Genomic DNA, 56,691 nt, shown 5'->3' on the forward strand with positions numbered 1-56,691 from the left:
CGCCCGGTAGTCTGCTGGGTGCCCCGCCCGGCGAGGCACCCGCTCTTCCGCCTCGAAAGGACCGTTGACGTGCCGTCGTCCCACGCCAGCACATCCGACTCCAAGCCCACCGCTCCCAGCGGTGGCGTGCAGTCCCTTGAGCGCGCCTTCGATCTGCTGGAGCGGATGGCGGATGCCGGGGGCGAGGTCGGGCTGAGCGAACTCTCCGCGAGCAGCGGGCTTCCGCTGCCGACCATCCATCGCCTGATGCGCACGCTGGTGATCTGCGGATACGTGCGCCAGCAGCCGAACCGGCGCTATGCGCTCGGCCCGCGCCTGATCCGGCTCGGCGAGTCCGCCTCCCGGCTGCTCGGCACCTGGGCCCGCCCGTACCTCGCGCGCCTGGTCGAGGAGACCGGCGAGACCGCGAACATGGCACTGCTCGACGGCGACGAGATCGTGTACGTGGCGCAGGTGCCGTCGAAGCACTCGATGCGCATGTTCACCGAGGTGGGCCGCCGGGTGCTCCCCCACTCCACGGGCGTCGGCAAGGCGCTGCTGGCGCACACACCTCCGGAGGAAGTAAGAGCCCTGCTCGCCCGCACCGGAATGCCGGCCGCCACCGAGAAGACGATCACCACCCCGGACGATTTCCTCGACGCGCTGGAGCAGGTCCGCAGGGTCGGCTACGCGGTCGACGACAACGAGCAGGAGATCGGGGTGCGCTGCCTGGCGGTCTCCGTGCCCAACTCCCCCACGTCGGCCGCGATTTCGATCTCGGGCCCGGCGGGCCGGGTGACGGAGGCGGCGACGGAGCGGATCGTGCCGATCCTGCAGCAGGCCGCGAAGGAGTTGTCCGACGCGCTGGCCAGCAACGGTTCCACCGGCTGAGCCGTGCCGTGACCCCCGTGACGCCTGAGGTCGCCACGGGGCCGTGCCGACCTCAGGGGCTCGCGGTTGCGGCGACTGCCCGTCGGCCGATCCGCAACCGATTCCCGGCCGTCGTGTAGTCAGGAGCGCGGCGGCTCGCCGAAGAGATCGACGGCGACGCGTACGTCCCTGAGTGCGGCGGCCAGTGCGCTGACCGAGCCGATCGCCCCCGCGATCAGCAGCAGCGAACGGCGCAGGCGGGGAATCTCGGGTGCGCCGCTGATCGCCATCGCGTCCAGCGCGGCCAGCTCGTCCTCGGCGATCCCCCGGTCCGGGAACTCCGCGGGATGCCCCGCCAGCTCGCGGCGGAGCCGGGAGACGGCTGTACGCAGCTCCGCCACCCTCGGATCCTCACCACTTCCGGTCACCCGCGTCTGCCCCACGCTTCGCAACAAAGCACTCCCCCTCGCACATCCTTGTGCCAGTGTTTCGACCGGACCCGGAACAGCGGTCAAGTGTCCGGGGATGCCCGTAAGTTAACGCCATGGCAGGTGTCGAGCGCCACTCCGCGGACGGAATTCGGGGTCTCCCGTACGGGTGATGCGCACGCCTCTCCCTGGACGGCTCCGCGTACGCCGCCGAGCCCGCCCCTCCGCTTCTCACCGCCCCGCCGCTTCCCGGTTGCGCGGGCGGGGCATCTGCGGGGTATGCCAGTCCCCATGACTCGAACAACACAGGCCCCGGCTGTCACGGGACAGAACCAGCCCCCGGTGGTCGCCGGGCTACTGCTCGCCGCGGGCGGCGGGCGGCGGCTCGGCGGGCGGCCCAAGGCACTGCTCGACCACCGCGGCCGGCCGCTGGTGGAGCACGCGGTACGCGTCCTGCGGGAGGGCGGCTGCGCCCGCGTCCAGGTGGTCCTGGGCGCCGCGGCCGACGAGGTGCGCGCACGCGCCGACCTCGTCGGCTGCGCCGTGACCGTCAACCCCGAGTGGGCCGAGGGCATGGGCTCGTCGCTGCGGGCGGGGCTCGGGGCGCTGGCCGGTACGGGGGCGGACGCGGCGCTCGTACTCCTGGTGGACCAGCCGGGCATCGGCGCGGACGCGGTGGCGCGGGTGCGGTCGGCATACCGCTCCCGAAGGAGTCTCGTGGCCGCCTCGTACGACGGCGAGCGCGGCCATCCGGTGCTGTTCGGAGCCGACCGATGGGCGGACATCGCGGCCGGTGCGGCGGGCGATCAGGGCGCCCGGGCGTATCTGCGGGCGCACCGCGATGCGATCACGCTCGTCGAGTGTTCCGATGTGGCTCAGGCGTACGACATCGACACGGTGAAGGACCTGAAGCACCTGGAGTGAGCGGCCTGGCACGCTGCGCCAGCAGCGCGCCAGTTATGTCGACCCGGAGAATCTCGACATCAACAAACCATTGAACTTCCACCATGAGGAAACTACTATCCACTGGTCAGAAGCCCTCTGCGCCTCAGACGGCAACCACGCCGTATCCCGGAGCCTTGGCACGCCGTGCCGTTTCAGGCGAACCGGCAACCGTGGGACCGCCGCCCGCACCGCCCGCTGAAGGAGTGACAGCTCATGTCCGCACCAGCGCCGTCCCCGCTGGCCATCGTCGATGCCGAGCCCCTGCCCCGGCAGGACGAGGTCCTCAACCACGCGGCTCTCGCGTTCGTGGCCGAGCTGCACCGGCAGTTCACGCCCCGCCGCAACGAACTGCTCGCCCGCCGGGGTGAGCGTCGCGCCGAGATCGCCCGTACCTCAACGCTGGACTTTCTGCCCGAGACAGCAGCGATCCGCGCGGACGACTCCTGGACAGTCGCGCCGGCCCCGGCCGCGCTGAACGACCGCCGGGTGGAGATCACCGGTCCGACCGACCGCAAGATGACCATCAACGCCCTGAACTCGGGCGCCAAGGTCTGGCTCGCCGACTTCGAGGACGCGTCCGCCCCCACGTGGGAGAACGTCGTCCTCGGCCAGCTCAATCTGATCGACGCCTACACCCGTAACATCGACTTCACGGACCCCGGGTCCGGCAAGTCGTACGCCCTGGGGCCCGCCGACGAGCTCGCCACGGTCGTCACCCGCCCCCGCGGCTGGCACCTGGACGAGCGTCACCTCCAGCTCGACGGCACCCCGGTGCCGGGCGCGCTGGTCGACTTCGGCCTCTACTTCTTCCACAACGCCCAGCGCCTCATCGACCTCGGCAAGGGCCCGTACTTCTACCTCCCGAAGACGGAGTCGCACCTGGAGGCCCGCCTCTGGAACGACATCTTCGTCTTCGCCCAGGACCACCTCGGCATCCCGCAGGGAACGGTCCGCGCGACCGTCCTCATCGAGACGATCACCGCCGCGTACGAGATGGAGGAGATCCTCTACGAACTCCGCGACCACGCCTCCGGGCTGAACGCGGGCCGTTGGGACTATCTCTTCTCCATCGTCAAGAACTTCCGTGACGGCGGAGCCAAGTTCGTCCTCCCGGACCGCAACGCGGTGACGATGACCGCCCCGTTCATGCGCGCGTACACCGAACTCCTCGTCCGCACCTGCCACAAGCGCGGCGCGCACGCCATCGGCGGCATGGCGGCCTTCATCCCGTCCCGCCGCGACGCCGAGGTCAACAAGGTCGCCTTCGAGAAGGTCAAGGCCGACAAGGACCGCGAGGCCCACGACGGCTTCGACGGCTCCTGGGTGGCCCACCCCGACCTGGTCCCGATCGCCATGGCCTCCTTCGACGCGGTCCTCGGCGAGAAGCCGAACCAGAAGGAACGCCTGCGCGAGGACGTCTCGGTGGCCGCGGGCGATCTGATCGCCATCGACACCCTGGACGCCAAGCCCACGTACGAGGGCCTGCACAACGCCGTCGCGGTCGGCATCCGCTACATCGAGGCCTGGCTGCGCGGCATGGGCGCGGTCGCCATCTTCAACCTGATGGAGGACGCGGCCACCGCGGAGATCTCGCGCTCGCAGATCTGGCAGTGGATCAACGCGGACGTCGTCTTCGAGAACGGCGAACACGCCACCGCGGACCTGGCCCGCAAGGTCGCGACCGAGGAACTGGCCGCGATCCGCGCCGAGATCGGCGACGAGGCCTTCGCGTCCGGCAAGTGGCAGCAGGCCCACGACCTCCTGCTCCAGGTCTCCCTGGACCAGGACTACGCGGACTTCCTGACCCTGCCGGCGTACGAGCAGCTGGGCTGAGACGGGCGGAGGCGCCGTACCCCTGCGTGTCACCGCGCCGGGGTACGGCGCCCCCGGCACGCGGGCAGGTCCACGGCGACCATGCGGCCGAAACACACCACGGCCCGCACCAGCAGGACGTGCAGCCGGCGTGGCGTTGACGCGGTGCCCCGCCCAGGTCCGCCGGCGTGGGTGGGTGCCGCTCCCCGCAGCCGAGTTGAACTGGACGGGCTCGGACGCGCACAACAACGACACCGGGGCACTCCCGGCATTGCTCCGCAGCACGCCCGGAGCGGGTTATGTCGCCTCGGCGGCCTTGCGTGAACGCATCCGCTTCACCTTGGCGATGCTGCCGCAGGCGCGGCCGCTGTCCCCGGCGTACATGCTGCACCAGGTACGCGAGTTGTTGCGCGACTGGTCGTAGAAGATCCACCGGCAGTCCGGGCATGCACGCAGCCGACGCCAGCGCCCCTCATTCACCAACTCGGCAGCCACCCGCAGCACCTCACCGTGCGGTGTGGCGGCACCGCGGAAGACGAGTTCTCCGTTCGCGATGCGAGCCGTCTGCGGACATCTCTCCAGCCACGCATCGAGCCGCGCCGAGCCGTGTTCCTCCACATCGGCCCGCAGATCGTCGCGCAATCGCAGCAGTTCCGCCGTGTCATCCGCGCCACGGGGCACCGGCACCCTGGCGAACGTGTGCCGCCAGGCCACCGCGTCCGCCGCGAGATCCGGCAGGGTCTCGGTCGGCACCCGAGTGTCGTTCGGGATCAGCCAACTGTTCAGGAAGCCGCGCAGCTCCTCCACGACAGGAATCGTCATCGTCGCCGTTGCCATGCAATCAGGGTAGGCGGTAAACGCGACCTCCAGCATGTTTACCATCTATCACTATGACTGGTAACACCTTGGCTGCGGAAATCCCTCGGAGCACCTTCCGCAGCGTCCTGTCCCTGCCCGGCCACCCGACCTGGTACATCGCCGCGGCCCTGGTCCGCGCGCCTGTTGTCATGGCGCCCCTCGCGCTGGTATTCCTAGGCCGCTCGGCCCAGTCCTTCAGCGTCGGCGGCATGCTCGCCGCCGTCCACGCGCTCGGCGAGGCCGCAGGTGCTCCCGTCATGGGCCGCCGCTTCGACCACCGGCCGTTCGCCGGCCAGCTCAGGCTGGCCCTCGGCACCGAGGCCCTCGCCTTCACCGCCCTCGCCCTCAGCGCCGGCCACGCCCCCGTCCCCGTCATGCTGGCCTTGGCTTTCGTGGCCGGCGCCGCTGCCGCGGGAGCACCCGGCGGCATGCGGGCCCAGCTCTCGGCGACCACCCCGGAGCACCTGCGTCCCACCGCGCTGAGCCTGGAAAGCTCTCTCAGCCAGGCCGTCTGGGCCTTCGCGCCCCCGTTGGCGTCCCTGCTGTACGTTCAGTTCTCGGCATCGGGCGCACTCATCGCCATGGCCGTCGCCTCTGCCGCTCCGCTGCTCTTCGCACACCGGATCCCGCACGCCACCTCACGCCCCGAGACGCCCGGAGAAATCGGGGACGAGCGGCTGCGCACAACGGCGATCCTCCGACTCGTCTGGCCCACCGCGCTGCTCTCAGCGGCGATCATGTTCCTTATCGGAACCGTCGACGTCGCCCTCCCGGCCAGGCTGGAGGACGTCGGTTCCTCCCCCGCGCTGGCAGGTCTTGTCATGACCGCCTTCGCCGTCGCCAGCGTGATCGCCGGACTCCTGTACGGCAGCCGCCGCTGGCCGGGCACGCCCCTGAGCCAAAGCCTCGTCCTGCTCCCCGTCCTCGCCGCCGCCTTCACTCTCCCCGGCCTGACCACGCAACCCTGGAGCTTCGCCGCCGCCTTTGCGGTGGGCGGACTCCTCTACAGCCCGCTGATGATCATCCGCAACCTCGCCCTCCAGGAACGCCTTCCCCAGCACGCCTGGGCAACCGGTTTCTCCGTCTTGTACGCCGCAGCCGGAGTGGGCTACGGAGCCGCCGGCCTCATGGCCGCCGCCCTGCTCGACATCGCCGGATCCGGAACCGCCTTCGTCGCGTGCACACTGACCACCATCGTCATCGGCGCTCTGTCGCTCCTGGGGGAGCGGGCACACACCCACGCCACACACCTCAACAGTCCGCGTCAGCAGGCAGCAATCCGGGCTCGGGACGTGTAAGGATCGGCACACCCGCACCTGGCAGTCGAGCTGCCTCATCGACACCCCATGGACGACCCGGAGCGACAGGTGCGCCTCAGCTTCCTCGGCTGACCGTTACCAGTTGCCGTAGTCCTCGACCAGGTTGGCGATGAGGGAGAGCAGCGCGTCGGCTCGGTGCCGGTCCTCGCGCTGGGTCTGCAGGGCCTGGTCGGCGGCCCGGAGCCGGGCCAGGGCGGCCGGTTCGCCGTCCATCACGTCGTCGATCCCCGGCGTGGTGATCAGGTCCAGGCATTCGGTGAGCAGGCGACGGGGGGCGGGGGAAGGCGGGTTGGGGTCGGGATCGGCGTAGCCGGTGGTCAGGTAGCGCGCGGGGTCGGTGAGGCTCCAGCCGACGACGGTGCCGTGCTGGACCAGGAGCGCCACGTCCGGGACGATGCCGATGCGGGCCTCCAGCGGTTCGACGAGGACGTCGAGGTCGCGCAGACAGGTCAGCACGGCGCCCCCGGGGGGCGCGACACAGCACGGTGCACAACTTTTGCCGAAAGCCCCGGATCTCGTCCGCGCGCAGGCCGACAGGGCGCACTGCGGGCACAGCAGCCCCGCGAAGGGCCGTGTCCGCCGCCCAGGGGCGACCTCGCGTTGTACGCGTCGGCGCGCAAGCTGTACGCGGCGCGGGGCGTGACCCGCGCCGTTGGGCCGCGTTGGCCGATTCGAGGGTGCGGAATGTTCGGGGCAGGCAGGGCTACGCGGGACGGTACGGGAGGCGTGGGACGTGGACGATCAGCGACAGCAGCCGGAGCACGAGTACGAGGTCGGGTCGGGCATCTTGCACGTGTTTGGGCAGCACTTGAAGCTGTTCCGGGTACGGGCCGGCCTGGAACGGGCGGAGTTCGGAGCGCTGACGGGGTACTCGGCGTCGTCCATCGCGTCGTTCGAGCAGGGGCGCCGGATCCCACAGCCGAAGTTCATCGACCAGGCGGACGAACTGCTGGACGCGGGCGGGGTGTTGAAGGCCAGCAAGGAGGAAGTCTCCCGGGCGCAGTACCCGCCATTCTTCCGGGATGCGGCGCGGCTGGAGGTGCAGGCTGTTGAGCTGCACGTGTACGCAACGAAGGCAGTACCAGGGCTGTTGCAGACGGAGGAGTACGCGCGAGCGGTGTTCTCCATGGGGCGACCGCTACTGGCGGAAGAGGAGATCGGGCAACGTGTGACCGCGCGCATCGCGCGCCAGACCATCCTCTCCCGCAAGCCGTTGCCCACGATCAGCTTCGTCATCGAGGAGTTCGTGTTGCGCCGTCCTTTGGGCGGGCGCTCCGTGATGAGAGGACAGCTGGAGCAGATCCTGGCGCTCGGGCAGCGGCGCAACCTTGAAATCCAGGTGATCCCGATCGAGCTGGAGGAGCATGCTGGGCTGGAAGCCCCCTTCACCTTGATCGAGACAAAGGAAGGACAGAGGATCGCGTACGTGGAGGCGTACAAGGACAGCCGCCTCTACACAGACCGGGCATCGGTCAGGGAGCTTGAGGAGCAGTACGGGATCCTCCGAGCTCAGGCTCTCACCCCGCGCGAATCGCTGGCCTTTGTCGAAAAGTTGCTAGGAGAAGCATGAACGTCGAAGAGCCCAGGCAGGCTGTGTCCAAGCGAGCCTGGTTCAAGAGCAGCTACAGCACTGGCTCGGGCGGCGAATGCGTCGAGGTCGCGGCCGACCCCGGTACCGTCCACGTCCGCGACTCGAAGGACAGGACGGGGCCGATCCTGTCAGTCGCCGCTGGTGGCTGGGCGGCCTTTGTGGAGTTCGCCGCGCAGAGCTGACACCGCATGGATGACGGCGCCCCACCACCGAGACATTCCGGTGGCGGGGCGTCCTCTTGTACGAGCATGCACGCGGATTTCAATCTGCCTTCTTCGCCCGGCCGCCGGGCTTCCTCTCCGGCCGCCAGGTCCTGAGGTCCTCCGCCCGGCGAGGCAGCAAGGCGACGAGGCGGCGAAGCCACGAGGCGATCAAACAGGGGCACTGGTGTGCGAATTCGGCATCGATACGGCTAGGATCACGCACGGCAAGGCTGTAGCGCAGAGGTCGTCGCGCCCTAGCATCAAGCTGGAGGACGTCGGTTCGAATCCGACCGGTCTTGCCGCCTTTTCATGGAGGAGAGTCGATGGCGTCGGTTCGTCCTGAGCGGGCGGAGGACGCGGTCGCCCTCTCCTGGCCGGGTACCGGCGGGGGACCTGGGGAGTAGTGATGTTGCAGCCGATGCCCGTGCGCTGTCCCGCGATCGAGCACCCGGACATTCCGCTCGCCGACGCGACCCTGCTGGATCCACTGCTGGAGCGACTGGGAGCGACGCACCCCGTCGAGTCCGACGAGACCTTCGCGCTCGGCGCGCTGCGGGCGGACGGACGGGTCGATCTCTGCAAGCAGGGACTCGGCGCGGTCGGCGCGGTCCGGGTGATGCCCGCGGTCGCCCGCTCCCCGCACGCCACGCATGTGCTGCTCGGCACCAACTCGCTGGGCGACGAGGGGGCGCGGGCCGTCGCCGCCGCGCTGAGCCGGGGCAGCCACGGGCTGCGGACGGTCTATCTCGGCTGCAACCGGATCGGCACTGACGGGGTCACGGCACTCGCCGAGGCGCTGAGCGAGGACGACACCGTCAGGGCGCTGTGGCTGAAACGCAATCCCGTGACGGACGCCGGTGTCCGGGCGCTCGTCCCGATGCTGCGCCGCAACACCGTGCTGCGCACCCTCGATCTGGTGAACACCGGGCTCACCACCGACGGTCTCGGCGCACTGCTCGCCGTGCTCACCGAGCGGCCCCGGCCGGTCGAGCGGCTGTTCCTCGGGGGCAACGGCCTCGGCGCCGACGCCGCCCCGCTGCTGGCCGCGCTGATCCGGGACGCGGGAGTGCGGGAGCTGTACCTGCCCTCCAACCACCTCGGCGACGCGGGGGCAGCCGTGCTCGCGGCCGCCGCGGACCCTGCCCGCCCGGTTCGGCTCGGTCTCGGCGGCAACGGGATCGGGCCCGCCGGGGCACGCGCGCTGGCCGACGCGCTCGACGGGATCGAGGCGCTCGATCTGGGCCGGCCGCCCTCGGAGCGCAGCCTCGGGGCCCGGTCCAATGTCACCGGTGACGTCGGGGCCGACGCGCTGGCCGGTGCGCTGCGTGGCAGTCCGCTGCGGCGGCTGGAGCTGCGCCACACCGGGCTCACCGGACGGGGCGCGAAGACCATCCTCGCCGCCGTCGACGCCGACTCCCGTCTGGAGTACGTGGGGCTGGGCCCCGGGCTGCCCCGGAAGGTGAAGCGGTCCTTCGCGGCGCGGCTGCGTCCGGACCACGGAACCCATGCGGACCTGCGCGCGGTCAGGAGCCTCTACCGGTGAGCCGGGAAACGGTGGCGGAGCTCTTCGATCCGCAGGAGACGGCGAGCCGACGGCAGGTCCGCCGGTACGCGGTGCCCCGGTGGATGATCGAGGCGTCCGCCGAGCGGCGCGCGGCCGGAGACTGGCAGGGCGCCTGCGAGGCGGCCCGGTTCGATGTGAGGTTCGATCGGTCGGAGGTCACCGCACGGTACGGTCCGGACGTGGCCGGAGCTCTTGCGTCCGATCTCCTTCACCTGGTGCCGGACCTGGTGCGCTGGCACCTGCCCCGGGTGTTGGGCGGACGCTCGACGCTCGCCACCGGCCTGACCGTGATCCTGGCGGGTTACGGCGTCACGCAGGACGTGCCCGGGGCCACCGCCCCGTATCTGTATCTGCGCACTCCCGCGATGATCGACGGACCGCAGCGGATCTCGCTCCGGTTCGGGCCGCTGCGCAACGGCGACTCGCCCCGTACCTTCCGTGCGGGGGTCACGGACTGGCGGGCCTGCCGGTACCTGTGGGACGCGCGCCGCAGCAACGAACTGCGCGCGCGGGCCGGCGGGGCGGATCGGCTGCCGTTCCTCCGCGCCGACGGCACCCCGCTCGGGTCGGACGAACTGCCCGACGCGGACCCTGGCGCCGGTGACCCGGTGGCCCGTGCCGAGTGGGTGACGCTGCTCTACCAGCGGGGCCGGGTGGCCGACGCCCTGGCGGCGGCGGGCATCGAACTGGATCCGACCGAGCCGGCCACGCCGAGGTGGTACCGGGCGGAACCGCAGGCGGTCCTGGCCGGACTGGGTCTCGATGTACCCCGACTGGAGTCGGAGGCCCGGCGGTTCGCGGAGCTCTACCCGGCGGCGCGCGTCCAGATCGGTGAGGACCGGCGCGTCCGCGTCCTGTTGGAGTTCACGGGCCGCGACAGCGGGCTGCGGATCAGGCTCGTCGAGCGGAACGCCACGGAAGGCACCCCCTGCCTTCCTCCCGCGTTCCAGCAGCGGCTGCCGGATCTCGACCTGCTGCGGGCCGGCGTCGTGACTCCGGCGGAGCTGCACCCGCTGGTCGCCGGATCCCTGTTCCCGGGCCTGGAATCAGCGGCGGGTCCGCCGGGGCCGACGCCTCCCGCGCCGGTACGGGTCAGGTGCCGGGGTGAATGGCATGAGGTCGCCTTCCGTGACGGGAAGCTCGACTCCCCGCACAGTCCGCAGGAACGCCGGCGCGAGCACGCCTTGCGGGCCTTCGGCGGCGCGGTCACCGGCTGCTTCGCCGTGGAGCACTCCTGCACCACCGGCACCGGCCGACTTCCGAAGGCGCTGCGGACACAGCGCCGGGATCTCTTCCTGCGCGCCCAGCACGGCGACACTCCGGGCGTGCTGGAACTCCTGGACGCGGGCGTGGACCTGCGGGTACGGGATGCCGCACGGCGCAGCCTGCTCCACGTGCTGCACCTCCTCGACCACCAGGAGCTGCTTCCCCGGCTCCTGGCGGCCGGTCTCGATCTGGAGGTCCTGGACCACCGGGAACGCACCCCGCTCTGCGTGGCGGTCAGCGACGGCGGCTCGGCGGAACTGGTGTCGGCGCTGGTCGAGGCCGGGGCGCGGATCGATGTCGTCGACCAGATGGAACTCTCGCTGGACCAGCTGATCCGCCGGTACCGCCGGACGGACCTGGACTTTCTCCGGGAACGGGTGGAGAAGGAGCATCCGGACATCGGGGCCGACTGGTGGGACGAGTGGCAGGAAGAGAAGGACGACGAGGACGAAGAGGATGAGGACGGGTGAGCACCATCGTGCCGGGGACACCGGGACAGCCCCTTGTACCGCCGCCTCCCGCCGTACCGGGACAGCCGCCCGTACGGTCGTCCCGCAACTCCGTACCGGGACCGCTGGACGCCGCCGATGAGCTGAATCGCAGGCTCGGGACCTCGCGGACCGAAGCCGCCACCAGCGCTCAACTGGAGGCACTTGCACTCGCGGTGACGGCCAATCAGCCGGTCTTGCTCTGGGGTGAGCCGGGCATCGGCAAGTCGGCCGGCATGGAGCAGCTCGCCGCCGGGCTCGGCCTCGGTCTCGAAACGGTCATCGCCAGTGTGCACGAACCCTCCGACTTCGCCGGACTGCCGGTCGTCGGTGACGACCCGGCCGTGACCGGGGTACCGATGGCCCCGCCGGACTGGGCGGTCCGGCTCGCGCGAACGGGCCGGGGGCTGCTGTTCTTCGACGAGTTGTCCTCCGCTCCCCCGGCCGTGCAGGCGGCCTTGCTGCGCGTCGTGCTCGAACGCCGCGTCGGCAGTCTGACGTTGCCGGAGTCCGTACGCATCGTGGCGGCGGCGAATCCGCCGTCGAGCGCGGCGGACGGCTGGCACCTCAGCCCGCCGCTCGCCAACCGTTTCGTGCACCTCCAGTGGACGCACGACCCGCGCACCGTCGCGCGGGGCATGGCCGGTACGTGGCCCGAGGTGGCGGTCCCGGTCGTCGACGCAGCCAGAGTTCCGGGCTCGGCGGCGCGGGCCCGTGGTGCGATCTCCGGCTTCCTGACCGCGCGGCCGGGCCTCGTCCATCACATTCCGGCCGACGCGGAGAGCCGGGGCCGGGCCTGGCCGTCCCCCCGGACCTGGGACATGGCGCTGCGGCTGCTCGCCACCGGGTACGCGGCGGGCGCCGGACGGGAGGCGCTGGCCGCCGCGCTGACCGGGGCCGTGGGGGACGGCGCGGGCATCGAGTTGCTGTCCTACCTGGAAAATCTCGACCTGCCCGACCCCGACCGCGTACTGGCGAACCCGGACGCGTTCGCCCTGCCCGAACGCGGAGACCGGCAGCTGGCCTTCCTCATCGCGGTCGTCGCGGCGGTCCAGGGCGATCTCACCAGGCCTCGCTGGGAGGCGGGCTGGACGGTGCTCGCGAAGGCCGTCGACGCGGGTGTCCCCGATGTGGCGGCCAGGGCGGCGGTGGATCTGGCGACGATGCGGGACACCGACTGGCCGGTGCCGGAAGGCATCGACGCCTTCGTCGAGTTGCTGCAGCTGTCCGGCGCGCTGCCGCAGAGCGGCTGAGGCGGGCACGTCGGTGCCGGAACCGGAAACCGCCCCGGAGCGGCCCCAGTTGGACATGACCAAGCTGCTCGCCGCCCGCTACCGGGCGGCGACCGACCGCCCCTACCTGGCGTCGGCCCTCTACGCCCTGACGGTGGTGGCGAGCACCGGGGTCCCGACCATGGGCGTGGACCGGCACTGGCGCTGCTATGTGTCACCCGCCTTCGTCGACGCGACACCGGTGGCCGAGCTCGCGGCGGTGTGGCTGCACGAGGTGGCACATCTGCTGCGCGACCATCATGGACGCGCCGAGCGGCTGCCCGCCGCCGACCAGCGCGACCACCACCGCCTCAACGTGGCCCAGGACTGCGAGATCAACGACGACCTGATCTCCGACGGGCTGCCGCTGCCGGCCGGCCGGATGGAGCCCCGGCTCTTCGGGCTGCCGAACGGGCAGCTCTTCGAGGCGTATCTCCCCGGTCTGCCGCCGGGCCCTCCCTCGCTCGACTGCGGGTCGGGCGCTCATGGTCAACCGGTGCCCTGGGAGCTGACCGGAGCCGACGGGCCGACCCGTCTCGGTCCGGTCGAGGCCGAGGCGCTGCGGCGCCACACCGCGGAGGCCATGCGCGCGCACCGGCGCAGCCGGGGCACACTCCCGGCGGGCTGGGAGCGCTGGGCGGACCGGATCCTGGAGCCCACGGTCGACTGGCGGCAGGCGCTCGCGGGTGCGGTCCGGGAGGCCGCCGCCTGGGCCGCGGGAGCGATCGATTACACCTACCGTCGCCCGTCCCGCCGCAGCGCGGCGCTCCAGGGCGTCGTGCTGCCCAGCCTGCGCCGTCCGCTGCCCCGTGTCGCCGTCGTCATCGACACCTCGGGGTCGATGGGTGACGAGGAGCTCGCCTCGGCCCTCGCGGAGGTCACCGGGGTGCTGCGGGAGGTAGGCATCCGGGGCAACCGCGTCACCGTGCTGGCCTGCGACGCCGATGTGCACAGTGTGTCCCGGGTGACGGCCGCCGAGCAGATCACCCTGGGCGGGGGCGGCGGCACCGACATGCGGGTGGGCATCGCGGCCGCCCTCGCGGCGCGGGACCGCCCGAACATCGTCGTCGTGCTCACCGACGGCTGTACGCCCTGGCCGGACGAGGCCCCCTCGTGCCGGCTCGTCGCGGCGCTCATCGGCCCGGACGCCCCGCAGCCCCCGAGGTGGGTGGAGACCGTCCGCGTCACCGGCTGAGCCCGGCCTGGCAGTCCACGTCGCCGCCACCACCGCCACGTCGGTGATCCGTTGGCAGCAGTGCGGGATGTGACGTACGGTCGGCCGATGTTGTGCATACGTGGGGTCGTGCTGCCGGAGCGCGAGGAGCGGGTGTTCTGGATCGACGGCGAGGTGCTTCGCGCGGGCGACCCGCCGGGCGGGCTCGCGGGCCGGGACGCGGAAACGATCGTCGACGGCGGCTGGCTGCTGCCCGGACTCGTCGACGTGCATACGCACCCGGGATCGCCGGAGCCGGGCTCGCCCTTCGACGAGGAGTTGCTGCGCAGGCAGTTGGGCGAGCACCGGGACGCCGGAGTGCTCGCGGTGCGCACCCCGGGCACCGCGCAGCGGATGCCCGCCTGGGTGGAGAAGGACCCCGAACTCCCGCGCGTGACCTCGGCGGGGCGCTGGCTGGCCACGCCCGGTCGGTTCTTCCCCGGCTTCGGACGGGATGTGAGCGAGGCCGAGTTGGCGCGGGCGGCCGTGGAGGAGGCGACGGCTTCGTCCGGGTGGTGCAAGGTCATCGGCGACTGGGCAGCCGACGAACCCGCCGTACCGCTCGCGCTGCTGACCTCGGTGGTGGAGGCGGTGCACGCGGCCGGCGGCAAGGTGGCGGTGCACTGCCAGACCGCCGAGGGCACCCGCAATGCCGTACTGGCGGGCGCCGACAGCCTGGAGCACGGTATGCATCTGGACCCGGCGCTGCTGGACCGGATGGCGGCGCAGGGCACGGCGTTCGTCCCGACGCTGAGCGTCTTCGGCGCGAGGGTGGACGAGATGCGGGCGCGGGAGCCGGGCGTGCGACGTGATCTGTGGCTGGCCGGCTGGGACACCATGCTCGGCAATGTGCGCGCGGCCCACGAGGCGGATGTGACGGTGCTGGCGGGGACGGACTCCTTCCCGTGCGGGACCGTCGCGGGCGAGATGACCTGGCTGCTACGGGCCGGGCTTTCGGCCGAGGCGGCGTTGGGCGCGGCGTCCTGGACGGCGAGGTCCTGGCTGGGGCTGCCGGGTCTCGTGGACGGCGCGCCCGCCGACCTCGTCGCGTACGCCACCGACCCGACCCTGGACCCGGCCGCCCTGGATCATCCGAGCCGGATCGTGCTCCGGGGACGCGTCGTGCGTTGAACGATGAGTTGGGGTGCCGGTAAGAACCCTGTCACCGATCCTGCTGGCCAATTCCGGGCTATGCGGCGAGGCAGAGGTCGAGGCGGGCGAGGTGCCCGGTCCGGGTGCGGTCGAGCGGGTGGCCGTTCCACCAGGCGTCGAGACGGAGCAGGTTCAGCGCGACCGCGGAGAAGGCGTGTTCGAGGTGTGTCTTGGGCAGGCCGCGGTAGCGGGCGCGTCTCATGCCGGTGACCGCGACGGCCTGGTGGATGGTGCCTTCGATGCCGGCGCCTCCTCCAGCAGGTTCCGGCGCCAGAAGAGCGTGACAAAAGTGTTCGTCACGAGGCGGAAATCGAGGTCTGGCTCGGCGTCAGGGGTAAAGGCAGCCATGCTGTTGACCCTAACCGGGCTTGGCGTCAGGAGGACACAGCGTCTCGTCACACTCCGTGATGGATCCCCAAGATCTGTGCCAGAACCCACGACTCGTGAACACAGCCACCCGCGCGGCCTACAAGACATGGATCGGGCTCTACACGGCCCTGGTTTCCTAGCTCAGACACCGGCCGCCGAGGGGCTGGCCCTCAGCTCTCGGACGCTCGTGCCTCACTACGGCCCCGGCCACGATCGATACGCTCCCCGGTGTGACCAGCAGCGACGACTTCATACGCGTACAGCGGGCATGGAAGCAGATCGAGATGTGGATGGGCCACCACGCTCCCGCCTCGCGCGCCATGCTCAACCCGCCCGCCGCGCCGGACCGGATCGAGCGCTGGGAGGCCACGATGGGCTTCCCCCTTCCCCCGGCTCTCAGGGCGCTCTACCTGTTGCACGACGGCAGCCGGGGGTACGACCAGGATCAGTTCGGGCACCACCCGCACGTCGAGGAACCGCTGCCCGCACCAGCCGACGACGCTTCCCGCATCTGGGAGGCGCAGTGGGCCGCCGCTCTCTTCCTGCCCGGCCCCGGCATCCACACCGGCTTCGCCTGGTTCCCCCTCAACGAAGTGACGATGCAGCATCCGGTGCATCAGGGCATCGAAGAGGAGTACCACCGGCTCATCCCCTTCGCCGCCGACACCCTCGACTCCTCCATGTCCGGCTTCTTCCTCGATCCCCAAGACGGGCGGATTGGGGCATGGGGCGATGAGGGGCACGTGGAGTTCGAGATCGGCACCCTTGTCGACTACATCGAGCAGATCGCGGCCGCGCTCAACGGCGGCGGCACAGCCTTCGGCTACCGACCCGCCTTGCATGCCAGCGGCGCGCTCGGCTGGCCGGACAGCGACGGCGATCCGTTCGACGAACTCGGCGGCGACGCCTGGACGTGGGTACCCGAAGGCGGCATCTGACCCGGTCGAGTCCGACGGTGCGGCGCCATCCGTCGCGGCGGACGACGAGCCGGCCTTTGGCCAGGCCGAGGTCGTCCAGGAGGAGGCCACAGATGTCCGGTGCCGGGCATGGCTTGGATGCCGACCAGGGCGATGCCGAGCCGGACGAGTTGCCCGTCGGCACAGTCGAGCAGGCCCGGCCAGACGGTCGGAGGATCCAGCGCAACCTGCTGCCGATGACCGACGCCGAGATCCTCGCCATCCAACGGATCGCCGTCACCTCGGCGCAACGGCTGCTCGTCGCCCTGGCCGCCGTCCACGCCGCCCGCGCCACGGCCATCCGACGCCTCACCTTGGACGACCTCGACCTGCCCAACCGCCGGATCACCATCGCCGGACACGCCCAACGGCTCGGCGAACTTCCTCACCAGACCCTCCGACTAACTCCGTTGTCCAAGGACACCGCCGAAAACCGCCTTCGCTACTGCTCAATAAAGCCAACTCTTCGACAAGCGCAGGAAGTTCACAGGAAGTTCATGGGTTGGCGCTCACGGTCCTGTTTCACTGCTTCGGCACGACAGGGACATGGCAACCCATCATGGAAGGCTTCACCTGTGCATGAATCTCGCAGCCGCAGAACGGTTTCGGTCGCTCTGCTCGCGATGGCACTGATCCCCGCGACCCTGACGACCGCCACGGCCGCTGAATCCCCCTCTCCGGTTTTGCCGCCGGTGACGACCGGCGTGCAGGTTGACGATGCGCAATCCGTTCGGGACTTCTGGACCCCAGCCCGCGTCAAGAAGGCTGTCGCTAACGAACAGAAGGACAACGCCGCGTTAGCCCGGAAGGCGAAGGCCGTGACCGAGCCGGCCAAGGGCGCGGCGAAGGAAACCGACTGGGGCCTGAAGGCCGAAGTGCAGCGGATCCTTCCCACAGGCAAGACGAGGTTCGCCGCCTCGGCGGACGGCGTTCCGGAGATGCCGGTAGCCCGTGAGGTCCCGTTCCCGCAGTCGGTTCCGGCCGTCGTCGTCGGGAAGATTCTGTTCATCGACAAGGCTGGGCAGGAGCACGGCTGTAGCGGTGCGTCGATCGTCTCTCGCAGTGGCAACACCGTGTGGACGGCTGGGCACTGCATCCACCCCGGCGACGGCAGCGGCGCTGACGGCTTCTACGAGAAGATCACGTTCATCCCCGGCTTCAAGAAGAACGCCGGCTCACCCGACGGCTATGACGCGCCGTGGGGTAAGTGGACGGCGACGAAGAAGGTTGCCCCCACCGAGTGGACCGCCGACGGCGACTTTGAGGACGCGGACATGGCAGCGTTCAACGTGGCGGTTCCGTCCGGGTACACGTCTCTGACGGCCGCGGTCGGCGCGATGGGATACCGCTTCGGCGCTGGGTCGGACTTCTCCGACGTCATCGACTCCGGGTTCCCCGGCGAAGGCTACAAGCGCACCGACATGGACGGCTTCAAGCAGTTCTACTGCACCGGCAACGCCGAGGACGCGTCCCCCTGGAACCCGCTGGACGACCGGGTCAAGGTCGACTGCGACATGGGCAAGGGCGCGTCCGGCGGCCCGATCGCCACGACCGAAGCGCAGATAATCAGCGCCAACTCACACTACGAGACCGAGGATGACGGCGTCACCCGCAAGAACGACGACCTGTTCGGCTCGGAGCACGGCGGCAATGCTGTAGCGGTGATCAACGAGATCAACAAGTAGACACCGCACACGCGAGGGCCCCGCTGCCGGTCGGCTGCGGGGCCTCTTCGTCTTCCGGCCGGTCAGTCCCGCTTGACCATGCCTGGGTCGATGTCCTTCGCGTCCGGCGCATTGGCGTACACCTGGGACACGTACCGGCCACGGATCTCCTCCGTCGTCAGCATCTCCCAGCCATCCGGCCTGGTCTTGCCCGCCTTCTTCAGCTCGGCCGTCCACGCGGTGACGAGCCCTTCGCGTGTCTGCGGGATGTCTGAGGTAGCCGCGGACTCCGGTTGGACGGTCACCTTCGGGTCGTCGTCCACTGCGGCCGTCACCGCGAATGCTGCGCCGGCGCCAAGCAGGAACGTCGCCGCACCTATCGCCCATACCTTCTTGCCTATCACTGTGCTCCCTCCCGTGCCGAGTCGGTTCTACCGTGCCACATGGCCGCCAAACCGCGTGCGGCCACGAGAACACCCCGGTCCCGGAGCAGCCGGTCACCCTCGATTTGGGGCCGAGGAGTATCCGAGCAGGGATCACTGCTACGGCGTTCGGCTTCCTGAACGTCTACGGGTGGTGTGGGGAGGGTGGCAGACTGTCGCGGGTGACGGAGTGGTTGAAGAAGTTTCGCCGCGAGCGGCGTGTGTTGGCGCGGGTGCAGCGGGCCACGTGGCGGCTGGAGCAGGCCGAGCGAGAGCGGGGCTGGGCCCTGGCTGCCGCCCGTGTTCTGGAACGGGGCCGCCGGTGAACACCCCCCGCTGGGTCACCCCGCGCCGCCTCGGCGCCGCCGCCGCGATCTACGGCGTGTTCGTTGCGGGCTGGTACCTGGGTCAGCCCGTCACCCCCGAATGCCACGTCGACCAGGCCGCCCTCGACCGGATCGCCGAGGAGTACGAAACCGAACCATCCCCCACACCCACTCCGACGGCGTACCCGTCACGGTATGACTCGATGTCCCCCCTCCCGCTCGACCCGACGCCGGACCCGGCCTACAACCCGCGTGGGGGCGCCGTCGACAGGCTGTCCCAGACGGTCACCTCCTACGCCGTCGCCTGCACCAACGACACGAGCGAACGCCCCCGCATTCGAGCGTGGTTCGAGGGCCACTGGCGGTAGAGAGATGGTGTGGCCTGGTGTGGCCGCCGACGCGGGCGCCGGCCTCGTGTCGTGGGACACTCCCCGGATGCCTGCCTGGATAACCCTGCGCCGCCTCGGCGCCGCCACCACTCTGTACGCCGTGTTCCTGGCCGGGTGGTGGCTGGGCCAGCCCGTACGCTCCGACGGCTGCCTCGAAGAGCGGCTCACCGCCGGGGCGGACGGTCGTCCCACACCGGTAGAACCGGCCGACCCCAACCGGTACCTCGAGAACCTCAACCTTGACTTCGGTCTCCTCGACTGGGCCGACGACATGGACGGCTACCGCGACGGCGAATACGGCCCCAGCGACTACGGGTACGACCTGCAGGGCAGGTCCGAAACGTACGTCACGTCCGGCGCTGTCTACGCTCCTTGCTCCTACAAGAAGCGCGCCCGCCTGCTCGCGTGGATCAACGGCGACTGGAGCTGACTACACCTGTGTCTGCCTCACGGGCACGGCCAGACCACGGAGAAACGGAAATAGGACAGCTTCCCGGAGCGCCGGTTTTAGAGGTATTACGGCGTGACGATTCGACAGAAACCGGGGCACCCATCCTGGAAACGGCCAACCGTCATGTAGCGGATTGCGGCTTCTGCACGGGCCGTCGCTGTGGACCCCAGATAAGCCGCCCTCGAAGCGGAACCGCTGCTACCGCCAATCGCTGTAGCGCTGGCCCTCGCGCCCGGTCCAGCCCCGAGCATCACCCTGCGCTATATGTCCGTTCGTCGTAGCTATACGAGAACAGGGCCATCACCGCCGTTTGCGGCTGGTGACAGCGTTCTTGCCGGCACCCCGAGTTCCGGGCGCCGGAGCGGTCTGCACTGCATGGATACCCACACGAAGACCACACCCACGATCGATCTGGAGCCCGCGGCCCGGCAGATCGCCGGCCTGCTCGACGGGATCGACGACCAGCAGCTGGCGGGCCCGACGCCCTGTCCCGACTACACGGTCCGGGAGCTTCTCGCCCATGTGGCCGGGCTGAGCACGGCCTTCCGCGACGCGGCGCGGAAGGATTTCGGCCCGACGACCGACACCGCCCCGGACGCCGCGCTTCCGGTCCTCGCCGACGACTGGCGCGAAACGCTGCCGCCGCTGCTGGACGAACTGGTGACGGCCTGGCGCGATCCTGCCGCCCGGCAGGGCACGACCAGGGCGGGCGGTGTCGACATGCCGGGCGAGGTGGCCGCGGTGGTGGTGCTGGACGAGCTGGTGATCCACGGCTGGGACCTGGCCCGTTCGACCGGCCAGAAGTACGAGGCGGACGAGGCGAGCCTGCGTGTCTCGCTGGCCATGCTGACGCCGAACGACACCGCCCCCGGTCCGAGAGCATCTTCGGCTCGCCGGTTCCGGTGGCGTCCGACGCCCCGCTGGTCGACCGGGCCGTCGCCATGAGCGGCCGCCGCCCTGACTGACAGCCGGGCACGTCGGCCGCCCTTGGGTAGGACAGTGAGCGGTTGCCCGGCGGGCGCGGGCCGAGGACCGTACCGTCGGTCCTTCAGCCGGTGAAGAACTCCGTGATCTGCTGGGCGACCTGGTCCGGGTGGACCTCATGCACCCGGTGGCCGCCCGCGATCGTGATCAGCCGGCAGTCCGGGATCAGCGAGGCCATGTCCTGCAGGCGTCCCTGGGGCATGGTGGATTCCGGGCCGCCGGCGATCAGCAGCGTCGGCGCGACGATCTCGCCGAGCCCGGCCGCCCATCCGGGGTCGGGGTCGGACACCTGGGCCCGGATGGGAGCGACGGCAGCCCAGTCGTAGTCCACCGGACCCTCCGGCTCGGCGGCCGGCTTCGGCTCGCTCGGGAACGGCGGCGGGGTCTCCACCAGCACCAGCCGCTCCACCCGGTCCGCGTGCTCCTGGGCGAGCAGATGCGCGACGACGCCGCCCATCGAGTGGCCGACCAGGCCCACCCGGTCGAGTTCGCACTCGTCGAGGAAACCGAGTACGTCGTCCCGCATCAGCTCGAAGGAGTACTCGTCCGGCCAGTCGCTCTCGCCGTGGCCCCGCAGGTCGAGGGCGTACACCCGCCACTCCTCGCCGAGCAGGCTCCCGGCCGCCTCCCAGCTCGCGGCGGAACCGCCGAGGCCGTGCAGCAGGACCACCGGCGAACCGAAGGGGTCCCCCCAGGTCCGATACGCCAGCCGTACATCGCCGACATCCACAACAGACTGATCTTCCATACCCATGACGCTACAGCCGAATCGGTGAGAGCCATTCCGCGCAACCTGGCAGGGTTGAGACATGAAGATCGTTCCGCGCCCGCTGCCCGTCGCCGTCACCGCCGCCGTCACCGCCGCCGTCATGGCCGTCTCCGTGCTCTCCGGATGCTCGGCGGGCCGGTCCGCCGACGGCGGATCCGACGCCGGGCTCGACGATCCGGCGAAGAAGGAGATCGCCATGCGGCTGGTCTCCAGCGCGGAGAACTCCTCGCTCGACTGGAAGGCCCAGTACAAGTACATCGAGGACATCGACGACGGCCGCGGCTACACCGCGGGCATCATCGGCTTCTGTTCCGGCACCGGCGACATGCTGAAGGTCGTCGAGCTGTACACCCGGCGCAAGCCGGGCAACGTCCTCGCGAAGTACCTCCCCGCGCTGCGGAAGGTCAACGGCACCGATTCGCACAGCGGCCTCGACCCGAACTTCAAGAAGGACTGGGCGACCGCCGCCTCCGACTCGGCGTTCGAGCAGGCCCAGAACGTTGAGCGGGACCGGGTCTACTTCAACCCCGCCGTCAAGCAGGGCAAGGCGGACGGCATCGGCGCGCTGGGCCAGTTCGCGTACTACGACGCCATCGTCATGCACGGTGACGGCGGCGACAGCACCGGTTTCAGCTCCATCCGCAAGCGGGCCCTCGCCAAGGCGAAGCCGCCGGCCCAGGGCGGCAACGAGGTGACGTACCTCAACGCCTTCCTGGACGCCCGCGTCTGGGCGATGCGGCAGGAGGAGGCCCACTCGGACACCAGCCGGGTGGACACCGCCCAGCGGGTCTTCCTGAAGAAGGGCAATCTGAACCTGGACCCGTCGCTCGACTGGAAGGTGTACGGCGACAGCTACCACATCGGCTGACGCACCCCGGTCACAGCCGTGGCGCGTACGGCAGCACCCGTGAGGGTCGCCGTACGCGCCACGGCGCCGTACCGGACAGGGCTCTGCCCGTCAGCGTGCGGCCGCCGGGGCCGGGGCCGCCGGGCTCGTCCCCTGCTCCGACGGTTCCGGATCCGGCTTCCTGCCGAGGTGGTTGAAGGCCAGATTGAGCACGATCGCCACAACGCAACCGGTGGAGATCCCGGAGTCCAGCACGACGAGCAGATCCTTCGGGAGCGCGTGGTAGAAGTCCGGCGCGGCGATCGGGATCAGCCCGACGCCCACGGCCGCCGCCACGATCAGCGCGTTCTCGCCCTTCTCCAGCGCGGCGGCCGCCAGCGTCTGGATGCCGCTCGCGGCGACCGAACCGAAGAGCACGATGCCCGCGCCCCCGAGGACGGGCAGCGGCACGAGCGCGATGACGGACGCGGCGACGGGAACCAGCCCGAGCACGATCAGGATTCCGCCGCCGGCAGCCACCACGAAGCGGCTGCGGACCTTGGTCATCGCGACCAGCCCGATGTTCTGGGCGAAGGCGCTGCACATGAAGCCGTTGAAGAGCGGGCTGATGGCGCTGCCCAGGGTGTCGGCGCGCAGGCCGCCCTCGATGGTCCGCTCGTCCGCCGGACGGCCCACGATCCGGCCGAGGGCCAACATGTCCGCGGTGGACTCGGTCATGCAGACCAGCATCACGATGCACATGGAGACGATCGCGGCGGCCTCGAACTGCGGCGCCCCGAAGTGGAACGGTGTCGGGAAGCCGACCAGGTCGGCCCCCTTGATGGCGCCGAAGTCGGTGATGCCGACCGGTATCGCGATCAGCGTGCCGGCGACCAGTCCGAGCAGAATCGCGATCTGCTGGAGGAAGCCCCGCAGCAGTTTGCGCAGGGCGAGCACGATCACCAGCGTGACCGCCGCCATGGTGATGTTGGTCGTCGAACCGTAGTCGGCGGCCCTGGCGTTGCCGCCCTGCGACCAGTTGAAGGCGACTGGCAGCAGCGAGATGCCGATCAGGGTGATCACGGTGCCGGTGACGACGGGCGGGAAGAAGCGGACCAGCTTGCAGAAGTACGGGGCGAGCAGGAAGCCGAGCAGCCCGGCGACGATGATCGCGCCGAAGATGACGGCGATGCCGTCGTGCCCGCGGTCCTTTCCGATCGCCACCATCGGGGTGACTCCGGCGAAGGAGACCCCGTTGACGAACGGCAACCGGGCTCCGATGCGCCAGATGCCGAGCGTCTGGAGCAGGGTGGCCAGTCCGGCGGTGAAAAGGCTCGCCCCCATCAGGAAGGCGGTCTCCTTGGGGCTGAGTCCCACGGCGGGGCCCACGATCATCGGCGGGGCCACCACACCCGCGTACATCGCGGCCACGTGCTGGAGACCGCTGGTGAACATCTTCAGAGGGGGGAGCGTTTCGTCGACCGGATGTTTCCGGTCGGCCGATGCCGGTTCGGTGACGGGGTCGAGCGGGGGGTCGGCGTCGGGTCCTGCGACTGCGTCGCTTTGAAACCTGGGCGTAGCTGCCACGGCGGTTCCTCCGGTCGGTTACACGTCTGCGGTGACGTGGGTGTCAGGGAGGTGGTGCGTTGGTGCAAGTGGTGCGTTGGTACGGGTGGGGCAGGTCGTGCAGCTGGTGCGGGCAGCTTTCTTCACCGGTACGGGGGGCGCGTACATGCGAGTACGCGCCCCCTGCACCGGCTGCCGCGAACCCCGCTCGGGTCCACGGCGGCCGGCCGAGGGCCGTCCCCCTCGGCCGGCCGGTATCGGGGGGTGCCCCGGAGCGTCAGGCTCCGGCGGCGATCTGCGCGAGGCGGCGGGCCTCGTCCCGGGTGGCGCGGGCGATGGCGTCCTCGTCCGCGGTGATCAGGTGGTTGTCCTCGACGACGGGCTTGCCGTTGACGAGGGAGAGGGTGACGGGGGCCGCGGCGCCGAAGACGAGCGCGGTCACCGGGTCGGCGATCGAGGCGTGGGCGAGGGTGTCCAGCTTCCAGAGCACCAGGTCGGCGAGCTTGCCGGGCTCCAGGGAGCCGATCTGGTCGGCGCGGCCGAGTACCTGCGCGCCGCCGTACGTACCCAGGCGCAGGGCCTGACGGGCATTCAGGGCCTTTTCTCGGTGGGCGCCGAGGCGGTTGATGAGGAGGGCGTTGCGCAGTTCGGTGTGGAGTTCGCCGGACTCGTTGGAGGCGGTGCCGTCGACGCCGAGGCCGACCGGGACGCCTGCGGCGAGCATGTCGGGCACCCGGGCGATGCCCGCGGCGAGCCGCGCGTTGGACGAGGGGCAGTGCGCGACGCCCGTTCCGGTGCGGGCGAAGGCCGCGATGTCGGAGTCGTTCATATGGACGCAGTGCGCCATCCATACATCGTCGCCGAGCCAGCCGGTCGACTCGAAGTAGTCGGTCGGGCCCATCCCGAACAGCTCGTGGCAGAACTTCTCCTCCTCCACGGTCTCCGAGCCGTGGGTGTGCATGCGCACTCCCTTGCGGCGGGCCAACTCGGCGCCCTGTCGCAGCAGTTCGGTGGAGATGGAGAACGGGGAGCAGGGTGCGGCGGCGATCTGGGTCATCGCGTCGAAGGAGGCGTCGTGGTGGGTGTCGATGGTCGCCTCGGTGCCGGCGAGCGCGCCGTCGAGGGTCTCCACGGCGAAGTCCGGCGGCAGCCCGCCGTCCTTCACGCTGCGGTCCATGGAGCCGCGGGCGAGGGTGAACCGTACACCCATGTCCCGGGCGGCCCCGATGATGGCGCCGGACAGATCGCCGGATCCCCGCGGGTAGACGTAGTGGTGGTCCATGGCGGTGGTGACGCCGCCGCGGACCATCATGGCGAGGGAGCCCTGCGCGGCGGCACGGACCATCGGCTCGTCGATGCGCGCCCACGTCGGGTACAGCGTGACCAGCCAGTCGAACAGGTTGTGGTCGGTGGCGAGGCCGCGGGTGATCCACTGGTAGAAGTGGTGGTGCGTGTTGATCAGGCCGGGGGTGACCAGATGCCCGGTGCCGTCGATGCGGCGTACGACGTTCGCCAGGCCCTCGGGTGCCCGGCCCGCGCCGACGGACTCGATGCGGTTGCCCGCGACGACGACATGGCCCGAGGCGTACTCGGTGTCGTCGGCGTCGACGGTCGCGATCGAGCAGTTCTCGATGACGATGCGTTCCACGTGCTCAGGAGCTGCCGATGCTGCCATGGTGCTTCCTCTTCTTCTTTTCCGGCGATGTGGGCACGGCAGGACCCTAGGAGGATTTGAGTGCCACAGCCGGACGGCTGTGGGTGCCGAGATGGTGGAAGAACAGGTTGAGCAGGACCGCGACGAGCGCTCCGGCGCTGATGCCGGAGCCGAGCACGGTCTGTGCCCAGGACGGGAATCCGGCGTAGAAGCCGGGCGCGGCGAGCGGGACGATGCCCGCCTGGTCGAGGCCGACGGCCTGGCCGATGATGAGCGGAGGGGTGACGACGCCCGCGTACATGGCGGCGATGTGCTGGAGCGCGGCGGGTGCGAGCCGCGTGGAGCGAAGCATTTCGTCCACCGGGTGGACCGAGGTCTCCGGTGGGTTGGGACACGGGCCTTCTGCTTCTGCCCGCCCAAGTGCAGGCTGTGTCATGGTAGTTCCTCCGGTCCGGCCGGTCTCCGCCCGACTGTGCGCGGGCGGGGACCGGCTCAGCGCCGCGTCAGAGGTTGGTCATGTCGACCGGGATCTGCGGCTCGATCCCGTCCCGCAGCACGGTGGCCTCGATCAGGCCGTACGGGCGGTCCGCCGCGAAGTAGACCTCGTTGTCGTTCTTGAGACCGAACGGTTCGAGGTCCACCAGGAAGTGATGGTTGTTCGGCAGTGAGAAGCGGATCTCGTCGATCTCGCTGCGGCTGTTGATGACCCGCGAACCCATCTGGTACAGGGTCTGCTGCAGCGAGAGGGAGTACGTCTCGGCGAAGGCCTGCAGGATGTGCTTCTTGGCCTGCTCGTACGACTTCTCCCAGTTGGGCATCCGGTCGGCGTCGCTGGTCCAGTTGTAGCGCCAGGCCGCGGAGACGTCGGTGCACAGGATGCGGTCGTACGCTTCCTTGAGCGTCGTGTACTTGTCCTTGACGTAGCCCCAGAACTCCGCGTTGGTGGAGTTCATGACCGTGAGGCCCTTCAGGCCGGAGATGATCTGCCACTTCTCACCGTCGAAGGTGATCTGCGTGGTGCGCAGCTCCTGGCCCTTGCGGGCGAAGGAGTGATTGACCTCGTCCGAGCCGATGAACTTCGAGTTGTTGTCCGAGGTCGCGATGCGCTCCCAGGAGTGCTCCTGGATCCGGATGCGCGCGATCTTGATCGGCTCCTGCGACGTCACGAAGTGGCGGGCGAGGTGGATGCCGAACTGCTCGGCGGACTCGATGCCGTACTCCTTGGCGAACGCGAACACCGTGTTCTTGGTGGTGTCCGTGGGCAGGACGTTCGCGTTGGAGCCCGAGTAGTGCACGTCTTCCATGTCGCCGGAGAGCGCGACCGAGACGTTCAGGTCCTTGATGTGGTGGGTGTCGCCGTCCCTCGTGATCCTGACGACGCGGTTCTCTGCTTTGCCGTACTGGTTCTGGCCGAGGATCACCGGGCGGGGCTGGTGGGAATGGACGGTCATGTGTCTGCTAGCTCCCTCGGTATACGGAGTAGCCGAACGGGTTGAGCAGCAGCGGTACGTGATAGTGCTCGCCCGGGGTGACGGCGAACGTGATCGCCACCTCCGGGAAGAACGCACCGCTGTCCCTTACGCGGGGGGCGTCCTGCTGCGCCTCGGCTTGCTTCTGGCTGGTGAAGTACGACTCGGTGTCGAATACGAGCCGCACATGGGTGGTGCCTTCCGGCAGGGCCGGCAGGTCCTTGCAGCGCCCGTCCGCGTCGGTCGCGGATCCGCCGAGCGTCACGTACTGCGCGTCGCCGCCGCTGCGGGCGGCGAGCGAGACGGTGACGGCTGCGGCGGGGCGGCCGGCACTGGTGTCCAGGATGTGGGTGGACACCGATGCGGTGGTGTCGGTGCTCAAGACCGTCACGCTCCTTGTTCTGAAAAGTCCTGCACGAGGCCGGTGAGCCGGATTCGGTTGATCTTGCCCAGTTCGGTGCGTACGATCCCGCGCTCCTGCTCGGGAGAGTTCCCGATCCGGGACTTCACCGCGTCGCGCATCTGCTCACCGGTGGCTCCGGTGGCGCAGATCAGGAAGACGTGTCCGAACCGCTCCTGGTAGGCCAGGTTCAGTTCGAGCATCTCGGCCTTGAGTTCCTCGGAGGCGCCGGCCATGCCCCGCTGTTCGCGGGAGGAGGTCGGGTCTCCGGGCTTCGGGCGGCCGATCGGTGGGTGGCCGGCCATCGCGTCGGCCAGATCCTGCGGGGTCAGCGCGGCCGTGGCGGCGTCACTGGTGGAGAGAAGGGCTTCCGCGGTGGCGTACGGGCGTCGGGAGAGGATCGCTCTTCCCCAAGCCGCACTGGCACACACCTCGTGCAACGCGGTGGTGGCCTCGCCGTCCGCCAGGGTGTTGAACCGGGCCAGGCCCGGCGTGGAGCTCGAAGTCACGGGAACCTCCGTGGCTGATTCTGCTGTGCGTCGCATGGCATCGCGTCGGTCGGGCTGCGGATAGCTAACGCCCTCCACAACACCACGTCAACACTTTGTTGAAATTACGCGAATGCAAAAGGCCGTCGCCCGGTGCTCCGGACGACGGCCTCGCGCGGCCGTCCACGGCCGTCGCTCACCTACTTCCTCAACTACTCACCTTTGGCGGCATTTTCCCTGTTGAGGTAGTTGTAAACGGTGAAGCGGCTGACCCCCAGCGCGCCCGCCACCGTCTCCACGCCGTGCCGTACGGAGAAGGCACCGCGTGCCTCCAGGTTCCGTACGACCGACTGCTTGGTCCTGCGGTCCAGCTCGGCGAGCGGCATGCCGTGCCGGCGCTCCAGGGCGGCCAGGATGTGGTCGAGCGAATCCGAGAGCTGGGGCAGCCGGACCGCTATGACGTCTTCGCCCTCCCAGGCCAGCACGACGTCATCGGGTTGCGCCTGCTCGGGTCCGAGCAGTTCGGCGCCCATGGCGTCGACGAGCGGCTTGACCGCGGTGACGAGGGGGTGGTCGGCCGGTTCGGTCACTTCGAGCCCTCCTCGATCACGTTGACCTGGAGCGATACGCGAGTGGCACCGGATGCCAGGGCGCGACGCAGCAAGGAGTCCACCGCGGTGAGCACCTCGTCCGCGCCGCCCTCCGCGGTGTTGCCGAAGGGACCGACGTCCACGGCGTCCAGGTCGGCGTTCTGGATGACCTCGCGGGCGACGACCGCGTGGGCGGGCGCCTCGTCGAGATCGAAGGGTTCGGTGGTGAACTCCACCCTCAAGCGCACTGTGCCTCCCTGGTGCGTTCGCCGCGTCCCTGTGCACCCGCGGCCCGGGGCCCGACCCTAACGGACGGGCGCCGGGGCCGTCGGGAGGCGGCTCACCCTCAATGCCGGGACGGTCCCGTTCCCCGGTACGGGAGCACGCACGCGGCCACCGGGGCGAAGAAGGCGTCGCCGGTGCGGGTCAGGCCGCCGCTCCTCGCGTCGACCCGGAAGACCGTCACCGTGCTCGACTTCTGGTTGGCGGCGAAGAGCAGCTTCCCGTCCGGTGAGAAGGCGATCTGGCGGGGGAAGTCGCCGCCGACCGGCACGGCGTCGAGCAGCCGCAGTGCGGCCCCGTCGTCCTCGACGGCGTAGCGCGTCAGGCTGTTGTGCCCCCGGTTGGCGAGGTAGGCGAAGCGCCCGTCGCCGGTGACCAGGAATTGCGCGGGGTAGTTGGTACCGGCGCCGGTCCCGGTGGACTGCGGGGCGCCCGGGGAGAGGGTGCCGGTGGCCGGGTCGTAGCCGCAGACGACGGCGGTGTTGTCGACCTCGCAGGCCAGGTAGGCGAAGCGGCCGCTCGGGTGAAATGTGATGTGCCGCGGTCCGGCACCGGGTCGCAGGGCCGCGTAGGAGACCTGGGCGAGGGTGCCGCGTTCCTCGTCGAGCCGGTACGTGTACACGGTGTCGTTGCCGAGGTCCACGGCGAGGATGTGTCCGCCGTCCGGGGTGGTGATGACCTGGTGGGCGTGCGGCCCGTCCTGGCCGGGGCCGGGCGGCGGCGCGGTATGCGTGACCAGGTCGGTGCGCTCCCCCAGCGAGCCGTCGTCGCGGATGGGGTGCACCACGACGCTGCCGGAGGTGTAGTTCGCGGTGAGCAGCCACCTTCCCGTGGGGTGGACGGAGAGGTGGGTGGGCCCCGCCCCGCCGGTGCTGCGGGTTCCGAGCACCCGGTGGGCGCCGTCCGGTGAGAGCGCGACTGCCGTCACCCCGCCCCGCTCCTGCTCGTCGACCGCGTAGACGGTGGCGCCCGAGGGGTGCATGGCCAGATACGAGGGGTTGTCGACGCCGGTGATCACGGGGCCGGCGGAGATCACCCCGCTGGCGGCGTACGAGGCCGTGCCGATGCCCTTGCCGCCGCCCGCGGCCGAGGTGTACGTGCCGATCAGCAGCTGTCCGGTGGCGCGCGGGCGCGACCCCACCGTGGGCGCGGAGTCCGGCGCGGCCCCCGGGGGCCGGATCGAGCCGGGCGCCGCGGGGACCACGGACAGGGCGGCACCGGCGAACAGGGCTCCGAGGACGGTGCGTCGGCTGGTGGCGTGGTTCATGCGAGGCACCTCGTGTGGGGTCGAGTGCGGGGGCGTACGGGGGGCGAGCGCCGGCGGCGCACATGGCGTCGCGTGCGGGCTTCGGGTACGGGCGTCGGGACAGTTGCTTCGGGTACGGCTGCGCCGGTAGCACCAGCCACCCTGTCCCGGCCCGGACCCCCTCGGCAACCGTCCCATTTCCGGCTCCACCTCGCACAACCGCCACGAAGACACCCGGCCCGAATTCCGGGCACCCCCTTGACAGCTCTCCCAGCTCCGGGCAATCTTCCGTTTTGTAGAAACCAACTTCCGCATTACGGAAGGAGCGCCGAACCCTCATGGGCTACCCGGACCAGCGCTTCGATGTGAACCTTTCGATCCTCTTCACGGAACTCCCGCTCCTGGAGCGTCCCGCGGCCGCCGCCGCGGCCGGCTTCACGGCGGTCGAGCTGTGGTGGCCCTGGATCGAGACCCCCACTCCGCCGCAGGCCGAGCTCGACGCCCTCAAGAAGGCGCTCGACGACGCAGGCACGCAGTTGGTGGGGCTGAACTTCTATGCCGGACAGCTGCCCGGCCCCGACCGCGGCGCACTCTCCGTGCCCGGCGCGGAGTCGGACCGCTTCCGCGCCAATATCGATGTGGCGGCCGACTTCGCCGCCTCGGTCGGCTGCAAGGCGCTCAACGCGCTCTACGGCAACCGCGTCGACGGCGCGGACCCGGCCGTGCAGGACGAACTCGCCCTGGAGAACCTGGTCGTCGCCGCCCGCGCGGCCGACCGGATCGGGGCGATCCTGCTGGTCGAGACCCTCAACAAGCCGGAATCACCGCGCTACCCGCTGGTGAGCGCACCGGCCGGCATCGAGATCGTCGACAAGGTCAACGCGGCGACGGGGCTCGGGAACGCGAAGTTCCTGCTGGACCTGTACCACCTGTCGATGAACGGCGAGGACCTCGGCCGGGTCATCACGGCGTACGCCGGGAAGACCGGCCACGTCCAGATCGCCGACAACCCGGGGCGCGGCGCACCCGGCACCGGCTCCCTCCCGCTGGAGCAGCTCCTCGACGAGCTGACGAAGGCCGGTTACGACGGCTGGATCGGCCTGGAGTACAAGCCGGGCGACCGCCCGAGCGCCGAGGCCTTCGAGTGGCTCCCGGCCACCGCGCGGGCCGCCCGCTGAGGGCGGGCACCCCCCTCGTACACACGCTTATCGGAAGGCACCCTCATGAGCAACAACCTCCCCAAGGTTGCGTGGATCGGTCTCGGCATCATGGGCTCCCCCATGTCCGAGAACCTGATCAAGGCCGGGTACGACGTCACCGGATACACCCTGGAGCAGGACAAGATCGACCGGCTGGTCGCGGCCGGCGGCACGGGCGCGAGCTCGATCGCCGAAGCGGTCCGGGACGCCGATGTCGTCATCACGATGGTGCCCGCCTCCCCGCAGGTCGAGGCCATCACGTACGGCCCCGACGGCATCCTGGAGAACGCGAGGCACGGCGCGCTGCTGATCGACATGTCGTCGATCACCCCGCAGACCTCCGTGGACCTCGCGAAGAACGCCGCGGAGAAGGGCATCCGGGTGCTGGACGCCCCGGTGTCCGGCGGTGAGGCCGGTGCGATCGAGGCCGTGCTGTCGATCATGGTCGGCGGTGAGCAGGCCGACTTCGACGCCGCGCAGCCGATCCTCCAGGTGCTCGGCAAGACCATCGTGCTGTGCGGCCCGCACGGCTCCGGGCAGACGGTGAAGGCCGCCAATCAGCTGATCGTCGCGGTCAACATCCAGGCGTGCGCCGAGGCGGTCGTCTTCCTGGAGAAGTCCGGCGTCGACCTCGCCGCCGCGCTGGATGTCCTGGGCGGTGGACTGGCCGGTTCGACGGTCCTGACCCGTAAGAAGGACAACTTCCTGAAGCGGGACTTCGCGCCCGGCTTCCGGATCGACCTGCACCACAAGGACATGGGCATCGTCACGGACGCCGCCCGCAATGTCGGTGCCGCGCTGCCCGTCGGCGCCGTGGTCGCCCAACTCGTCGCCTCGCTGCGTGCCCAGGGCGACGGCGGCCTGGACCACTCGGCACTGCTGCGCTCGGTCGAGCGCCTGTCGGGTCAGCCGGTCCAGGCCTGACCGTTCGGTCCAGGCCGTCCTGGCCTGACCGGCCGGGCCCCGCCGGGCCCGGCAACCAGAGACTTCCGGATGGCGTCGGCGCTGACACCTGTCCTGTCGCGCCCAGGCGTCGACGCCATCCGGAATACCAGATTCCCAATTTCAACAAACTGTTGACGTCGGGTTCGGGGCGTACTTACGCTCCTGGAGCCCCGAGCCGTCGCAGTTCAGCAGCTCAGCAGCTCCCGTACGGAAGGTCGCCCCGACACCATGACGCAGCGTGTGCTTACGACCGAGTCAGGCGCCCCGGTCGCCGACAACCAGAATTCCGCCACCGCCGGCGTCGGTGGCCCGATCCTCCTCCAGGACCAGCACCTGCTGGAGAAGCTGGCCCGCTTCAACCGGGAGCGCATACCGGAGCGCGTGGTCCACGCCCGCGGCTCCGGCGCGTACGGCTACTTCGAAGTGACCGATGACATCACGGCGTTCACCCGCGCGGGCTTCCTCTCCGAGGTCGGCAAGCGCACCGAGACGTTCATCCGCTTCTCGACCGTCGCCGACTCGCTGGGCGGCGCGGACGCCGTACGCGACCCGCGCGGCTTCGCCCTCAAGTTCTATACGGACGAGGGAAATTACGACCTGGTCGGCAACAACACCCCGGTGTTCTTCATCAAGGACCCGATCAAGTTCCCCGACTTCATCCACTCGCAGAAGCGCGACCCGTTCACGGGCCGTCAGGAGCCCGACAACGTATGGGACTTCTGGGCCCATGCGCCCGAGGCGACACACCAGGTCACCTGGCTGATGGGCGACCGCGGCATCCCCGCCTCGTACCGTCACATGAACGGCTACGGCTCGCACACGTACCAGTGGACGAACGCCGAGGGCGAGGCCTTCTTCGTCAAGTACCACTTCAAGACGAACCAGGGCGTGCGCTCCCTCTCCAGTGAGCAGGCCGCCGAACTCGCGGGCAAGGACGGCAACTCGCACCAGACCGACCTGCTCCAGGCCATCGAGCGCGGCGTGAACCCGTCCTGGACGCTGTACGTGCAGGTCATGCCGGCCGCCGAGGCCGCGGACTACCGCTTCAACCCGTTCGACCTGACCAAGGTGTGGCCGCACGCGGACTATCCGCTGCAGCGGGTGGGCCGGCTGGTCCTCGACCGCAACCCGGACAACGTCTTCGCCGAGGTCGAGCAGGCCGCGTTCTCCCCGAACAACTTCGTGCCCGGCATCGGCCCGTCCCCGGACAAGATGCTCCAGGGCCGGCTGTTCGCCTACGCGGACGCGCACCGCTACCGGCTGGGCGTCAACCACACCCAGCTCCCGGTGAACGCGCCGCGCACCGCGATCGTCGACAACTACGGCCGCGACGGGCTGCACGCCACGCGCAACGGCGCGCGCCACGACAAGAACTACGAGCCCAACTCGTACGCCGGCCCCGCCCAGACCGACGCGGCGCTCTCCGCCCCGCTGGCGATCCACGGCTGGACCGGCACCCACGCGGCGCCCGCCCACACCAAGGACGACGACTTCTTCCAGGCGGGCGAGCTGTACCGGCTCATGTCCGAGGACGAGAAGGGCCGCCTGGTCGCCAACATCGCCGGGGGCCTCTCCCAGGTGACCCGCGACGACGTGATCGAGAAGAACCTCTCCCACTTCCACGCCGCCGACGCCGACTACGGCAAGCGCGTGGAGGAGGCGGTCCGCGCACTGCGCGAGGACTGAGAGCCTGTCGGGTGACCGCCCGATCAGAGGTCACCCGACAGGCTCTGAGCCTCCCAACAAGCCCTGCTCGCGCCGCGAATCCGGATGAGGGATGTCATGCGGCGCGGGCAGGACGAGGTCGCGGCGGCTGTGCGATGCCAGTGCGGTGGTGGGGGCAGGTGGGCCTGCTCGTCTCCTGACCTGAAGGGGACGAGGGCTTCCGGCCCGATCGCCGCCGCCGCGACCCCTGTTTCGCTTTCCCGTGCCAGGGCGCGGAGTACGGATACGGTCCCGTACTCCGCGCCCTTCGTCGCGTTCCGGTCCGCGCCCGGGGTTCCGGCCCCCGCCGAAAGGTTCCGGCCCCGAACGCCGGACGGCCGGCCTCATGACCGTGGCCCCCGCCCCCGGGAGTCGGGGACGGGGGCCACGGTCGGGCCGGCGGGCCGTCAGGATGCCGTCAGCGGGCGGATCGCGGTCGGGGCGTGGGACGGGTCCGTCGCGATGTCCTCGAACTCGTTGACGGACGCGATGTCCGTACCGCTCATCGCGATGTTCGTCACGCGCTCCAGAATGGCCTCGACGACCACCGGGACCCGGAACTCCGCGGCCAGCTTCTTGGCCTCCTCGAAGGCCGGCAGGAGCTGGTCCGGCTCGGTGACGCGGATCGCCTTGCAGCCCAGTCCCTCGACGACCTTGACGTGGTCGACGCCGTAGACGCCGAGCTCCGGCGAGTTGAGGTTCTCGAACTCCAGGTTGACCTGGAAGTCGATGTCGAAGTTGCGCTGCGCCTGGCGGATCAGCCCCAGGTAGGAGTTGTTCACCAGGACGTGGACGTACGGGATGCGGTGCTGTGCGCCGACGGCCAGCTCCTCCAGCATGAACTGGAAGTCGTAGTCGCCGGAGAGCGCGACGACGCAGCCGTCCGGGTCGGCCGTGGCGACGCCCAGCGCGGCCGGGATGGTCCAGCCGAGCGGGCCCGCCTGGCCGCAGTTGATCCAGTGGCGCGGGCGGTGGACGTGCAGCAGCTGCGCGCCGGCGATCTGGGAGAGACCGATCGTGGTGACGTACCGGGTCTCGGGGCCGAAGGCCCGGTTCATCTCCTCGTACACCCGCTGCGGCTTCAGCGGCACGTTGTCGAAGTGCGTACGGCGCTGCAGCGTGGCCCGGCGCTCCTGGGTGGACGCGGCCCACTGCGAGCGGTCCTTGAGCTTCCCGGCGGCCTTCAGCTCGCGTGCCACCTCGACGAACAGCTCCAGCGCCGCCTTGGCGTCGGAGGCGATACCGAGGTCGGGGGCGAAGATCTTGCCGAGCTGGGTGGGCTCGATGTCCACGTGGACGAAGGTGCGGCCCCGGGTGTAGACGTCCAGCTTGCCGGTGTGGCGGTTGGCCCAGCGGTTGCCGATGCCGAGAACGAAGTCGGACTCCAGGAAGTTCGCGTTGCCGTAGCGGTGCGAGGTCTGCAGGCCGACCATGCCCGCGTTCAGCTCGTGGTCGTCGGCGATGATGCCCCAGCCCATCAGGGTCGGGACGACCGGGACGCCGGTCACCTCGGCGAATTCGACGAGGAGTTCCGACGCGTCGGCGTTGATGATGCCGCCGCCCGCGACGAGCAGCGGGCGCTCGGAGGCGTTGAGCATCTCCAGGGCGCGCTCGATCTGCTTACGGGTCGCGGCGGGCTTGTGCATCGGCAGCGGCTCGTACAGATCGGGGTCGAACTCGATCTCGGTGAGCTGGACATCGATGGGCAGATCGATGAGGACCGGGCCGGGGCGGCCGGTGCGCATCAGGTGGAAGGCCTGCTGGAAGACGCCCGGGACCTGGGCGGCTTCGAGGACGGTCGTGGCGGCCTTGGTGACGGGCGCCGCGATCGAGGCGATGTCGACCGCCTGGAAGTCCTCCTTGTGGAGCACGGCGGTCGGCGCCTGGCCGGTGATGCAGAGGATCGGGATCGAGTCGGCGATCGCGGAGTAGAGGCCGGTGATCATGTCGGTGCCGGCCGGTCCCGACGTGCCGATGCAGACGCCGATGTTGCCCGGGCGCGCCCGGGTGTACCCCTCCGCCATGTGGGAGGCGCCCTCGACATGGCGGGCGAGCGTGTGATGTACCCCGCCGGAGGCCTTGAGGGCCGCGTAGAAGGGGTTGATCGCCGCGCCCGGCACACCGAACGCGTTGCTGACGCCTTCGCGCTTGAGGATCTCAACTGCCGCTCGGGCAGCGGTCATTCGAGGCATTGAGTGCTCCTGCTCGGACCTGGTGGAGTCGGGCTCTGTCGCGCCACCTGAGAGCACCAATTCCGCATTACGGAAAACTGATTCTGTTATACGGAAGTCAATCTAAAGTGCGACCCGGCGGCCGTCAAGGGCGTCCGCGAGCAGCGGACCGATGCGCTCGCCGGTCCGCGAAGTACGCCAAGTCGTCCCCCAGGACCTCGCTCCTGGGGGACCATGGGGTACGGAGCGGAACCGGCCCGTATCGGTCGGTTCCGGCGCGCCGAGGCGGCCCGTCGCCGGAGCGCGCGCCCGGGGCCGGAGGGAGACCAAGGTGGAGTCGGTGCCGGTACGCTGCCCGGCCTGCCGCCGCGTCCACGCGTACCGCACGCCGGTCTATCCGTGTCCGTGCGGTGCGCCGACCACCCCGCCCGTGCTGCGCGGCGCCCCGGTCGTACCGATCACGCACCGCACCTGGAACGACGACTGGGTGACGGTGCGCTGTCGTATCTGCGGGCGCCTCGACCAGTGGCCGCAGCCGGAACTGTGCTGCCCGTGCGGGACGGTGCTGCGCATACCGGTCCGTCCGGTGACGGCTCACGACGGCACCTTCGCCCCCACCGACGGCACCCGGTCCGCCCGGCCGTCCCACATCCCGCTGCCGCGCACCGCGCCGCCGCCCCGGCCGGCGTTCCGGCCGGCGTTCCGGCCGCGGCCGATCCGTACGGCACGCGACGCCGTCGCCGGCGCCGCCCTGTATCTGAAGTGGCTGGGCTACCACGACGTCGTACAGCCTGCGGAGCGCTCCCCCGCGGGGATCGACCTGCGGGCCACCGGGCTGTTCGCCCAGGTCGACGCCACCACCCGCCCGACCGCGCTGCGCGAGATCGAATGCCTCTGGCTGCACGCACTGTCCGCGTCCGTCAGGAGCGTGCTCTTCTCTCTCGCGGGCTATGCCAAGGACGCCGAGGTGCGCGCGGACGGGCTCGGCGTCCCGCTCTTCACGATGGACCTCACGGGAACGCCGCAGCCGTGCAACACCGCTGCGGACGAGCTGATCAGCACCGGCGCCTAAGAGGAGCTCACAAAATGGGCGCCATACTGGCCGCATGCGTATCCGTACCGCCCGCCGCTCCGATCTTCCGCTGCTGCAGGACATCGAGCGCGCCGCCGGCGAACCGTTCCGCACGCTCGGCATGACCGCCGTCGCGGACGATGATCCGCCGCCCCTCGACCTGCTGGACGGCTACCGCCGGGCCGGCCGCGCCTGGGTGGCCGCGGACGACGACGACCGCCCGGTCGGCTATCTGATCGCCGACCCGGTCGACGGCGCGGCCCACATCGAGCAGGTCTCGGTCCATCCGTCCGTCGCACGGCGCCGACTGGGCAGCATGCTCATCGACCATCTCGCCGGGTGGGCCACCGACGGCCGGCTGGACGCGCTCACGCTGACGACCTTCTCCCACGTCCCGTGGAACGCCCCGTACTACACCCGCCTCGGCTTCCGCGCGCTCACGGAATCCGAACTCACCAGCGGGCTGCGGAAGATCAGGGCGGAGGAGGCGGAACACGGCCTGGACCGCTGGCCGAGGGTCTGCATGCGCCGTGAGATCCCGCACCCCGAGCACGACCCGCGCCTCAGCGGAACCAGCCGGCAACAGTGAGTGCAATCGGTCACGTTCGGGCCAGTAGCCACAAATGTTCGGACTGTTGTCAGTGGCGGGCCTTAAGGTAGGGACCATGGTTTTAACTCCACGGCAGACCCCGCCCACCGACCCGCCGCGCACGATCCGACCGACGCACCCGTCCGCCGCCAAGGCGAACGAGGCGATCCGGGCGTTGGTCGACGCGCGAGCCGGCCAGGACTGGTCGTCCGTGGAATCCGCCGCCTACGAGGTGCTGCTGATCGAATGGGCGGCCGCGACCCGGGGCATGGCCGGCGACATCATCGAGGCCGCCTGACGACGCCCGGGGCGATCCGGTCCTACCGGCCGTAGCGCTCCCGCAGTTCGATCTTGCGGACCTTCCCGCTGACCGTCATCGGGAAGGTCTCCAGGATCTGCAGCTGTCGCGGGATCTTGTAGTGCGCCAGTTGGTCGCGGCAGTAGCCCATAACCTCGTCCAGGGTCGGCGGGTCCGACGGGTCCCTCGGGATGACGCAGGCCAGGATCTCCTCGCCGTACGTCTCGTCCGCTACACCCACCACCTGCACGTCCGCGATCTTCGGGTGGCCGTGGAGGAACTCCTCGACCTCCCGCGGATACACGTTCTCGCCGCCGCGGATGATCACGTCCTTGATCCGGCCGACGATCTGTACGTAGCCGTCCTCGCGCATCACCGCGAGGTCCCCGGTGTGCATCCAGCGGCCCGCGTCTATCACCTCCGCCGTGCGCTCGGGCTGCTCCCAGTAACCGAGCATCACGCTGTAGCCCCGGGTGCAGAGTTCGCCCGCCGCGCCGCGCTCCAGGGTCAGGCCGGTCACCGGGTCGACGACCTTGACCTCGATGTGCGGCATGACTCGGCCGACCGTGCCGGTGCGGCGCTCCAGGTCGTCATCGCGGCGGGTCTGGGTGGACACCGGCGAGGTCTCCGTCATGCCGTAGCAGATGGACACCTCGTCCATGTGCATCTCGGCGACGACCCGCTTCATCACCTCGACCGGGCAGGGCGATCCGGCCATGATGCCGGTGCGCAGCGAGGTGAGGTCGTACGAGGCGAAGTCGGGGAGGTTCAGCTCGGCGATGAACATGGTGGGGACACCGTAGAGCGAGGTGCAGCGCTCCTGTTGCACGGCGGCCAGCACCGCGGCGGGCTCGAAGGAGGGCGCCGGGATCACGATGCAGGCGCCGTGCGAGGTGGCGCCGAGGTTGCCCATGACCATGCCGAAGCAGTGGTAGAAGGGGACGGGCAGACAGATCCGGTCCTGTTCGGTGTAGGCGACCAGCTCCCCCACGAAGTAGCCGTTGTTGAGGATGTTGTGGTGGGAGAGGGTGGCGCCCTTGGGGAAGCCGGTGGTGCCGGAGGTGTACTGGATGTTGATCGGGTCGTCGCAGGACAGCTCGGCTGCGCGGTCCGCGAGTTGCCTCTGGGTCACGGATGGCGCGCCGGCCAGCAGCTCGTCCCAGGACGGGTCGCCGATGTAGTGCACGGCGCGCAGGGCGGGGCAGCCGCCGCGGACCTGGTCGACCAGGCCGCGGTAGTCGCTGGTGCGGTGCGCGAGCGAGGAGACCAGGAGCGAGATCCCGGCCTGCTTCAGCACGAACTCCAGCTCGTGCGCCCGGTAGGCCGGGTTGATGTTGACCATGATGGCGCCGATGCGGGCGGTGGCGTACTGCACGAGGACCCACTCGGGGCAGTTGATCGCCCAGATGCCGACCCGGTCGCCCTTGGCCACCCCCGACGCCATCAGCGCACGGGCCAGCTCGTCGACCGACGCGCCGAATTCGTCGTACGTCCAGCGTCGCCCCGATGCGACGTCGACGAGCGCCTCGCGTTCGCCGAAGGCCGCGACCGCACGGCCGAGATTGCCCCCGATGGTGTCGCCGAGCAGCACCGTGGTGCCGGTGCCGTGCGCGTAGGACAGCTCCTGGGCCCGAGCACGGTCCCCCGGTCCGGCGACACCGGCACCGGCCCCATGTGCGTGGGACAGCTCGCTCATCGCAGATCCCCCTCGTCGTACTCGGTGCCGGCGCCCCGGGCCGTGCGCTCGCGCAGTTCGATGCGGCGGATCTTGCCGGAGACCGTCTTGGGCAGCTCGGCGAACTCCAGCCTGCGGACCCGCTTGTACGGCGCGAGGACCGCCCGGGAGTGCTCGAACAGGATCTTCGCCGTGTCCGGTCCGGGCTCCCAGCCCTCCGCGAGCACAACGTACGCCTTCGGCACGGCGAGCCGTACCGGGTCGGGAGCCGGGACGACAGCGGCCTCGGCGACCGCCTCGTGCTCCAGCAGGGCGCTCTCCAGCTCGAACGGCGAGATCTTGTAGTCGGATGCCTTGAAGACGTCGTCGGCGCGGCCGACGTAGGTGATGTAGCCGTCCTCGTCGCGGGAGCCGATGTCACCGGTGCGGTAGTAGCCGCCGGCCATGGCCTCTGCGGTCCGTCCCGGGTCGCCGTGGTAGCCGGTCATCAGGCCCACCGGGCGGTACGACAGATCGAGGGAGATCTCTCCCTCGGCCGCGCCGGGTTCGCCGGTGACCGGGTCGAGGAGCTCGACCTTGAATCCGGGGCTGGGCCGTCCCATCGAACCGGCCTTCAGCGGCTGCCCCGGGGTGTTGGCGACCTGGACGGCGGTCTCCGTCTGGCCGAAGCCGTCCCGGATGGTGACGCCCCAGGTGCGCCGCACCGTCTCGATGACCTCCGGGTTCAGCGGCTCACCGGCCGCGACGACCTCGCGCGGCGGGGTCTTCAGCTGGGAGAGGTCGGCCTGGATCAGCATCCGCCAGACGGTGGGCGGCGCGCAGAAGCTGGTGACGCCCGAGCGGTCCATCTCGGCCATCAGCCGGCCCGCGTCGAAGCGGGTGTAGTTGAAGATGAAGACGGTCGCCTCGGCGCTCCAGGGCGCGAAGAGGTTTGACCAGGCGTGCTTGGCCCAGCCGGGCGAGGAGATGTTGAGGTGGACGTCCCCGGGCTTGAGGCCGATCCAGTACATCGTCGACAAGTGGCCCACGGGGTACGAGACATGGGTGTGCTCGACGAGCTTGGGGCTGGCGGTCGTCCCCGAGGTGAAGTAGAGCATCAGCGGTTCGTCGGCGTCGGTCTCCCGGTCCGCCTCGAAGGTCTCGGGCTGCTCGTCGGCGCCGGTGTACGACAGCCAGCCGGGCACGTCCGCGCCGACCGAGATCCGGGTGTAGTCGCCGGGCACCTCGTCGAACTTGGCGGTGTCGGTGTCCCGCACCAGGGCGTGCCGGACCCGGCCGCGCTCCACCCGGTCGCGCAGATCGACCGGGCCGAGGAGCGGGGTGGCGGGGATGACGACGGCGCGCAGCTTCATCGCGGCGAGAGCCGTCTCCCACAGCTCGACCTGGTTGCCGAGCATCACGAGGATCCGGTCCCCGGCCCGTACCCCCTGCGAGCGCAGCCAGTTCGCGGCCTGGTTGGAGCGGGCGGACATCCGGGCGAAGGACACCTCGGTGCGGCCGCCGTCCTCCTCCACGATGTGCAGGGCGGTGCGGTCGTTGTTCTCGGCGATGGCGTCGAACCAGTCGAGTGCCCAGTTGAAGTGTTCGGTCCGGGGCCAGCGGAAGCCCTCGTAGGCCGCGTGGTAGTCCTCGCGGTGCTGCAGCAGAAAGTCCCGGGCGGCCCGGAACGTCTCCGTCGCGCTGGTTGCCGACATGTGCCCTCCTCGTTGCGGACCGGACCGGTCGTTTAACATCATGTAAACAGTGACCCAGGTCTCACCACCCCCGAACGGGGGTGGGCAGCGAGGATGGTGCTGAGCCTCTGGAGCCGGGCAGAGAGGCGTGAGCGTGCCGGAATCCGTCGATGCGATCGAGATGCAAGCGGCGCTGCTGCGGCTGCGCCGGACCAGTGGGCTGCCCGTGGCCTTCGGCGGGCTGCTCTCGGACGCCCGCCATGCGCGGATCGCCGAGCTGAACGGGGCACAGACCGCCGCCCTGCGCGGTCTCGTCATCTCGGCGGGCAGCGGGCTCGGCGGCAAGTCGATCGCCCTCTCCCGGCCGTGTGCGGTGACCGACTACCGCTCCTCGCGCCACATCAGCCACGAGTACGACCTGGCGGTCGCTGCGGAGGGCCTGCGCTCGGTGGTCGCGGTGCCCGTCGTCGTGCGACGCAAGGTGCGTGGTGTGCTGTACGGGGCGCTGCGTGAGCCGATCACGCTCGGCGACCGCATCTTCGACGCGGCGGTCGCAGCCGCCCGCGATGTGGAACAGGCCCTGGTCGTACGGGACGAGGTGCAGCAACTGCTGGCCGTTACCCGGGAACAGGTCACGGATCCGAGGGCGGCCCCGGAGGCCTGGGAGGACGTCCGCGAGGCCCACCGCGAGCTGCGTGCCCTGGTCCCGAAGGTCCTCGACCCGGCGCTGCGCGACGAACTGCTCTCGGTGTGCGGGCGGCTCGCCTCGGCGGCCGGGGCCCGCGCGTCGAAGCCCTGCGGGGTGCATCTTGCGCCGCGCGAGGTGGATGTGCTGGCCTGTGTGGCGGCGGGTGCGACGAACGCGGCGGCGGCGGAGCGGCTGGGGCTGCGGCCGGAGACGGTGAAGGGGTATCTGCGCGCGGCGATGCGCAAGTTGGGTGCGCATACCCGGCTGGAGGCGGTGGTGGCGGCACGACGGGCGGGGCTGCTTCCCTGAGCCCGATGCCCCGGCCGCCATCCCTCGATGGCACGATCCCTCGACGGGCTGGACCGTCGTATTCGACTCAACGGCGGGCGGGACCGTGTCGTACCTTCGGTGCGAGGGGGTGATGGACATGGTGTCCACGCATCAGTATCTGGCCTTCGCCGCGATGTCCCTGCTGGTGATCGTGATCCCGGGACCGAGTGTGCTGTTCGTGATCGGCCGGGCACTGGCCCACGGTCGGCGCACCGCGATGGCGACGGTGCTGGGCAATGTGGCCGGAAGCTACGTCCTGGTGGCGGCGGTCGCGTTGGGGATAGGTTCGCTGGTCGAGCGGTCGGCCACGGTCTTCGTGACGGTCAAGCTCGCGGGGGCGGCTTACCTGGTCTTCCTGGGGGTGCAGGCGTTCCGGCATCGCAAGGAGATGAACCCGGGTGCCGTCGTGGTGCCGGACCGGCCGGCGCGCGGTGATCTGCGGACGGTGGCCGACGGTGTGCTGGTCGGGGTGACGAACCCGAAGGGCATCGTCTTCTTCGCCGCGGTGCTCCCCCAGTTCGTGAATGCGTCGGCGGGGCATCTACCGGCGCAGATGCTGCTGCTGGGCCTGGTGCCCATCGGTATCGGGCTGGTGACGGACACGCTGTGGGGGTTGGGCGCCTCCGCGGCGAGGAACTGGTTCGCCCGCTCGGAGCGGCGGCTCTCGCTGATCGGCGGTGCCGGAGGCTTCGCGATGATCGGTCTGGGCGTGACGGTGGCGGCTACGGGCCGATCGGACTGAACCCGTTCGTCGCCCCGTGCCGGTCGCTGCGCCGTCGGCTCGCCGCCCCTCACTCGAAGTCGACGAACGTCGCGAACCGGATGTCGTATCCGTCCGCGTCGGTGACCGCCGTCGTCATGGTGGCGAGCATCCGTACGGCCTCTTCCGTGACGGCGTCGCGATCCGCCGGGCCCAGCCTGCCGAGCGGCTGCACGGTGAGGGTCCTCGGCCCGGCGACGGTGCCGCCGAATCGCCAGATCGCCGCGAGGAATCCGTCGACCAGCACCGATCCGTACGCCTGGTTGCCGTTCCCGTTGCGCCCCCGGTACTCGGGCGGAATGATGCGCGTACGGTCCGCGTGGCCGAGCAGCACGTTGTCGAACTCGGGCAGGAAGCGCGGCGGGGCGGGGGTGCTCGTCGGGGCGCGGGGCGTCCGGCAGGTCGAAGAGCTCGGTGCCGTTCTCGTCCCGGAAGGTGATGAGCCGCGGCCGCAGCCGTTCGAAGACCTCCCGCAGCCGGGTCAGCCCGGCCCATGTCTGCATGTCCTGCACGGAGGCGGGCCCGAAGGCGCCGAGGTAGCGCAGCACGGTGGCATCGGGTGCGGGGACCGGCTCCGACGGGCTGCCGAGCCAGTGTTCGGCGGTGGTCAGCGCGACCTGGCCGCTCCTCCCCCACACCCCGCGCGGAGTGACCTGGACCAGCGGGAGCAGACAGCGGGCGGCCACGCCCAGCGACTGCGGGTCGGCGTCGGGCCACTGCACGAGCAGCGCCTCGCGGATCTCCTTGGGGGTACGGGGCCGCTCCTCGACGAGCTCCCTGGCGAGCGCCCCGAGCCGGTCCAGCTCCACCCCGACGAGCCCCTTGCGGAAGGTCCTCAGCTCCCGGTCGCGCGCCGCCTGGACGAGCGGGCGCAAGGTGAGCGCGTCGGCGGCGGTGTGCAGGTGGATGGTGGAGCGCATGGTGACCAGACGGACCGCCTGACGGGACTCCATCAGTTCCGCGAGCTCGGCAGGGGCGAAGCCGTCGAGGCGGGCGAAGAGCTGGTAGTACGGCGGCTTGGTGTTCTGCGCCTGGAGACCGATCAGATGCTCGACGGCGTCCTTCGCGGACATCGCGGTCCGCCGCAGCAGCAACTGCCGCTCCAGCGTGGCACGCCCCAGTGCACGCGGAGAGAGCACGACCGGTGCGACGGCGTTCTTCTTCGGGGCGGGGTTCGCCTTCACGGCGGTGCTCTTCTTCGGGGCCATGGACGGCACGCTACGCGGGCTTGCGGACATCTTCGGTCCTCATCGACTGCCGCTCTCCGCTCCGTATGCCCGCTCCGTACGCCCCCGCCATGCCGCCACGCCGCCGCACCCCGGATCGTGGGCCCTGCGCCCGCATCATGGATCGGTGATCAGCGTCCTGTTCGCCATCCTGACCGCGCTCAGCAACGGCGCGGCCTCCGTGCTCCAGCGCCGCGCCGCCCGCACCGTGCCCGACACCGAGGCCATGCGTCTGTCGCTGATCAGGCACCTGCTGCGCCAGCGCTTGTGGTTCGCCGGTATCGGCCTGGTGATCGTCGCAGCTGTATGCCAGGCCGTGGCGCTGGCCACCGGGCCGATCGCCGTGGTCCAGCCGATCTTTGTGATCGAACTGCCGGGCGCGCTGCTGATGGCCGGATTCGTGATGCGGGTCCGGCTACCCCGGTCGATCTGGTACGCGGTGGCAGCCATGACGCTGGGGCTCGCCCTGGGCATGGCCTCCGCGGCCCCGGGCGGCGGCAGCACGTCCGTGCACGGAGCGGCCTGGGTGCCGACGCTCATCCTGACCGGCGCCTTCGAGGCCACGCTGATCGGCGCGGCCCTGAGCACCCGTGGCAATCTCCGGGGCGCGCTGCTCGGCTTCGCCGCCGCATGCGGATACGCGCTCACGGCCGCGCTCATGAAGGACGCCATGGCGCGGCTCCAAGCGGACGGCGGCGGAGCAGTGGCGTTGCTGACGTCCTGGCAGCTGTACGCCACCGCCGCGGCCGGGATGGGCGCGCTGTTCCTCCTCCAGAACGCACTCCAGGCGGGCACGCTGGTCGCCGTCCAGCCGCCGCTCACCCTCGGTGACGCGCTGATCAGCGTCCTGTACGGGGTGACATTGTTCGGCGAGGATCTGCGCACCGGCTGGTGGGTGCTGCCCGAACTGGTCGCACTCACCCTGATCACCGTGGGCTGCGTGGAGCTGGCCCGCTCCCCGCTGGCTTCCGGAACCGCGCCGCCGGCGCGCACGGTCAGGTGACCTGGTCCCGGCGATTGCCCGGATCGGGTCGCGCCGCCCGGACGCACAGGGCTATTCTCCGGTCGAGCCGTGTGTGGCGACGGGCAAGGGGCCCGATCATTTCTTGGGGGTTGGTGTGGTTTCTGGTCGTGTGGTGCGGTTCGACGGCGCACGGGGATACGGATTCATCGCGCCCGATCACGGCGGCGAGGATGTTTTCCTCCATGTGAACGACATGTTGATCCCGGAGTCATACGTACACACGGGTACGGCGGTCGAGTTCGAGATCGAGGACGGTGACCGGGGACTGAAGGCGTCGTCCGTCCGGCTCGCCGAGGGTCCCGACGGGAAGCCGCTGACGCCTCCGAGGCCCGTCGCGGTCCATGGTTCCGGATCGGCGGACGACGACACCCTGTGCGATGTGCTCAGTGCGTCCGAGTACACCAAGGAGGTGACCGACCTCCTGCTGGAGTCGGCGCCGACACTGACGGGGGCTCAGATCCTGCAGATCCGGAGCGGGTTGCTGCAGTTCGCCAAGAACCACGGCTGGACCGAGGGCTGACGGCCCCGCACCCGACAGAGCGGTGAACGACCCGGGGCCGCCCGACCGTGATCCGTCGGACGGCCCCGGGACAGGCCCCGGGCGGTTCAGACGCTCGGCTCACGCACCACCAGTGGGGTGCCGAGCACCTGGTGTCCGCCGGTGGCCAGCATGCGCACCTCACCGCGGTCGCTGATCTCCGCACGCACGATTCCGGTCTCGTCCTCGTAGATCGGGTACCCGCCCGCGCCCGACTGCGCCGTACGCCGAACAGTCACGGTGTCGTCCTCCACGGCGGACGCCTGAAATACCAGCTCGTAGCTCTCCGGGTAGTCCATCGCGATTCTCCCGATACGGATGAGGCAGGGCATGGTTCCACCTGCCGCTTCCATCGTCCCCCAGACCGACCCCCGGCGCCCGGTCTGGCGGCCCACGGCTGCGGGCTCATGCCCGGGCAACCTATCCTGAACCCATACGGGCGGTTCGACGGCATCAGGGCGCATACCGCACACATACCGCATGTACGCCCCCTTTCCCCCGAGTCGCGTGTGCGCCATGCACGACCGGGATCCCCGAGACCGGGAAGGGACTGACCATGAAGGATGGCGACATGGGAGACGATGTCTACCAGCCCCAGGAACCGGAGGCCTCCGATCCCACGGAGCAGCTCGACATCGAGGACACCCTGGACAACCGGGGGCTGACCGACCTCCTCGACGAGGGCTACTCCCCGCCCGAACGACCGTGGGCGGTGGAGGACCAGGGCACCACGGCCGCCGAACAGCACAGCGGCGAGCCGCTGGAGAGCCGTCTGGCCCGGGAACTGCCGGAGGTCACCGAAGCTGCGGGTGACGACGTGGGGGACCTGTCCGACGGTGACGGCGAACTCTGGGACGCGGAGGTCGGTACGGTACGCGCCGGCCGTCTCACCCGGCAGCTGGACATCAACGAGCCGGACACACTGACAGCCGAGGACGTCGGGATCGACGGAGCGGCGGCATCGGCCGAGGAGGCCGCCATGCATGTCGTCCGGGACAGCCAGGTCTGAGGAGGCGCTCTTTCTTCCTCCTGCACCGATTTCCCGCTGCACCGATGCCGAGCAGCCCGTTCCGCTGCCCGACCGTATGACCTCGGAGGTAATCGACGCCCTCCGCGCCGTCGGACATCGTGTTCCTCACCAGCACACGGGAGCCCGGCCCCAGGGGCCGGGACGTGAGGAGAGGACAGCACGATGACCGCATACGAGGATGCCGTTCAGCGCTACTTCGTCGCCTGGAACGCGGCCACCCCCGAGGACCTGGAGAAGGCTGTGGCGACCGCCTTCACCGAGACCGCCACCTACACCGACCCGCTGGCAGATGTGCGCGGCCACGAGGAGCTCACGGCCGCGATCAACGGGGCCCATCAGCAGTTCCCCGGGTTCGAGTTCCGGCTGACCGGCACCCCGGACGGGCACCACGACATCGTGCGCTTCAGCTGGGAACTGGTCTCCACCGACGGCTCGGCGCCCGTCGCCGGGTCGGACGTGCTCGAGCTCGCCGACGACGGACGCATCGCTTCGGTCAGTGGCTTCCTCGACCGGGTACCCGGAGCCTGATCCCGAACCTGATCCCCATGGCGTCCGGGTGGCCGAGCCGGCCCCCGGACCGCCTCGTCATCAGGCGGCCCCTCAGGCCGGCCCGTCGAGGAACTTCCCGCCCTCCAGAACGGTCTTGAGCGCCGAGAGGATCATGATCCAGCCGCCGCTGACGCCCTCCAGCATCTTGCTGTCCGGGCTGTCGAACCCGTCGTGGGTGATGGTCAGCTTGACGCCCATCTCGGGCACCTCGGCCGGCTCGATGTCGAAGGTCACCTTCGACCGTTCCCGGACGGCCTTCTCCCACGCCTCGTCCGAGGCGAAGTCGAACATCTGGCGGTGCATGGGCTGCAGGGTGTGCCAGGTGTACGAGAGCCGCTTGCCCGGCTCCGCCACCAGGACCCGCTGGCCGACCTCCTCGAATTCGCCGTCCGGGGCCATCTTCCAGCGGACCGGTGCGCCGACCTCCCACGTCGACTCGGGGCCGTGACCGACCATGTAGAGCTTGATGAACTCGGGGTCGGTCAGCGCCTGGTAGAGCTTCTCCGCGGTGGTCTGGATGTAGATGACGTAGACGAACTCGGGCTTTCCCATGACCGTTCCTTCCAGGGTCTGCTTGAGGTGGGACAGTGCGCTCAGGCGGTGGCGCTCGTACCGGCCGATCCAGCGGTCGGCGACCTCCTGGATGGGCACCGGGTTGAGGTAGTGCAGCTTCTCCCGGCCCCGGCGCACCGCGGTGACCAGCAGCGCCGATTCGAGCACCGCGAGATGTTTGCTCACCGCCTGCCGGCTCATGTCCAGGCCCTCCCCCAGCTCCCGCAGGGTCTGGCCGCCCCGCGCATTGAGCCGGTCGAGGAGCTCCCGGCGGCTCGGATCGGCGAGCGCCTTGAATATCGCGTCCATCGTCGCCATCACGTCACCGTCGCCCGTTCGTGTCCCGGAGCCACCATAGGCAACCTATTGGTTGCATGTCGAGCCGGGCGCGCGGCGCCCAATGCTTCCGGGTCGCCGGAGCGATTTCTGGAATTAACTTCTGATGTCTTGTCACGGCTGGGTCTACGCGCATAGCTTTTGCCCTCACCACACTTCGGGAGCAGCCCACCGTGCACATATCCAGACCTCGTTCCGTTCTGCTGGCCGGCGCCGTCGCCGTGACGCTCTCGGCCACCGCTCTGCCCGCCGCCTTCGCGGCTCCGTCCTCGACCGCCGTGATCTCCGAGGTGTACGGCGGCGGGGGCAATTCGGGTGCGACACTCACCCGCGACTTCATCGAACTGGCCAACGCCGGCACCGCCGCGTACGACCTGACCGGTTTCAGCGTGCAGTACCTGCCGGCCGCCCCGTCGGCCGGCTCGCTGTGGCAGGTCTCCGCGCTGACCGGATCCGTCGCCCCCGGCGGCCGCTATCTCGTCGCCGAGGCCGCGGGCACCGGCGGCACGGTCGCCCTGCCGGCGCCGGACGCCACCGGCACGGTCGCGATGGCGACCGGCGGCGGAACCGTCGCGCTCGTCTCCGGCACGACCCCGCTGACCTGCAAGACGGCGGCCGACTGCGCGGCCGACTCGCGAATCGTGGACCTCGTCGGTTACGGCTCCGCGGTCGTACGGGAGGGCAGCGGCCCGGCGACGGGAGCGTCGAACACCTTCTCGGTGGCGCGCGGCACGTCCCTCGCCGACACCGACGACAACGCCGCCGACTTCACCGCGGGTACCCCGACACCGGTCAACGCGGCCGGCGAGACCTCCGGCGGCTCCGACCCGGGTGACCCCGGCGGCCCGACCGAGCCCGGCACCGTCCGGATCCACGACATCCAGGGCACCACCCGGGTGTCGCCGCTGAAGGGGCGGCAGGTGACCGGGGTCCCCGGCATCGTGACCGGCGTACGGACCACCGGTTCGCGCGGCTTCTGGATCCAGGACACCGCGCCGGACTCGGACCCCCGTACCAGCGAGGGCGTGTTCGTCTTCACCGGCTCCACCGCCCCGGAGGTTGCCGTGGGCGACTCGGTGCTGGTCAGCGGCAAGGTGGACGAGTACTACCCGTCGTCGACCACCCAGTCGATCACCGAGATCACCGCCCCGAAGACGACGGTCCTGTCCTCGGGCAACGCGCTGCCCGCCCCGGTCGTGCTCGACGCGGCCTCGGTGCCGGACGCGTACGCTCCGTCGGCGGACGGCGGTTCGATCGACTCGCTGGCCCTCGACCCGTCGGCGTACGCCCTCGACCTCTACGAATCGCTCGAAGGCACCCGGGTCCGGATCTCCGACACTCGGGTGACGGGTGCGACGACCGCGTACGACGAGGTCTGGGTGACCGTCAAGCCCGACGAGAACCGGACCGGGCGGGGCGGCACGCTGTACTCCTCGTACAACGACCAGAACACCGGCCGTATCAAGGTGATGTCGCTCGACCCGGCCAAGCCGGTCCCCGTCGCCGACGTGGGCGATGTGCTGTCCGGCGCCACCACCGGTGTCGTGGACTACGCGTCGTTCGGCGGCTACAACCTCCAGGCCACCGAACTCGGCACGCTCACCGACAACCACCTGCGGCGCGAGGTCACCCGGAAGCAGAAGGGCAACGAGCTCGCCGTCGCCACGTACAACGTGGAGAACCTGGACGCGCTGGACCAGCAGGCCAAGTTCGACACCCTCGCCGAGGGCGTCGCGGTCAACCTCTCCTCCCCGGACATCGTGTCCCTGGAGGAGATCCAGGACGACAACGGTGCGGTGAACGACGGTACGGTCGGCTCCGAGGCGACGCTGAAGCGGTTCACCGACGCCATCGTGGCCGCGGGCGGTCCGCGGTACGCATGGCGCTACGTCGCCCCCGAGAACAACAAGGACGGCGGCGAACCCGGCGGCAACATCCGTAACGTCTTCCTCTTCAATCCGGAGCGGGTCGACTTCGTGGACCGCGCGGGCGGCGACGCGACCACCGCCGTGACCGCGGTGAAGACGAAGAACGGGGTGACGCTCTCGGCGTCGCCCGGCCGGATCACCCCGACCAACGAAGCGTGGGCCGACAGCCGCAAGCCCCTCGTCGGCGAGTTCCGCTTCCACGGGAAGCCGGTCTTCGTCATCGGCAACCACTTCACGTCCAAGGGTGGCGACCAGCCCCTGCACGGCCGCTACCAGGAGCCGAAGCGCAGCTCGGAGACCAAGCGGGTGAAGCAGGCGGCGGAGGTCAACACCTTCGTCAAGTCGCTGCTGGCCGCGGACGATTCGGCTCGGGTCATCACGCTCGGCGACCTCAATGATTTCGCGTTCTCACCGACGATGGACGCGCTGACCAAGGGTGAGGTGCTCAAGCCGCTGATCACCACGCTGCCCGCGAGCGAGCAGTACAGCTATGTGTACGAGGGCAACTCTCAGACGCTGGACCACATCCTGACCAGTCCCGGCATCCGCCGCTTCGACTACGACGTGGTGCACATCAACGCGGAGTTCGCCGACCAGGCGAGCGACCACGACCCGCAAGTCGTCCGAGTGGATGTCAACGTGCAGGGCAACAGCGGGCATTGACCGCCGGGCCCGCGCGAAGGCCGCGGGCCGTTCGGCGTGGGTGGGGCCGGGCCTCACCCACGCCGGGCTCCGGCCCATGGCCCGAGCCTCCCCTCACACCCTGTCGAACGGGCGGCAGGGCCGCCTCGGGGTCGTCGCGCCGGGTGGAGACGGCCTTCAGCCCTGCCCGGCGTGCCGTTCCGCCGGGGCGCGGGCGGCCCCGCAGGCCGCACCGTCCGGTTCCTCCCCCCATGCGCCCGGGCGGCGGCGCGGCGGGCGTGGCCACGGGTGATCACCGATGTGGCGCCGCCGCTGGTCGCCGAGCGGGAGCGGGGTGGAGTGCGCGTCCGACGTTCGTCCGCCGGCCCTGCCCGGTGACCGCCGAACCGGTCACCGGGCACCATTCGTCCTGCGCTTCAACCGCATTGGAGTGAAAGGGATTTCGACACGCGGGCAGATGATTGTCATGCCCTGGACACGTCGATACCCTGAGCGGGATTCGGCCCCTCGGCCCACCCCACTCGGGCCCGGGGGCCGTTCTCCTTCCCCCACAGAGCAGGAGCAGGTATGCCCAGACGAGCCGCTGTCCACACCAAGGGCCGCGCATCCGTCCTAGCGGCCCTCACCGTCACCGTCCTGGCCGCGACCGGCAGCCCGGCCTTCGCCGCTCCGGACGACGACCACTCCATGAACCGGGCGTTCGCACGGGCCGCCGCGAAGTTCGACGTACCGCGTGACCTGCTCGCCGCCGTCGGGTACGGCGAGACCCGTCTCGACGGCCACTGGGGACACCCCAGCCAGGCCAACGGGTACGGCGTCATGCACCTCGTGAGCAACCCCACGAACCCGACACTGGAACGAGCGGCCGCCCTCACCGGCGAACCGCCGGCCCGCCTGCGCACCGACGCGTCGGCCAACATCCTGGGCGGTGCGGCGGTGCTGCGCAGCTACGCGGACAAGCTCGGCCTCGACGACCGGGAGCGCGACGACGTCAACGCCTGGTATCCGGCCGTCGCCCGGTACAGCGGCTCGACGGGACGCGCCGCAGCCCTCTACGCCGACACCGTGTACACATTCCTGGCCAACGGGCTCTACGCCACCGTCCCCGGCGGTGAGCACATCTCGGTGACGGCCCGTCCGGTCTCACCGCAGAAGGGCGCACTCGACACCACCGACGTGCGCACACAGAGCACCGACTACCCGTCGGCGCTGTGGGTTCCGGCCGACGCGCACAACTTCGCCGTGGGCCGGACAGCCAGGATCGACAAGGTGATCATCCATGTCACGCAGGGCTCGTACGCGGGCTCGATCAGCTGGTTCCAGAACCCGACGGCGGAGGTGAGCGCCCACTATGTGGTGCGTTCCTCCGACGGCCGGATCACCCAGATGGTGCGCGACAGCGACACCGCGTACCACGCACGGAGCCAGAACGCCTCGGCGCTCGGCATCGAGCACGAGGGATTCATCGACGACCCGTCCTGGTTCACGGACACGATGTACCGCTCCTCGGCGGCCCTGACGAAGCACCTGTGCGACCGGTACGGGATTCCGAAGGACCGGGCGCACATCATCGGGCACAGCGAGGCACCGGGCAACGACCACACGGACCCGGGGCCGTATTGGGACTGGAACCGCTATATGCAGTTGGTGGGCGGGGCCAACGGCGGCGGCAACAGCGGTGACAGTCTGAGCTTCACCGTGTACGACACCCAGCGGAGCGGCTCGGCGGGCCCCCAGGTCAGAGCCGTTCAGCAACTGCTGAGCGAGCAGGGCTACGGGGTGGGCACGGTGGACGGCAGCTTCGGCCAGGCCACGAAGAATGCGGTGATGGCGTATCAGGCGACCCACGGTCTGACGGCCGACGGCGTCGTGGGTCGCAGAACCTGGACCGCACTGCTGTCCGCCGGTTCGACGACGACCCTCAAGCAGGGCGACTCGGGCGACGGGGTTAAGCGACTCCAGCGCTCACTGACCGCGGCGCTCGGCTCGACGGTCGGCATCGACGGGAGCTTCGGCCCGGCGACGGCGACGGCGATGCGCAGCTACCAGGCGAGCCGGGGCCTGACGGCCGACGGCATCGTGGGACGGGCAAGCTGGGCAGCGCTCCAGGCCGGGCACTGACGAGTTCTACCGGAAGACCGTGGCGCCGTCCGGCGTGAAGCCGGACGGCGTCGCAGGTCTCGGGCCCCGGTGCACGCACCGGGGCCCGGCAGGCCACCGGATGTCAGGCCCGCCCGGCCCGGCGGCGGGCCGCCACGACCGGGCCTTGCCGCCGGCGGGTGCGCAGCGCTCGCGCGTCCGGTTCGGGGCCGGCTCATGGCTCGCGGTTCGTGGTTTTCGCGGGGGTGTTCGCAGTGGTTTTCGCGGAACCCAGCGCGCGGATGATGCGGTTCAGGTCGGCCGGGGCGGCCGCGAGACGCACCGGATCGCCCGCGTCGTCGAGATCGGCGATGTGCCAGCTCGTGGGGATGCTGTCGCCGTCGCCGCCCCGGGCGCGCCGAACGTCCTTCACGGTGAGCCGCTCCACCGGTATCCGCTTCGCCGCGAACCGGCCGGGGCCGGGGTGGGGTGTCACCGCGGGCGGGCCGCCGCCTCCGAGGACGATGTGGGTGCCGAAGCCGTACGGGTTGTAGTCGGTGTCCTCCAGAAAGCGGGCGGCCAGGAACACCTCTTCCGCCTGGGCGGACACTTCGGTCGCTCCGCCCCCTCCGGCCTCTTCGGGCGTACGGATACGGGTGGCACGCCAGGCCCAGGTGAGGAGGCCCAGCGTGACCAGCGAGCCCGCGGCCGCCCACCTGAGTGCCACGGAATCGAGCAGAGTCGTGGGGTGGAGGTAGCAGAGCGGCAGCAACCACAGAGCGGTACCGACGAGCGGTACCGCGAACGGAAGGGCCGACGGGAGGACCTCGTCATCGGGCAGCCGGCGCCCGCGCAGACGCAACAGCGCCCGGACGCCGGGGCAACCCGCGGCGAGGACGAACGCGGCCGCGACCGCGGCCAGGTCGCCGGCGCCGGGCATGTGCTCGCGCCACACGCGGTGCTCCCCCGCGATCTTCCTCACCTCGCCGCGCCAGGCCGTCAGTTCGACCCTGTCTCCGGGCCGGAACGCTTGAGCGTCCTCCCGCGGGACCGCGACCCGCTCCAGCGGCCGGTTGCCGGTGAAGTACACCCAACTGCTCCGCTTGGGACGGTTGACCTCGGTCCGCGCGACCACAGCCGGCAGGATGGTCAGGCACTCGTCGCGTTTCGTGACCGGCGTCTCGGCGGAGCACGGGGTGGCCGACTGCCACGCCCGCAGGTCCGAGGCGGCGTACGGCACGAACGCCCCGGCCACACCCGCGCACGCGAGCAACAGCACGCACAGACTCAGCGCCCCCGCCCAGCCACGCCCGGCGGTGCGGTCCGTGACGACGGGGACGTGGCCCGACTCCGGTGCCCCGTAACGGCGGTGCAGCGCGCGGAACGCGTCCAACTGTGCGTCGAAGTCCGGGTCGGCGGAGGACCGGCTCCGCGGCAGTGGCAGGACCCGCTTGCGGCCGTCGCGCAACATCAGGCCGACGCGACGAATCTCCTGGCCCTGGTGCCCGTGCTTCAGACGTACGCGCAGGTCGGCGACATCGCTCCACGGCGCAATCCGGCGGCGCAGCAGGGTCCGGGAGCACAGACCGTACGCGTCGGCGCTCACCCGGACTGTGACCGCATGGAGCGACGCGATGCCCATCAGCGCGAGCAGCAGGCCGACGCCCAGCCACGGGTCCGGCCCCCAGTACACCAAACGCGCCACAGCCACGCCCGCCCCGCCCGCCCCGAGCCCGACGAAGAACCACAGGACACGCTGGTGGACGGGGCGGCAGCTCACTTCCTGGACATCGTTCACGCACGGAATCGTGCCATCGGCCCGGCAGCGCGTACTTGTGCAGAGTGCGGCAGCTTCCTGGCCCACAACTCTGCCGACCTGTCCGCCCTGGAGCCGGCCACGGCGGCGCCCCGAGGGCCGGCGGATGCCGCCGGGGCGGTGCACGTACCATGAAGACCCACGTCACGTTTGAGTAACCTGCCGGAAACCCTTGACGTTTCTCCTGACTCGTTCCTAACCTCACTGCGTAGTTCGCATTCCTTGCAGTTCACGTGCTGCGGCGCTTTCCGCAGTGTTTTGACAGGCACAGACATAGACCACCTGTCGGTGGTTTCGTCATGCCTGTTTTTTTGTGCTCCCCGTGCCGCCGATGGGTCTTCCTCGAAGGCGGATTCATGGCACAACGTCCGAGCGTCAAAGGCGTCGCCGATGTCGTTGCGCTCATCGATGGGCTGGGAAAGATCACCGGCCGGGCGCAAGTCATCTGGTTTCTCGTGTTCGGCGGGCTGTTTCTCGACGCCTATTCGAACGCCGCGCTGAGCGCCGGTCTGGGACCGATGACGTCCCAGATGGAGCTCACCAGCACCCAGGTCTCGATCCTCACGGCCACCGCTCCGGCCCTGGCGATCATCTTCAACCCGGTCGGCGGCTGGCTCGCCACCCGGATCGGCCGCGTTCCCCCGCTGCTCATCGCCAAGGTGTTCGCCATCGCGGGCGCTCTGCTGGCCGCGTTCGCCGGTGACTTCACCGTCGTCTGGCTCGGCCGGGTCCTGGTGGGGGTCGCGTACGGCATCGACTTCGCGGTTGCCATGGCGCTGCTCGCCGAATACACGCCGGCGAAGCTGGGCGGCCGGCTGAACCTGTGGCAGGCCGTCTGGTACGTCGCCACCACCAGCAACCTCGCGCTCGCCCTGCTCTTCTTCAACCTGGACGTCGGTGCGGACATCTGGCGCTGGTCGGTCGGCTCGGCCGCGGTGGTCGCCGCCGCGCTGCTGCTGGGCCAGTGGCTGATGCTCCGGGAAAGCCCGACCTGGCTGGCGAGCAAGGGCCGGCTGGACGAGGCCGTCGTCAACCTGGACAAGATCTACCGGATCAAGGCCGTCGCCGGCAGGCCCGACGAGGCGACCCGCGCGGCCACCGAGGCGCCCGCCATCGGGTTCCGTCAGGCCGGACTGCTCTTCAAGGGCGAGTACCTGCCCCGGACGATCCTCTCCTCGGTCATCTCGCTCGGGCAGTCGATGCAGTACTTCGCGGTCGGCTGGTACCTCCCGCTGATCAGCCTGACCATCTTCGGGGAGAGCTTCGAGAAGGCCACCATCGGCTCGATGGTCTTCAACGCCTTCGGTATCGCGGGCGGTCTCCTCTCGGCGTACTTCGGACGGCGGCTCGGGCTGCGGCTCAGCTCCGCGGCCGGTTTCGCCGGGGTCTTCGTCGCACTCCTCGCGATGGGGCTGACCTTCGAGAAGGTCCCCACCGCCGTGGCGTTCCTGCTGCCGGTGCTGTTCATCCTCTGCCACTCCGCGGGTCCCGGCGCCAACGGCAAGTCCATCGCCGCGCTCTCGTACAGCAGTGATGTCCGCGCGCTCGGCACCGGTGTCACCGGGATGGTCGGCAGCTTCGGCAGTGTCGTCGGGCTGTACGTCTTCCCGCAGATCAAGGACTCGCTGGGGCTCGCCGACACCTTCCTGGTGCTCTCCGTCGTGCCGCTGCTAGGTCTGATCACCTGCCTGGCGATCAAGTGGGACCCGACGAAGGCCGCCTCCCCCGACGAGGCCGTCGGGCAGGACCGTGATGCCGCCGAGGAGCGAACCGCCCGTTCCGCGACCGCGCGCTGACGCGCCGCCGGACCTGCCGCACCACACGATGGTCCCCTCCCCTCCCGTATCCCTCCGCACAGCTCGCGAAGCTCGCAATGAAAGGGCTGCAATGACGCAGACGTTCCCCGGCGCCGCCCCACGGCGCGGTGTGCTGTCCATCGACGAGGGCACCACGGGCACCAGGGCCGGAGTCGTCCTCGACTCCGGCGCAGCCCACGAGGTGTTCTACCGGTCGATCAGGGTCAGCCATCCGGACGACCTCTCGGTCGAGCAGGACCC

Annotated in this window: 52 protein-coding genes and 3 pseudogenes (1 of these 55 running past the window's edge); 33 read left to right on the forward strand and 22 right to left on the reverse strand. The window is 70.3% G+C overall.

Going from position 1 to position 56,691, the window contains the following annotated elements; genetic code table 11:
* The first annotated feature begins 69 nt into the window (after window positions 1-69).
* Complete coding sequence (locus tag ACZ7L9_RS15960; RefSeq protein WP_471415763.1) at window positions 70-870, forward strand: IclR family transcriptional regulator; 801 nt, start codon at window positions 70-72, stop codon at window positions 868-870.
* Between the two features lie 119 nt (window positions 871-989).
* Here the strand turns inward: ACZ7L9_RS15960 and ACZ7L9_RS15965 are convergent, their stop codons facing one another.
* A complete protein-coding gene (locus ACZ7L9_RS15965; RefSeq protein WP_471415764.1) occupies window positions 990-1,292 on the reverse strand; it encodes a DUF5955 family protein in 303 nt (100 codons plus the stop codon).
* A gap of 276 nt (window positions 1,293-1,568) precedes the next feature.
* Here ACZ7L9_RS15965 and ACZ7L9_RS15970 point away from each other — a divergent pair, with 276 nt between their 5' ends.
* Window positions 1,569-2,201 carry a nucleotidyltransferase family protein gene (locus ACZ7L9_RS15970; protein ID WP_471415765.1) on the forward strand — a complete coding sequence of 211 codons (633 nt, stop codon included), beginning with the start codon at window positions 1,569-1,571 and terminating at the stop codon, window positions 2,199-2,201.
* A gap of 234 nt (window positions 2,202-2,435) precedes the next feature.
* Window positions 2,436-4,055, forward strand: coding sequence for a malate synthase A (gene aceB, locus ACZ7L9_RS15975; RefSeq protein WP_471415766.1), 1,620 nt, complete (start codon window positions 2,436-2,438; stop codon window positions 4,053-4,055).
* A gap of 276 nt (window positions 4,056-4,331) precedes the next feature.
* Here aceB and ACZ7L9_RS15980 read toward each other — a convergent pair whose 3' ends face one another.
* Window positions 4,332-4,907 carry a CGNR zinc finger domain-containing protein gene (locus ACZ7L9_RS15980; RefSeq protein ID WP_471415767.1) on the reverse strand — a complete coding sequence of 192 codons (576 nt, stop codon included), beginning with the start codon at window positions 4,905-4,907 and terminating at the stop codon, window positions 4,332-4,334.
* 17 nt (window positions 4,908-4,924) lie between these two features.
* Between ACZ7L9_RS15980 and ACZ7L9_RS15985 the strand changes: the two genes are divergently transcribed.
* Complete coding sequence (locus ACZ7L9_RS15985; protein ID WP_471415768.1) at window positions 4,925-6,190, forward strand: MFS transporter; 1,266 nt, start codon at window positions 4,925-4,927, stop codon at window positions 6,188-6,190.
* A gap of 96 nt (window positions 6,191-6,286) precedes the next feature.
* On the opposite strand, the gene ACZ7L9_RS15990 is transcribed toward ACZ7L9_RS15985, so the two are convergent.
* Entirely contained in the window at window positions 6,287-6,667 is a 381-nt protein-coding gene (locus tag ACZ7L9_RS15990) for a hypothetical protein (protein WP_471415769.1), read from the reverse strand.
* 277 nt (window positions 6,668-6,944) lie between these two features.
* Between ACZ7L9_RS15990 and ACZ7L9_RS15995 the strand changes: the two genes are divergently transcribed.
* The 7 genes from ACZ7L9_RS15995 to ACZ7L9_RS16025 all read left to right on the forward strand — a co-directional run bounded on the left by ACZ7L9_RS15995 (window position 6,945) and on the right by ACZ7L9_RS16025 (window position 14,938).
* Window positions 6,945-7,781, forward strand: a complete 837-nt coding sequence (locus ACZ7L9_RS15995) for a helix-turn-helix domain-containing protein (protein WP_471415770.1) — start codon at window positions 6,945-6,947, stop codon at window positions 7,779-7,781.
* Window positions 7,778-7,984, forward strand: a complete 207-nt coding sequence (locus tag ACZ7L9_RS16000; protein ID WP_471415771.1) for a DUF397 domain-containing protein — start codon at window positions 7,778-7,780, stop codon at window positions 7,982-7,984. The genes ACZ7L9_RS15995 and ACZ7L9_RS16000 overlap by 4 nt, the downstream gene beginning before the upstream one ends.
* Window positions 7,985-8,411: 427 nt before the next feature.
* Window positions 8,412-9,548 (forward strand): leucine-rich repeat domain-containing protein, encoded by a 1,137-nt coding sequence (locus ACZ7L9_RS16005; RefSeq protein WP_471415772.1) that lies wholly within the window; start codon window positions 8,412-8,414, stop codon window positions 9,546-9,548.
* Complete coding sequence (locus tag ACZ7L9_RS16010; RefSeq protein WP_471415773.1) at window positions 9,545-11,305, forward strand: ankyrin repeat domain-containing protein; 1,761 nt, start codon at window positions 9,545-9,547, stop codon at window positions 11,303-11,305. Before ACZ7L9_RS16005 ends, ACZ7L9_RS16010 begins: the two co-directional genes overlap by 4 nt.
* A 104-nt stretch (window positions 11,306-11,409) precedes the next feature.
* A complete protein-coding gene (locus tag ACZ7L9_RS16015; RefSeq protein ID WP_471415984.1) occupies window positions 11,410-12,576 on the forward strand; it encodes a sigma 54-interacting transcriptional regulator in 1,167 nt (388 codons plus the stop codon).
* A gap of 55 nt (window positions 12,577-12,631) precedes the next feature.
* On the forward strand, window positions 12,632-13,789 hold the full coding sequence (locus ACZ7L9_RS16020) for a vWA domain-containing protein (RefSeq protein ID WP_471415985.1): 1,158 nt from the start codon (window positions 12,632-12,634) through the stop codon (window positions 13,787-13,789).
* Window positions 13,790-13,876: 87 nt separating this feature from the next.
* The gene (locus tag ACZ7L9_RS16025) at window positions 13,877-14,938 is read left to right on the forward strand and encodes an amidohydrolase family protein (protein ID WP_471415774.1); all 1,062 of its coding nucleotides are present in this window, start codon (window positions 13,877-13,879) and stop codon (window positions 14,936-14,938) included.
* Window positions 14,939-14,996: 58 nt separating this feature from the next.
* Here the strand turns inward: ACZ7L9_RS16025 and ACZ7L9_RS16030 are convergent, their stop codons facing one another.
* Window positions 14,997-15,233, reverse strand: coding sequence for a transposase (locus ACZ7L9_RS16030; protein ID WP_471415986.1), 237 nt, complete (start codon window positions 15,231-15,233; stop codon window positions 14,997-14,999).
* A gap of 325 nt (window positions 15,234-15,558) precedes the next feature.
* On the opposite strand from ACZ7L9_RS16030, the gene ACZ7L9_RS16035 reads away from it, so the two are divergent.
* On the forward strand, window positions 15,559-16,266 hold the full coding sequence (locus tag ACZ7L9_RS16035; protein ID WP_471415775.1) for an SMI1/KNR4 family protein: 708 nt from the start codon (window positions 15,559-15,561) through the stop codon (window positions 16,264-16,266).
* Between the two features lie 92 nt (window positions 16,267-16,358).
* Window positions 16,359-17,969 (forward strand): trypsin-like serine peptidase, encoded by a 1,611-nt coding sequence (locus tag ACZ7L9_RS16040; RefSeq protein ID WP_471415776.1) that lies wholly within the window; start codon window positions 16,359-16,361, stop codon window positions 17,967-17,969.
* 62 nt (window positions 17,970-18,031) lie between these two features.
* Here the strand turns inward: ACZ7L9_RS16040 and ACZ7L9_RS16045 are convergent, their stop codons facing one another.
* Complete coding sequence (locus ACZ7L9_RS16045; RefSeq protein WP_471415777.1) at window positions 18,032-18,352, reverse strand: hypothetical protein; 321 nt, start codon at window positions 18,350-18,352, stop codon at window positions 18,032-18,034.
* A gap of 340 nt (window positions 18,353-18,692) precedes the next feature.
* Between ACZ7L9_RS16045 and ACZ7L9_RS16050 the strand changes: the two genes are divergently transcribed.
* The 3 genes and pseudogenes from ACZ7L9_RS16050 (at window position 18,693) to ACZ7L9_RS16060 (ending at window position 20,501) form a co-directional block, all read left to right on the forward strand.
* Window positions 18,693-19,064, forward strand: coding sequence for a hypothetical protein (locus ACZ7L9_RS16050; protein WP_471415778.1), 372 nt, complete (start codon window positions 18,693-18,695; stop codon window positions 19,062-19,064).
* Window positions 19,065-19,131: 67 nt separating this feature from the next.
* Window positions 19,132-19,515: a hypothetical protein gene (locus ACZ7L9_RS16055; protein ID WP_471415779.1), complete on the forward strand. Its 384-nt coding sequence runs from the start codon at window positions 19,132-19,134 to the stop codon at window positions 19,513-19,515.
* Between the two features lie 396 nt (window positions 19,516-19,911).
* A pseudogene (locus tag ACZ7L9_RS16060) lies at window positions 19,912-20,501 on the forward strand (TIGR03086 family metal-binding protein).
* Window positions 20,502-20,584: 83 nt separating this feature from the next.
* Here the strand turns inward: ACZ7L9_RS16060 and ACZ7L9_RS16065 are convergent.
* Window positions 20,585-21,268 carry an alpha/beta fold hydrolase gene (locus ACZ7L9_RS16065; RefSeq protein WP_471415780.1) on the reverse strand — a complete coding sequence of 228 codons (684 nt, stop codon included), beginning with the start codon at window positions 21,266-21,268 and terminating at the stop codon, window positions 20,585-20,587.
* Window positions 21,269-21,389: 121 nt separating this feature from the next.
* On the opposite strand from ACZ7L9_RS16065, the gene ACZ7L9_RS16070 reads away from it, so the two are divergent.
* A complete protein-coding gene (locus ACZ7L9_RS16070) occupies window positions 21,390-22,157 on the forward strand; it encodes a chitosanase (RefSeq protein ID WP_471415987.1) in 768 nt (255 codons plus the stop codon).
* 90 nt (window positions 22,158-22,247) lie between these two features.
* On the opposite strand, the gene ACZ7L9_RS16075 is transcribed toward ACZ7L9_RS16070, so the two are convergent.
* The 9 genes and pseudogenes from ACZ7L9_RS16075 to ACZ7L9_RS16115 all read right to left on the reverse strand — a co-directional run bounded on the left by ACZ7L9_RS16075 (window position 22,248) and on the right by ACZ7L9_RS16115 (window position 29,831).
* Window positions 22,248-23,702 (reverse strand): nucleobase:cation symporter-2 family protein, encoded by a 1,455-nt coding sequence (locus ACZ7L9_RS16075; RefSeq protein ID WP_471415781.1) that lies wholly within the window; start codon window positions 23,700-23,702, stop codon window positions 22,248-22,250.
* A gap of 256 nt (window positions 23,703-23,958) precedes the next feature.
* The gene (locus tag ACZ7L9_RS16080; RefSeq protein WP_471415782.1) at window positions 23,959-25,356 is read right to left on the reverse strand and encodes an 8-oxoguanine deaminase; all 1,398 of its coding nucleotides are present in this window, start codon (window positions 25,354-25,356) and stop codon (window positions 23,959-23,961) included.
* 46 nt (window positions 25,357-25,402) lie between these two features.
* Window positions 25,403-25,606, reverse strand: a pseudogene (locus ACZ7L9_RS16085) (purine permease); the annotation flags it as partial.
* 232 nt (window positions 25,607-25,838) lie between these two features.
* A complete protein-coding gene (pucL, locus tag ACZ7L9_RS16090; protein ID WP_471415783.1) occupies window positions 25,839-26,786 on the reverse strand; it encodes a factor-independent urate hydroxylase in 948 nt (315 codons plus the stop codon).
* Between the two features lie 7 nt (window positions 26,787-26,793).
* On the reverse strand, window positions 26,794-27,186 hold the full coding sequence (gene uraH / locus ACZ7L9_RS16095) for a hydroxyisourate hydrolase (protein WP_471415784.1): 393 nt from the start codon (window positions 27,184-27,186) through the stop codon (window positions 26,794-26,796).
* 5 nt (window positions 27,187-27,191) lie between these two features.
* Entirely contained in the window at window positions 27,192-27,713 is a 522-nt protein-coding gene (uraD, locus tag ACZ7L9_RS16100; protein WP_471415785.1) for a 2-oxo-4-hydroxy-4-carboxy-5-ureidoimidazoline decarboxylase, read from the reverse strand.
* A gap of 191 nt (window positions 27,714-27,904) precedes the next feature.
* Window positions 27,905-28,282 (reverse strand): helix-turn-helix domain-containing protein, encoded by a 378-nt coding sequence (locus ACZ7L9_RS16105; protein WP_471415786.1) that lies wholly within the window; start codon window positions 28,280-28,282, stop codon window positions 27,905-27,907.
* Window positions 28,279-28,530 (reverse strand): YkoF family thiamine-binding protein, encoded by a 252-nt coding sequence (locus tag ACZ7L9_RS16110; RefSeq protein WP_471415787.1) that lies wholly within the window; start codon window positions 28,528-28,530, stop codon window positions 28,279-28,281. The genes ACZ7L9_RS16105 and ACZ7L9_RS16110 overlap by 4 nt, the downstream gene beginning before the upstream one ends.
* Window positions 28,531-28,628: 98 nt before the next feature.
* On the reverse strand, window positions 28,629-29,831 hold the full coding sequence (locus ACZ7L9_RS16115; RefSeq protein WP_471415788.1) for a lactonase family protein: 1,203 nt from the start codon (window positions 29,829-29,831) through the stop codon (window positions 28,629-28,631).
* Between the two features lie 317 nt (window positions 29,832-30,148).
* On the opposite strand from ACZ7L9_RS16115, the gene ACZ7L9_RS16120 reads away from it, so the two are divergent.
* From ACZ7L9_RS16120 to ACZ7L9_RS16130, 3 genes are all read left to right on the forward strand, one after another.
* Window positions 30,149-30,988: a TIM barrel protein gene (locus ACZ7L9_RS16120; RefSeq protein WP_471415789.1), complete on the forward strand. Its 840-nt coding sequence runs from the start codon at window positions 30,149-30,151 to the stop codon at window positions 30,986-30,988.
* A gap of 45 nt (window positions 30,989-31,033) precedes the next feature.
* Window positions 31,034-31,933 (forward strand): 2-hydroxy-3-oxopropionate reductase, encoded by a 900-nt coding sequence (locus ACZ7L9_RS16125; RefSeq protein ID WP_471415790.1) that lies wholly within the window; start codon window positions 31,034-31,036, stop codon window positions 31,931-31,933.
* A 249-nt stretch (window positions 31,934-32,182) separates the two neighbouring features.
* Window positions 32,183-33,640 carry a catalase gene (locus tag ACZ7L9_RS16130; protein WP_471415791.1) on the forward strand — a complete coding sequence of 486 codons (1,458 nt, stop codon included), beginning with the start codon at window positions 32,183-32,185 and terminating at the stop codon, window positions 33,638-33,640.
* Between the two features lie 425 nt (window positions 33,641-34,065).
* Here the strand turns inward: ACZ7L9_RS16130 and gcl are convergent, their stop codons facing one another.
* Complete coding sequence (gene gcl, locus ACZ7L9_RS16135; RefSeq protein ID WP_471415792.1) at window positions 34,066-35,841, reverse strand: glyoxylate carboligase; 1,776 nt, start codon at window positions 35,839-35,841, stop codon at window positions 34,066-34,068.
* Between the two features lie 319 nt (window positions 35,842-36,160).
* Between gcl and ACZ7L9_RS16140 the strand changes: the two genes are divergently transcribed.
* From ACZ7L9_RS16140 to ACZ7L9_RS16150, 3 genes are all read left to right on the forward strand, one after another.
* On the forward strand, window positions 36,161-36,901 hold the full coding sequence (locus ACZ7L9_RS16140) for a hypothetical protein (protein WP_471415793.1): 741 nt from the start codon (window positions 36,161-36,163) through the stop codon (window positions 36,899-36,901).
* A gap of 34 nt (window positions 36,902-36,935) precedes the next feature.
* Window positions 36,936-37,490 (forward strand): GNAT family N-acetyltransferase, encoded by a 555-nt coding sequence (locus ACZ7L9_RS16145; RefSeq protein ID WP_471415794.1) that lies wholly within the window; start codon window positions 36,936-36,938, stop codon window positions 37,488-37,490.
* Between the two features lie 76 nt (window positions 37,491-37,566).
* A complete protein-coding gene (locus ACZ7L9_RS16150) occupies window positions 37,567-37,788 on the forward strand; it encodes a hypothetical protein (protein ID WP_471415795.1) in 222 nt (73 codons plus the stop codon).
* Window positions 37,789-37,810: 22 nt separating this feature from the next.
* Here the strand turns inward: ACZ7L9_RS16150 and ACZ7L9_RS16155 are convergent, their stop codons facing one another.
* Both ACZ7L9_RS16155 and ACZ7L9_RS16160 read right to left on the reverse strand, forming a co-directional pair.
* Complete coding sequence (locus ACZ7L9_RS16155; RefSeq protein WP_471415796.1) at window positions 37,811-39,484, reverse strand: AMP-binding protein; 1,674 nt, start codon at window positions 39,482-39,484, stop codon at window positions 37,811-37,813.
* The gene (locus ACZ7L9_RS16160) at window positions 39,481-41,157 is read right to left on the reverse strand and encodes an AMP-binding protein (RefSeq protein ID WP_471415797.1); all 1,677 of its coding nucleotides are present in this window, start codon (window positions 41,155-41,157) and stop codon (window positions 39,481-39,483) included. Before ACZ7L9_RS16160 ends, ACZ7L9_RS16155 begins: the two co-directional genes overlap by 4 nt.
* Window positions 41,158-41,290: 133 nt before the next feature.
* Here ACZ7L9_RS16160 and ACZ7L9_RS16165 point away from each other — a divergent pair, with 133 nt between their 5' ends.
* Together ACZ7L9_RS16165 and ACZ7L9_RS16170 are read left to right on the forward strand one after the other, a co-directional pair.
* On the forward strand, window positions 41,291-42,133 hold the full coding sequence (locus tag ACZ7L9_RS16165; RefSeq protein WP_471415988.1) for a response regulator transcription factor: 843 nt from the start codon (window positions 41,291-41,293) through the stop codon (window positions 42,131-42,133).
* Between the two features lie 118 nt (window positions 42,134-42,251).
* Complete coding sequence (locus tag ACZ7L9_RS16170; protein WP_471415798.1) at window positions 42,252-42,896, forward strand: LysE family translocator; 645 nt, start codon at window positions 42,252-42,254, stop codon at window positions 42,894-42,896.
* 49 nt (window positions 42,897-42,945) lie between these two features.
* On the opposite strand, the pseudogene ACZ7L9_RS16175 reads toward ACZ7L9_RS16170, so the two are convergent.
* Window positions 42,946-44,152 (reverse strand): annotated as a pseudogene (locus ACZ7L9_RS16175) (winged helix DNA-binding domain-containing protein).
* 115 nt (window positions 44,153-44,267) lie between these two features.
* Between ACZ7L9_RS16175 and ACZ7L9_RS16180 the strand changes: the two are divergent.
* Window positions 44,268-45,143 (forward strand): DMT family transporter, encoded by an 876-nt coding sequence (locus ACZ7L9_RS16180; protein WP_471415799.1) that lies wholly within the window; start codon window positions 44,268-44,270, stop codon window positions 45,141-45,143.
* Window positions 45,144-45,258: 115 nt separating this feature from the next.
* Window positions 45,259-45,684 carry a cold-shock protein gene (locus tag ACZ7L9_RS16185; RefSeq protein ID WP_266749600.1) on the forward strand — a complete coding sequence of 142 codons (426 nt, stop codon included), beginning with the start codon at window positions 45,259-45,261 and terminating at the stop codon, window positions 45,682-45,684.
* 86 nt (window positions 45,685-45,770) lie between these two features.
* On the opposite strand, the gene ACZ7L9_RS16190 is transcribed toward ACZ7L9_RS16185, so the two are convergent.
* Entirely contained in the window at window positions 45,771-46,001 is a 231-nt protein-coding gene (locus ACZ7L9_RS16190; RefSeq protein WP_471415989.1) for a DUF6296 family protein, read from the reverse strand.
* Between the two features lie 257 nt (window positions 46,002-46,258).
* On the opposite strand from ACZ7L9_RS16190, the gene ACZ7L9_RS16195 reads away from it, so the two are divergent.
* Window positions 46,259-46,711 (forward strand): DUF5709 domain-containing protein, encoded by a 453-nt coding sequence (locus ACZ7L9_RS16195; RefSeq protein ID WP_389995743.1) that lies wholly within the window; start codon window positions 46,259-46,261, stop codon window positions 46,709-46,711.
* Between the two features lie 183 nt (window positions 46,712-46,894).
* Window positions 46,895-47,260, forward strand: a complete 366-nt coding sequence (locus ACZ7L9_RS16200) for a nuclear transport factor 2 family protein (protein WP_471415800.1) — start codon at window positions 46,895-46,897, stop codon at window positions 47,258-47,260.
* Between the two features lie 72 nt (window positions 47,261-47,332).
* Here the strand turns inward: ACZ7L9_RS16200 and ACZ7L9_RS16205 are convergent, their stop codons facing one another.
* The gene (locus ACZ7L9_RS16205) at window positions 47,333-48,142 is read right to left on the reverse strand and encodes an ArsR/SmtB family transcription factor (protein ID WP_471415990.1); all 810 of its coding nucleotides are present in this window, start codon (window positions 48,140-48,142) and stop codon (window positions 47,333-47,335) included.
* Window positions 48,143-48,342: 200 nt separating this feature from the next.
* On the opposite strand from ACZ7L9_RS16205, the gene ACZ7L9_RS16210 reads away from it, so the two are divergent.
* Both ACZ7L9_RS16210 and ACZ7L9_RS16215 read left to right on the forward strand, forming a co-directional pair.
* Window positions 48,343-50,760 (forward strand): endonuclease/exonuclease/phosphatase family protein, encoded by a 2,418-nt coding sequence (locus tag ACZ7L9_RS16210; RefSeq protein WP_471415801.1) that lies wholly within the window; start codon window positions 48,343-48,345, stop codon window positions 50,758-50,760.
* Window positions 50,761-51,306: 546 nt separating this feature from the next.
* Complete coding sequence (locus ACZ7L9_RS16215; RefSeq protein WP_471415802.1) at window positions 51,307-52,860, forward strand: peptidoglycan-binding protein; 1,554 nt, start codon at window positions 51,307-51,309, stop codon at window positions 52,858-52,860.
* A gap of 193 nt (window positions 52,861-53,053) precedes the next feature.
* Here the strand turns inward: ACZ7L9_RS16215 and ACZ7L9_RS16220 are convergent, their stop codons facing one another.
* On the reverse strand, window positions 53,054-54,616 hold the full coding sequence (locus ACZ7L9_RS16220) for a PH domain-containing protein (RefSeq protein ID WP_471415803.1): 1,563 nt from the start codon (window positions 54,614-54,616) through the stop codon (window positions 53,054-53,056).
* Between the two features lie 374 nt (window positions 54,617-54,990).
* Here ACZ7L9_RS16220 and ACZ7L9_RS16225 point away from each other — a divergent pair, with 374 nt between their 5' ends.
* Window positions 54,991-56,430 (forward strand): MFS transporter, encoded by a 1,440-nt coding sequence (locus tag ACZ7L9_RS16225; RefSeq protein ID WP_471415804.1) that lies wholly within the window; start codon window positions 54,991-54,993, stop codon window positions 56,428-56,430.
* A 91-nt stretch (window positions 56,431-56,521) separates the two neighbouring features.
* A protein-coding gene (locus tag ACZ7L9_RS16230; RefSeq protein WP_471415805.1) for an FGGY family carbohydrate kinase crosses the window boundary here: on the forward strand, window positions 56,522-56,691 show its 5' portion. 1,402 nt of this gene lie beyond the right edge of the window; 170 of the gene's 1,572 nt are visible here — the first part of the coding sequence; it begins with the start codon at window positions 56,522-56,524; its stop codon lies off the right edge, out of view.

It is taken from the genome of Streptomyces sp. NPDC111516 (assembly GCF_055635345.1).

Coding starts and splice junctions, on each gene's coding strand:
- ACZ7L9_RS16215 (WP_471415802.1), top strand. CDS start 51,307: ATGCCCAGACGAGCCGCTGTCCACACCAAGGGCCGCGCATCCGTCCTA.
- ACZ7L9_RS16155 (WP_471415796.1), bottom strand. CDS start 39,484: ATGAGCGAGCTGTCCCACGCACATGGGGCCGGTGCCGGTGTCGCCGGA.
- ACZ7L9_RS15970 (WP_471415765.1), top strand. CDS start 1,569: ATGACTCGAACAACACAGGCCCCGGCTGTCACGGGACAGAACCAGCCC.
- gcl (WP_471415792.1), bottom strand. CDS start 35,841: ATGACCGCTGCCCGAGCGGCAGTTGAGATCCTCAAGCGCGAAGGCGTC.
- ACZ7L9_RS16115 (WP_471415788.1), bottom strand. CDS start 29,831: ATGAACCACGCCACCAGCCGACGCACCGTCCTCGGAGCCCTGTTCGCC.
- ACZ7L9_RS16080 (WP_471415782.1), bottom strand. CDS start 25,356: ATGGCAGCATCGGCAGCTCCTGAGCACGTGGAACGCATCGTCATCGAG.
- ACZ7L9_RS15980 (WP_471415767.1), bottom strand. CDS start 4,907: ATGCTGGAGGTCGCGTTTACCGCCTACCCTGATTGCATGGCAACGGCG.
- ACZ7L9_RS16130 (WP_471415791.1), top strand. CDS start 32,183: ATGACGCAGCGTGTGCTTACGACCGAGTCAGGCGCCCCGGTCGCCGAC.
- ACZ7L9_RS16020 (WP_471415985.1), top strand. CDS start 12,632: ATGACCAAGCTGCTCGCCGCCCGCTACCGGGCGGCGACCGACCGCCCC.
- ACZ7L9_RS16190 (WP_471415989.1), bottom strand. CDS start 46,001: ATGGACTACCCGGAGAGCTACGAGCTGGTATTTCAGGCGTCCGCCGTG.
- ACZ7L9_RS16120 (WP_471415789.1), top strand. CDS start 30,149: ATGGGCTACCCGGACCAGCGCTTCGATGTGAACCTTTCGATCCTCTTC.
- ACZ7L9_RS16205 (WP_471415990.1), bottom strand. CDS start 48,142: ATGGACGCGATATTCAAGGCGCTCGCCGATCCGAGCCGCCGGGAGCTC.
- ACZ7L9_RS16195 (WP_389995743.1), top strand. CDS start 46,259: ATGAAGGATGGCGACATGGGAGACGATGTCTACCAGCCCCAGGAACCG.
- ACZ7L9_RS16200 (WP_471415800.1), top strand. CDS start 46,895: ATGACCGCATACGAGGATGCCGTTCAGCGCTACTTCGTCGCCTGGAAC.
- ACZ7L9_RS16005 (WP_471415772.1), top strand. CDS start 8,412: ATGTTGCAGCCGATGCCCGTGCGCTGTCCCGCGATCGAGCACCCGGAC.
- ACZ7L9_RS16025 (WP_471415774.1), top strand. CDS start 13,877: ATGTTGTGCATACGTGGGGTCGTGCTGCCGGAGCGCGAGGAGCGGGTG.
- ACZ7L9_RS16225 (WP_471415804.1), top strand. CDS start 54,991: ATGGCACAACGTCCGAGCGTCAAAGGCGTCGCCGATGTCGTTGCGCTC.
- aceB (WP_471415766.1), top strand. CDS start 2,436: ATGTCCGCACCAGCGCCGTCCCCGCTGGCCATCGTCGATGCCGAGCCC.
- ACZ7L9_RS16145 (WP_471415794.1), top strand. CDS start 36,936: ATGCGTATCCGTACCGCCCGCCGCTCCGATCTTCCGCTGCTGCAGGAC.
- ACZ7L9_RS16000 (WP_471415771.1), top strand. CDS start 7,778: ATGAACGTCGAAGAGCCCAGGCAGGCTGTGTCCAAGCGAGCCTGGTTC.
- ACZ7L9_RS16055 (WP_471415779.1), top strand. CDS start 19,132: ATGCCTGCCTGGATAACCCTGCGCCGCCTCGGCGCCGCCACCACTCTG.
- ACZ7L9_RS16040 (WP_471415776.1), top strand. CDS start 16,359: ATGTCCGGTGCCGGGCATGGCTTGGATGCCGACCAGGGCGATGCCGAG.
- ACZ7L9_RS16125 (WP_471415790.1), top strand. CDS start 31,034: ATGAGCAACAACCTCCCCAAGGTTGCGTGGATCGGTCTCGGCATCATG.
- ACZ7L9_RS16070 (WP_471415987.1), top strand. CDS start 21,390: ATGGCCGTCTCCGTGCTCTCCGGATGCTCGGCGGGCCGGTCCGCCGAC.
- ACZ7L9_RS16160 (WP_471415797.1), bottom strand. CDS start 41,157: ATGTCGGCAACCAGCGCGACGGAGACGTTCCGGGCCGCCCGGGACTTT.
- ACZ7L9_RS16150 (WP_471415795.1), top strand. CDS start 37,567: ATGGTTTTAACTCCACGGCAGACCCCGCCCACCGACCCGCCGCGCACG.
- ACZ7L9_RS15985 (WP_471415768.1), top strand. CDS start 4,925: ATGACTGGTAACACCTTGGCTGCGGAAATCCCTCGGAGCACCTTCCGC.
- ACZ7L9_RS16065 (WP_471415780.1), bottom strand. CDS start 21,268: ATGGAAGATCAGTCTGTTGTGGATGTCGGCGATGTACGGCTGGCGTAT.
- pucL (WP_471415783.1), bottom strand. CDS start 26,786: ATGACCGTCCATTCCCACCAGCCCCGCCCGGTGATCCTCGGCCAGAAC.
- ACZ7L9_RS16170 (WP_471415798.1), top strand. CDS start 42,252: ATGGTGTCCACGCATCAGTATCTGGCCTTCGCCGCGATGTCCCTGCTG.